General features: G+C 63.8%; 41 protein-coding genes, 3 tRNA genes, 3 rRNA genes and 2 pseudogenes (2 of these 49 only partly in view). 22 read left to right on the forward strand and 27 right to left on the reverse strand.

Going from position 1 to position 57,671, the window contains the following annotated elements; translation table 11 throughout:
* Positions 1-291, forward strand: the 3' portion of a protein-coding gene (locus ACLNGM_RS15755; RefSeq protein ID WP_416355671.1) for a TfoX/Sxy family protein. The gene continues 87 nt to the left of window position 1, outside the view; 291 of the gene's 378 nt are visible here — the last part of the coding sequence; its start codon lies off the left edge, out of view; its stop codon occupies positions 289-291.
* A 4-nt stretch (positions 292-295) separates the two neighbouring features.
* On the opposite strand, the gene ACLNGM_RS15760 is transcribed toward ACLNGM_RS15755, so the two are convergent.
* The 3 genes from ACLNGM_RS15760 to parE form a co-directional block, all read right to left on the reverse strand.
* On the reverse strand, positions 296-1,825 hold the full coding sequence (locus ACLNGM_RS15760; RefSeq protein ID WP_416355672.1) for a DEAD/DEAH box helicase: 1,530 nt from the start codon (positions 1,823-1,825) through the stop codon (positions 296-298).
* A gap of 238 nt (positions 1,826-2,063) precedes the next feature.
* Positions 2,064-2,672 carry a hypothetical protein gene (locus ACLNGM_RS15765; RefSeq protein WP_416355673.1) on the reverse strand — a complete coding sequence of 203 codons (609 nt, stop codon included), beginning with the start codon at positions 2,670-2,672 and terminating at the stop codon, positions 2,064-2,066.
* Positions 2,673-2,702: 30 nt separating this feature from the next.
* The gene (gene parE, locus ACLNGM_RS15770; RefSeq protein WP_416358463.1) at positions 2,703-4,739 is read right to left on the reverse strand and encodes a DNA topoisomerase IV subunit B; all 2,037 of its coding nucleotides are present in this window, start codon (positions 4,737-4,739) and stop codon (positions 2,703-2,705) included.
* Between the two features lie 404 nt (positions 4,740-5,143).
* On the opposite strand from parE, the gene ACLNGM_RS15775 reads away from it, so the two are divergent.
* On the forward strand, positions 5,144-5,851 hold the full coding sequence (locus ACLNGM_RS15775) for an alpha/beta hydrolase (RefSeq protein ID WP_416355674.1): 708 nt from the start codon (positions 5,144-5,146) through the stop codon (positions 5,849-5,851).
* Positions 5,852-5,938: 87 nt separating this feature from the next.
* Positions 5,939-6,826: a glutaminase gene (locus tag ACLNGM_RS15780; RefSeq protein ID WP_244545870.1), complete on the forward strand. Its 888-nt coding sequence runs from the start codon at positions 5,939-5,941 to the stop codon at positions 6,824-6,826.
* A gap of 6 nt (positions 6,827-6,832) precedes the next feature.
* Here the strand turns inward: ACLNGM_RS15780 and ACLNGM_RS15785 are convergent, their stop codons facing one another.
* Positions 6,833-7,018 (reverse strand): DUF2735 domain-containing protein, encoded by a 186-nt coding sequence (locus ACLNGM_RS15785; RefSeq protein WP_416355675.1) that lies wholly within the window; start codon positions 7,016-7,018, stop codon positions 6,833-6,835.
* 360 nt (positions 7,019-7,378) lie between these two features.
* Between ACLNGM_RS15785 and ACLNGM_RS15790 the strand changes: the two genes are divergently transcribed.
* Positions 7,379-8,419, forward strand: coding sequence for a glutamine synthetase beta-grasp domain-containing protein (locus ACLNGM_RS15790; protein ID WP_416355676.1), 1,041 nt, complete (start codon positions 7,379-7,381; stop codon positions 8,417-8,419).
* 60 nt (positions 8,420-8,479) lie between these two features.
* Here the strand turns inward: ACLNGM_RS15790 and ACLNGM_RS15795 are convergent, their stop codons facing one another.
* From ACLNGM_RS15795 to ACLNGM_RS15805, 3 genes are all read right to left on the reverse strand, one after another.
* Positions 8,480-9,094 (reverse strand): YdeI/OmpD-associated family protein, encoded by a 615-nt coding sequence (locus tag ACLNGM_RS15795; protein WP_416355677.1) that lies wholly within the window; start codon positions 9,092-9,094, stop codon positions 8,480-8,482.
* An 85-nt stretch (positions 9,095-9,179) separates the two neighbouring features.
* Positions 9,180-10,589, reverse strand: coding sequence for a type I glutamate--ammonia ligase (glnA, locus tag ACLNGM_RS15800; RefSeq protein WP_055884867.1), 1,410 nt, complete (start codon positions 10,587-10,589; stop codon positions 9,180-9,182).
* A gap of 59 nt (positions 10,590-10,648) precedes the next feature.
* Positions 10,649-10,987 (reverse strand): P-II family nitrogen regulator, encoded by a 339-nt coding sequence (locus ACLNGM_RS15805; RefSeq protein ID WP_055884870.1) that lies wholly within the window; start codon positions 10,985-10,987, stop codon positions 10,649-10,651.
* Positions 10,988-11,208: 221 nt separating this feature from the next.
* On the opposite strand from ACLNGM_RS15805, the gene ACLNGM_RS15810 reads away from it, so the two are divergent.
* Positions 11,209-12,681 (forward strand): NAD(P)H-hydrate dehydratase, encoded by a 1,473-nt coding sequence (locus ACLNGM_RS15810; protein ID WP_416355678.1) that lies wholly within the window; start codon positions 11,209-11,211, stop codon positions 12,679-12,681.
* A gap of 2 nt (positions 12,682-12,683) precedes the next feature.
* Here the strand turns inward: ACLNGM_RS15810 and uvrA are convergent, their stop codons facing one another.
* Entirely contained in the window at positions 12,684-15,560 is a 2,877-nt protein-coding gene (uvrA, locus tag ACLNGM_RS15815) for an excinuclease ABC subunit UvrA (RefSeq protein WP_416358464.1), read from the reverse strand.
* Positions 15,561-15,877: 317 nt separating this feature from the next.
* Here uvrA and ssb point away from each other — a divergent pair, with 317 nt between their 5' ends.
* Positions 15,878-16,420, forward strand: coding sequence for a single-stranded DNA-binding protein (gene ssb, locus ACLNGM_RS15820; protein ID WP_090959229.1), 543 nt, complete (start codon positions 15,878-15,880; stop codon positions 16,418-16,420).
* 15 nt (positions 16,421-16,435) lie between these two features.
* Here ssb and ACLNGM_RS15825 read toward each other — a convergent pair whose 3' ends face one another.
* Positions 16,436-17,068: a MarC family protein gene (locus tag ACLNGM_RS15825; RefSeq protein WP_416355679.1), complete on the reverse strand. Its 633-nt coding sequence runs from the start codon at positions 17,066-17,068 to the stop codon at positions 16,436-16,438.
* Positions 17,069-17,357: 289 nt separating this feature from the next.
* On the opposite strand from ACLNGM_RS15825, the gene gyrA reads away from it, so the two are divergent.
* Positions 17,358-20,042, forward strand: a complete 2,685-nt coding sequence (gene gyrA, locus ACLNGM_RS15830) for a DNA gyrase subunit A (RefSeq protein WP_416358465.1) — start codon at positions 17,358-17,360, stop codon at positions 20,040-20,042.
* 58 nt (positions 20,043-20,100) lie between these two features.
* Here gyrA and ACLNGM_RS15835 read toward each other — a convergent pair whose 3' ends face one another.
* Positions 20,101-20,229: a hypothetical protein gene (locus ACLNGM_RS15835; protein ID WP_280137607.1), complete on the reverse strand. Its 129-nt coding sequence runs from the start codon at positions 20,227-20,229 to the stop codon at positions 20,101-20,103.
* Between the two features lie 194 nt (positions 20,230-20,423).
* Here ACLNGM_RS15835 and coaD point away from each other — a divergent pair, with 194 nt between their 5' ends.
* From coaD to rrf, 10 genes are all read left to right on the forward strand, one after another.
* Entirely contained in the window at positions 20,424-20,921 is a 498-nt protein-coding gene (coaD, locus tag ACLNGM_RS15840) for a pantetheine-phosphate adenylyltransferase (protein WP_416355680.1), read from the forward strand.
* A gap of 20 nt (positions 20,922-20,941) precedes the next feature.
* The gene (locus ACLNGM_RS15845; protein ID WP_416358466.1) at positions 20,942-21,481 is read left to right on the forward strand and encodes a peptidylprolyl isomerase; all 540 of its coding nucleotides are present in this window, start codon (positions 20,942-20,944) and stop codon (positions 21,479-21,481) included.
* A 99-nt stretch (positions 21,482-21,580) separates the two neighbouring features.
* A complete protein-coding gene (locus ACLNGM_RS15850) occupies positions 21,581-22,051 on the forward strand; it encodes a peptidylprolyl isomerase (RefSeq protein ID WP_416355681.1) in 471 nt (156 codons plus the stop codon).
* Positions 22,052-22,061: 10 nt separating this feature from the next.
* Complete coding sequence (gene queA / locus ACLNGM_RS15855) at positions 22,062-23,141, forward strand: tRNA preQ1(34) S-adenosylmethionine ribosyltransferase-isomerase QueA (protein ID WP_416355682.1); 1,080 nt, start codon at positions 22,062-22,064, stop codon at positions 23,139-23,141.
* Positions 23,138-24,277, forward strand: a complete 1,140-nt coding sequence (tgt, locus tag ACLNGM_RS15860) for a tRNA guanosine(34) transglycosylase Tgt (protein WP_416355683.1) — start codon at positions 23,138-23,140, stop codon at positions 24,275-24,277. Before queA ends, tgt begins: the two co-directional genes overlap by 4 nt.
* Before the next feature lie 614 nt (positions 24,278-24,891).
* A 16S ribosomal RNA gene (locus tag ACLNGM_RS15865) occupies positions 24,892-26,372 on the forward strand.
* Between the two features lie 258 nt (positions 26,373-26,630).
* Positions 26,631-26,707 (forward strand) — tRNA-Ile (locus ACLNGM_RS15870).
* 71 nt (positions 26,708-26,778) lie between these two features.
* Positions 26,779-26,854, forward strand: a tRNA-Ala gene (locus tag ACLNGM_RS15875).
* Between the two features lie 522 nt (positions 26,855-27,376).
* Positions 27,377-30,209 (forward strand): 23S ribosomal RNA (locus ACLNGM_RS15880).
* A gap of 156 nt (positions 30,210-30,365) precedes the next feature.
* Positions 30,366-30,480: ribosomal RNA gene (gene rrf / locus ACLNGM_RS15885) — 5S ribosomal RNA — on the forward strand.
* The 16S, 23S and 5S rRNA genes sit together here with 2 tRNA genes alongside, the layout of an rRNA operon.
* Before the next feature lie 75 nt (positions 30,481-30,555).
* Here rrf and ACLNGM_RS15890 read toward each other — a convergent pair.
* A complete protein-coding gene (locus tag ACLNGM_RS15890) occupies positions 30,556-31,206 on the reverse strand; it encodes a hypothetical protein (protein WP_416355684.1) in 651 nt (216 codons plus the stop codon).
* 82 nt (positions 31,207-31,288) lie between these two features.
* Between ACLNGM_RS15890 and ACLNGM_RS15895 the strand changes: the two are divergent.
* Positions 31,289-32,477, forward strand: a pseudogene (locus tag ACLNGM_RS15895) (IS3 family transposase).
* Between the two features lie 580 nt (positions 32,478-33,057).
* Here ACLNGM_RS15895 and ACLNGM_RS15900 read toward each other — a convergent pair.
* Positions 33,058-34,431, reverse strand: a pseudogene (locus ACLNGM_RS15900) (IS701 family transposase).
* 147 nt (positions 34,432-34,578) lie between these two features.
* Here ACLNGM_RS15900 and ACLNGM_RS15905 point away from each other — a divergent pair.
* Positions 34,579-35,538, forward strand: coding sequence for an IS481 family transposase (locus tag ACLNGM_RS15905; protein ID WP_416354951.1), 960 nt, complete (start codon positions 34,579-34,581; stop codon positions 35,536-35,538).
* On the opposite strand, the gene ACLNGM_RS15910 is transcribed toward ACLNGM_RS15905, so the two are convergent.
* The 13 genes from ACLNGM_RS15910 to pcsA all read right to left on the reverse strand — a co-directional run bounded on the left by ACLNGM_RS15910 (position 35,535) and on the right by pcsA (position 50,244).
* Positions 35,535-36,341 (reverse strand): MBL fold metallo-hydrolase, encoded by an 807-nt coding sequence (locus ACLNGM_RS15910; protein ID WP_416355685.1) that lies wholly within the window; start codon positions 36,339-36,341, stop codon positions 35,535-35,537. The two genes, ACLNGM_RS15905 and ACLNGM_RS15910, sit on opposite strands and share 4 nt — an antisense overlap.
* Positions 36,341-37,147 carry a TatD family hydrolase gene (locus tag ACLNGM_RS15915; RefSeq protein ID WP_416355686.1) on the reverse strand — a complete coding sequence of 269 codons (807 nt, stop codon included), beginning with the start codon at positions 37,145-37,147 and terminating at the stop codon, positions 36,341-36,343. Before ACLNGM_RS15915 ends, ACLNGM_RS15910 begins: the two co-directional genes overlap by 1 nt.
* On the reverse strand, positions 37,147-38,694 hold the full coding sequence (metG, locus tag ACLNGM_RS15920; protein WP_416355687.1) for a methionine--tRNA ligase: 1,548 nt from the start codon (positions 38,692-38,694) through the stop codon (positions 37,147-37,149). The genes ACLNGM_RS15915 and metG overlap by 1 nt, the downstream gene beginning before the upstream one ends.
* Before the next feature lie 84 nt (positions 38,695-38,778).
* Positions 38,779-39,813, reverse strand: coding sequence for a DNA polymerase III subunit delta' (locus ACLNGM_RS15925; RefSeq protein ID WP_416355688.1), 1,035 nt, complete (start codon positions 39,811-39,813; stop codon positions 38,779-38,781).
* Between the two features lie 5 nt (positions 39,814-39,818).
* Positions 39,819-40,520, reverse strand: coding sequence for a dTMP kinase (gene tmk / locus ACLNGM_RS15930; RefSeq protein WP_416355689.1), 702 nt, complete (start codon positions 40,518-40,520; stop codon positions 39,819-39,821).
* 2 nt (positions 40,521-40,522) lie between these two features.
* A complete protein-coding gene (locus ACLNGM_RS15935; protein WP_416355690.1) occupies positions 40,523-41,698 on the reverse strand; it encodes a D-alanyl-D-alanine carboxypeptidase family protein in 1,176 nt (391 codons plus the stop codon).
* A 101-nt stretch (positions 41,699-41,799) separates the two neighbouring features.
* Positions 41,800-42,945, reverse strand: coding sequence for a septal ring lytic transglycosylase RlpA family protein (locus tag ACLNGM_RS15940; RefSeq protein WP_416355691.1), 1,146 nt, complete (start codon positions 42,943-42,945; stop codon positions 41,800-41,802).
* 378 nt (positions 42,946-43,323) lie between these two features.
* A complete protein-coding gene (locus tag ACLNGM_RS15945; protein ID WP_416355692.1) occupies positions 43,324-43,509 on the reverse strand; it encodes a hypothetical protein in 186 nt (61 codons plus the stop codon).
* Between the two features lie 66 nt (positions 43,510-43,575).
* Entirely contained in the window at positions 43,576-46,662 is a 3,087-nt protein-coding gene (locus ACLNGM_RS15950; protein WP_416355693.1) for an efflux RND transporter permease subunit, read from the reverse strand.
* Positions 46,659-47,678, reverse strand: a complete 1,020-nt coding sequence (locus ACLNGM_RS15955; protein ID WP_416355694.1) for an efflux RND transporter periplasmic adaptor subunit — start codon at positions 47,676-47,678, stop codon at positions 46,659-46,661. The genes ACLNGM_RS15950 and ACLNGM_RS15955 overlap by 4 nt, the downstream gene beginning before the upstream one ends.
* A gap of 365 nt (positions 47,679-48,043) precedes the next feature.
* Positions 48,044-48,133 (reverse strand) — tRNA-Ser (locus ACLNGM_RS15960).
* 378 nt (positions 48,134-48,511) lie between these two features.
* Positions 48,512-49,489, reverse strand: a complete 978-nt coding sequence (locus tag ACLNGM_RS15965; RefSeq protein WP_416355695.1) for a quinone oxidoreductase family protein — start codon at positions 49,487-49,489, stop codon at positions 48,512-48,514.
* Positions 49,486-50,244 carry a phosphatidylcholine synthase gene (gene pcsA / locus ACLNGM_RS15970; RefSeq protein WP_139224657.1) on the reverse strand — a complete coding sequence of 253 codons (759 nt, stop codon included), beginning with the start codon at positions 50,242-50,244 and terminating at the stop codon, positions 49,486-49,488. Before pcsA ends, ACLNGM_RS15965 begins: the two co-directional genes overlap by 4 nt.
* 222 nt (positions 50,245-50,466) lie before the next feature.
* Here pcsA and ACLNGM_RS15975 point away from each other — a divergent pair, with 222 nt between their 5' ends.
* Both ACLNGM_RS15975 and hspQ read left to right on the forward strand, forming a co-directional pair.
* Complete coding sequence (locus ACLNGM_RS15975) at positions 50,467-51,690, forward strand: UbiH/UbiF family hydroxylase (RefSeq protein ID WP_416355696.1); 1,224 nt, start codon at positions 50,467-50,469, stop codon at positions 51,688-51,690.
* 9 nt (positions 51,691-51,699) lie between these two features.
* Positions 51,700-52,038: a heat shock protein HspQ gene (hspQ, locus tag ACLNGM_RS15980; RefSeq protein ID WP_416355697.1), complete on the forward strand. Its 339-nt coding sequence runs from the start codon at positions 51,700-51,702 to the stop codon at positions 52,036-52,038.
* Between the two features lie 67 nt (positions 52,039-52,105).
* Here hspQ and ACLNGM_RS15985 read toward each other — a convergent pair whose 3' ends face one another.
* Positions 52,106-52,657: an invasion associated locus B family protein gene (locus tag ACLNGM_RS15985; RefSeq protein WP_090964596.1), complete on the reverse strand. Its 552-nt coding sequence runs from the start codon at positions 52,655-52,657 to the stop codon at positions 52,106-52,108.
* Between the two features lie 271 nt (positions 52,658-52,928).
* Between ACLNGM_RS15985 and ACLNGM_RS15990 the strand changes: the two genes are divergently transcribed.
* Complete coding sequence (locus ACLNGM_RS15990; RefSeq protein WP_416355698.1) at positions 52,929-54,791, forward strand: extracellular solute-binding protein; 1,863 nt, start codon at positions 52,929-52,931, stop codon at positions 54,789-54,791.
* 7 nt (positions 54,792-54,798) lie between these two features.
* Here ACLNGM_RS15990 and mfd read toward each other — a convergent pair whose 3' ends face one another.
* Positions 54,799-57,671, reverse strand: partial view of a transcription-repair coupling factor gene (mfd, locus tag ACLNGM_RS15995; RefSeq protein ID WP_416355699.1) — the 3' portion only. It continues 640 nt past the right edge of the window; the window shows 2,873 of its 3,513 coding nt (coding positions 641-3,513); its start codon lies beyond the right edge, outside the window — the gene reads right to left on this strand; its stop codon occupies positions 54,799-54,801.

The following is a 57,671-nucleotide window of genomic DNA, read 5'->3' on the forward strand; positions in this document are numbered from 1 at the left end:
GGCGGCCGCATTTTCGCGCTCATGCTGAACGACGAACTTTACCTTAAGACGGATGCGCAAACGGCGTTCTGCTTCGAAGCCGCGGGATCGCGACGCTGGACATACCAGCGCGAGGGCGCGGCACCGGTCGCGATGCCCTATCACTCCGTGCCGGATGAGGCCTTGGACGATCCGGACCTCATGGCTGATTGGGCGCGCCTCGCGATGGAGGCTGCCATTCGGCACGGCACGAAAAAGCCGCCGAGACGCTCCACGGGTCCGGCGGCTTCGAGAACGTCTCAAATCGACTGAACGATCAGGCGCCCGTCTGAATCAGCATGAACGCAGGGATTTCGTCGCCGAAACCGACCGGCGTCGCTTCCTCCCGGCCCGATCCGTTGCGATCGTTCGGGCGACGCCCCGACGACGACGGCTGCGGGCGATCGTTGCGGCGAGGACCGCGATTGTCATCGCGAGACTCCAAACGACGGGTCGCTTCCACAGGCGCCGGAGCTACCATTTCGACGGCGACCGCTGCCGGCGTCTCGGGAGCGTTCTCATCGTCGATGACGGCTTCGGCAGTCGCATCGCGACCACGGCGTGACGTCCGGCCCGAACGCGACGACGAACGCTTTCCGTCGGTCTCACTCCGGCGACCACCGCGGCGGCGATCGTTGGAAGCGGTCTCATCGGACTCTTCGACAGCCGGAAGGGACGAGACGTCGCCGTCGAGCCACGCGATCTCCTTGCCGATCATCGTCTGGATCGCATCGAGATACTTCTTGTCGGCCTTGGATACGAGTGTGAAGGCCTTGCCGGAACGCCCGGCCCGACCGGTCCGGCCGATCCGGTGGACATAGTCCTCGGCATGGATCGGCACGTCGAAGTTGAAGACGTGACTGACCATTGGGATATCAAGGCCACGCGCCGCGACGTCGGATGCCACCAGCAGCGTCAGCTTGTTGTCGCGGAACGCCTGGAGGGTCATCGTGCGGGCACGCTGGTCCATGTCCCCATGCAGCGCGCCGACGGAGAACCCATGCTTCTCCAACGATCGGAACAGGAGCGAAACGTCGCGTTTCCGGTTGCAGAAGATGATCGCGTTGGTCAGTTCTTCACCCTGCGCACGGATCACCCGGCGAAGGGTTTCGCGCTTCTCGTAGTCTTCCTTGCGGGTGGCAACCAGACGCTGTTCGACAGTCAACGCGGTGGAGGAGGCTTTCGCCACCTCGACGCGGACCGGGTTTTGCAGGAACTGGTCGGCGAGGCGCGTGATCTCCGGTGGCATGGTGGCGGAGAAGAACAGGGTCTGGCGGGTGAACGGGATCATCTTGCAGATCCGCTCGATGTCCGGGATGAAGCCCATGTCGAGCATCCGGTCGGCCTCGTCGATGACGAGAATCTCGACGCCGGTCATCAGCAGGCGGCCGCGTTCGAAGTGATCGAGGAGGCGGCCCGGCGTCGCGATGAGAACGTCGACGCCACGCTCCAGCTTCTTGTTCTGCTCCTCGAACGACACGCCGCCGATCAGGAGCGCGACGTTGAGGCGCTGGTTCACGCCATACTTGATGAAGGACTCTTCGACCTGCGCCGCCAGTTCGCGCGTCGGCTCGATGATCAGCGTGCGCGGCATGCGTGCGCGGGCGCGACCTTGCTCCAGCAGCGTCATCATCGGCAGCACGAAGGAGGCGGTCTTGCCCGTCCCGGTCTGAGCGATGCCGAGCACATCCCGCCGCTGCAGCGCATGGGGAATGGCCTGCGCCTGGATCGGCGTCGGCTCCGTGTAACCGGCCGCCTCGACAGCCGACAGAACCTTCGCACTCAAACCAAGATCGGAAAACGGCATGAAATCGGATGTCTCTTGCTGCCGGACTTAGGAGCAAGTCCGAAGGAGCTTCGTATCCCTCGACGGGCGATAGGCGTCCCGCATGCCTCTGTCAACCAGAGAACACTTGCGCACGCGAGTTATCCTCCGCCAGAAACTAATCCGGCGGAGGCGAATCTAGGCTGGACTTGGCCATCCGAACTATTCGAACGGCACGGAAGGGATCCAATCGGTGGAAAAACCGAATGGGCCCAATGTCTCAGTTCGATGCGGGACCGAAGCGATAAGGCTGGCCCGGCGCGACGAAAAGCTCGTATGTTTCCGAAATCTCTCCGTCCATCGGTACGATGTCGAAGAACAGCGTCAGGTTGCTTTCCTGACCTTCGGCCGGCGCGTCGGCGCGGTATCCGACGATCGCACCATCCACCTCGGCGATCTCCGTCACTTCGGTGCTGCTGACGACCGTCGGCTTGCCGTCGCGCTCCTCGACCTGCTGGAAGAAGAAGCGGCTTCCCTTGGTCTCGCCGAGGGCCTGCGTCATGATCGTGCGCCACACCCCGTTGCGTCCATCAACGGCCCAGGGACCCACGATCTGCACATCGCCGATGATCGGCGACAGCGCCGCGATGGCGCTCATCACCTCGGCATTCCGCTCTGCCGACCCTGCCGCCGTTGCTGGCGTCGGAGCAGCGGGTGACGGTTGAGAGGCGTCCGGCGCGGTCCCCGGCGCGACGGGGGCAGGGGGCGCCATAGCTGCCGCAGGCGAGGTCTCGGCGGGCGTCGTGGCCGGCGCCGTCACCTCCTGTGCCGCAGCCGCACTGCCGGCGAGAAGCACGATCGCGACGGCGCTGTGAATGATCCGGTTCATGGTCGGCCCCTGGCTTTCGACACGGCAGGTCTAGACGTCGAGATCTCGGACGAAGGCCGCCCGGTCCTGAATGAAGCGGAAACGCGCCTCGGGTTTGTTGCCCATCAGCGCGTCGACGGCCCCCGCGGTTCCCGCTTCGGGAGAGGCATCGATCTCGACGCGAAGCAAGGTGCGCTTCCGGGGATCCATCGTGGTCTCCTTCAGCTGCGAGGGAAGCATCTCGCCGAGGCCCTTGAACCGGCTCACCTCGACCTTTCCCTTGCCCTTGAACTCACGCGCGACGATTCGCTCGCGATCGGCGTCGTCGCGCGCGTAGATCGTCTTCCCGCCCTGCGTCAGCTTGTAGAGAGGCGGCACGGCGAGGAAGAGATGGCCGTTGCGGATGAGGTCCGGCATCTCCTGGTAGAAGAAGGTGATGAGGAGCGAGGCGATGTGCGCCCCGTCGACGTCGGCATCCGTCATGACGATCACGCGCTCGTAGCGAAGGTCGTCGTCGCGATACTTTGCCTTCGTGCCGCAACCGAGCGCCAGCGTCAGGTCAGCGAGCTGCTGGTTGGCGCCCAGCTTTTCACGACCTGCGGACGCCACGTTCAGGATCTTGCCGCGAAGCGGAAGGATGGCCTGACGCGCGCGATCGCGCGCCTGCTTGGCGGAGCCGCCGGCCGAGTCGCCCTCGACGATGAAGAGTTCCGCACCTGCAGCGCCCGTCTGCGAGCAGTCGGCGAGCTTGCCGGGCAGGCGCAGCTTGCGGGTCGCCGTTTTGCGGCTGACCTCCTTCTCCTGCTTGCGCCGCAGCCGTTCGTCGGCCCGCTCGACCACCCAGTCGATGAGGCGCGCGGCATCCTGCGGCGAGGACGCCAGCCATATGTCGAAGGAGTCGCGGATCGAATTCTCGACGATGCGCTGAGCTTCCGCCGTTGCGAGGCGATCCTTGGTCTGGCCCACGAACTCCGGCTCGCGGATAAAGACCGAGAGCATCGCCGACGCCGTGATCATCACGTCCTCGGCGGTGATGCTCGCCGCCCGCCGGTTCCCGGACAACTCCGCGAAAGCCTTAAGGCCGCGCAGCAGAACCGCACGCAGGCCCGCTTCATGCGTTCCACCTTCGGGGGTCGGGATCGTGTTGACATAGGAACGGACGGCGCCGTCCTCCTGCGTCCACGAGACGGCCCATTCCACCGCGCCGTGGCCGGACACCTTCTCCGAGCGACCCGCAAAACTCTGGGCGGTGACGCGTGTCTGCCCCTCCAGCGAGGCTTCAAGATAGTCTTTCAGGCCGCCGGGGAAATGAAAGCTCGCGCGTGCGGGAATCTTGCCATCCGCCGGCAGGAGCGATGGCGCGCAGGACCAGCGGATTTCGACGCCACCAAAGAGATAGGCTTTCGAGCGGGCCATTGCGAAGAGGCGGGCGGGTTCGAACTTCGCCCCGGCTCCGAAAATCTGAGCATCGGGGTGAAAGCGAACGCGCGTGCCGCGGCGGTTCTGGACCTCGCCGACCTCGGCAAGTGGGCTGGTCGGCAGACCGCGCGAGAAAGTCTGGCGGTAGAGCTTGCGGTTGCGGGCGACCTCGACCTCGAGCAAGTCCGAAAGGGCGTTGACGACCGAGATACCGACGCCGTGCAGGCCACCCGACGTCTCGTAGACCTTCGAGTCGAACTTTCCGCCCGCGTGCAGCGTCGTCATGATGACTTCGAGCGCGGACTTGTCGCGATACTTCGGGTGCGGATCGATCGGGATGCCACGACCATTGTCGGTCACCGAGAGCGATCCGTCTTCCTCCAGCGCGACTTCAATGAAGTTGGCATGCCCGGCGACGGCCTCGTCCATCGAGTTATCGATGACCTCGGCGAAGAGATGATGCAGCGCCTTCTCGTCTGTGCCGCCGATGTACATGCCGGGGCGACGGCGTACGGGCTCGAGGCCTTCCAGCACCTCGATGTCGGCCGCGGTGTAGTCGGTCGATGGAGCCGGGACGACGTGCGGCGTCGTTGCCTTGGGCGTCCGCGCGGCGCGGTCGGGAACGGGGCGGGACGCGGCACGCGCCCCGGCAAAAAGATCCTGGCTCATACGGTCATCCGGCCTTCGACAGGCCACGCGCGGGCGTGTGTCAGCATGCTGTCGAGGTAGCCTTTCGATCGATGTTCTGCAAGTGTTCTCAACGCCCGCCACCGTCGCGGACCGACGCCGACGCGCGTTTATCCCGCACATGACGCATTGCCGCAACGGCTTGCGAACGCAGGTTCCGCTTATGATGCGTTCGGCGACGACAGGCGAGCGGGTACATGCGTCAGATCATCCGGATCATAGGATCCTGCATTGGACTGGCGATCGCCGGCTCGGCCGCGGCGGCTTCCATCCCGCCCTTCAAGGACGATCTTTTCGGCTACCCCGAGCCGGTCGCTTCGCTCGATGGCGGACGCCGTCTTGATGTGCCCTACGATGAAGCCCGAGACATCGACCGCCGCGACGAGGTGCCCGAGCGGCGCGTCAAGCGTCAGTACGTCGAACTCGGCCGTGATCTAGAGGCGCACGAGAAGCAACTGGCGACGCCGAAGGGGCCGTTGCGTTACGCGCAGGTCGGCGCGTCATCGAGGGGCCAGCCGATACTGGTGTTCGTTCATGGCCGCAACGGCGATCGGCGGCTGGGGCTGAACGACTGGACGTTCGGAGGCAACTTCAATCGGCTGAAGAATCTTCTGGTTCGAAACGGCGGCAGCTACATTACCGTCGATGCCGGCCAACTCGGCGACGCGGATGCCGAGAAGGTCGCCGCCCTTCTGACACAGTTGAAGAACGAGTCGGCAACCTCGGAACTGATCCTCGCCTGCGCCTCGATGGGCGGCCAGATCTGTTGGTCAATCGGGATTGGCCCAACAGTCACCAGCATCGATGCGATGGTCCTCCTCGGGTCCGATTCGACGCCACAGCGCTTCGAGGCCATGCGACGCGTGCGGGGGAGCGCGCTGCCGGTCTTCATGGCTCATGGGACGCGGGATAAGGTCTACGCCTTCGATCGGCAGCTCGCCGCTTTCGAAGCGGTGCGCAAGCGCTGGCCGGCCGATCCCGTCCGCTTCGTCGGCTTCGATGACGGCAATCACGGCACCCCGATCCGCATGGTGGACTGGCGCGACACGTTGAATTGGATCGCGGCCAGCGCTAGCCCTACCGCTGCGCGCTAGTATTGCGCGGTGCGTCTTTCCCTGCCGGAGCATCCCTTGATTGCAGGACCAGAGCTACAGTCGCTGGTGTCGGAGATCGCCGCGGACATGCGGGCAAGGCCGGATCGCGGGCGTGTGGCGGACTACATTCCCGAACTCGGAGCGGTGGATCCCAGCTATTTCGGGATGGCTGTCGCCCTGCCGGACGGCACGGTGGCCGCAGCCGGCGATGCCGATACGGCGTTCTCGATCCAAAGCATCTCAAAGGTCTTCACGCTGACGCTCGCCCTCGGCATTGCCGGCGATCGCTTGTGGAAGAGGGTCGGACGCGAGCCATCTGGCAGCGCCTTCAACTCGATCGTGCAGCTGGAGAACGAGAAGGGCGTGCCGCGTAATCCCTTCATCAATGCGGGTGCGATCGCGGTGACCGACGTGATCCTGTCGGGTCACAAGCCGCGCGAGGCGCTGGGCGAGATCCTGCGCTTCATGCGCTTCCTGTCGGACGACCCGTCCATCACCATCGACAAGGCGGTGGCCGAGTCCGAGCAACGGACGGGGTTCCGCAACATGGCGCTCGCCAACTACATGAAGTCGTTCGGCGTGATCGAAAACCCGGTGGAGTTCACGCTCGGCGTCTACTTCCACCACTGCGCCATCGCCATGTCCTGCCGGCAGCTCGCACTCGCAGGCCGGTTTCTCGCCCACTCTGGACGCCATCCCGGCACCGGCCTCTCGGTGATCCAGGCCGAGCGGGCGCGACGCATCAACGCGATCATGCTCACATGCGGCCATTACGACGGATCGGGCGAATTCGCCTATCGGGTCGGATTGCCGGGAAAGAGCGGCGTCGGCGGCGGCATTCTGGCGATCGTCCCCGGGCAGGCATCGATCGCAGTGTGGTCGCCGGGTCTCGACGCCGCGGGCAACTCCCATCTCGGGCGGATCGCGCTCGAGACTTTCGCCAAGCGTTCGGGTGTCTCGATCTTCGGGGCCTGACCGACGTCAGGCGTTGCCGCGTGGCTCCGTCTCGTCCATCGCCGCCTGATGATACCAGGCGTCGCAATCCACGATCACCTCGCGAACCGTGGCCCTTTCCTGGGGGGCGGCGTCCCAGAGCCGTGCCTCCCGCCGGCCGCCCACTGGAAATGCGAGAATGGTTGCCGTTGGAGAGAGCGGATTGCGTTCCATTGCGATCTCCTCCTATCGGAGCGCCGCGTTCTTCAGCATCGCGGCCTGCTCATTCCATATGCAATATGCACTCAATTTCATCAGATGGAAGGGCCGCCGACCGCGGTCGACATGAAACCGTCATGATGCCGCGAAGGGCTGAAGATCATCTTTCATCCGACATCGTCCGCTTGATCAGATCGGAAACGTCGAGACGAGCGGGAGAGACGCGTCGCCCTAGAGTGTTTCGACGACTTTTCGACCCGCCCTCGGCACGACACGGGCAAACTGGCACGGGATATGCATGATGGTCGGCAGGCTGGGACTGGCCGTGCGCCATGCGATGCGCTCGGGAACCGGCCAGCGCTTTGGAGAAGTGGGATGACGAAGTACAAGCTCGAATACATTTGGCTCGACGGCTACACCCCGGTGCCGAATCTTCGTGGCAAGACGCAGATCAAGGAATTCTCGGAGTTCCCGAAGCTGGAAGAGCTGCCGCTCTGGGGCTTCGACGGCTCGTCGACCATGCAGGCCGAGGGTCGCAGCTCCGATTGCGTTCTCAAGCCGGTCGCCGTCTATCCCGATCCGGCCCGCACCAACGGCGTGCTGGTCATGTGCGAGGTCATGATGCCGGATGGCGCCACGCCGCACGCCTCGAACGCCCGAGCGACGATCCTCGACGACGAGAACGCCTGGTTCGGCTTCGAGCAGGAATACTTCTTCTACAAGAACGGCCGCCCGCTCGGCTTCCCCGAGAGCGGCTACCCCGCGCCGCAGGGCCCTTACTACACGGGCGTCGGCTATTCGAACGTCGGCTCGATCGCGCGCCAGATCGTCGAGGAGCATCTCGACCTCTGCCTCGCCGCCGGTATCAACCACGAGGGCATCAATGCCGAAGTGGCGAAGGGGCAGTGGGAATTCCAGATCTTCGGCAAGGGCTCCAAGAAGGCCGCCGACCAGATCTGGATGGCGCGCTACCTGCTGCAGCGTCTTTGCGAGAAGTACGAGATCGACATCGAGTGGCACTGCAAGCCGCTCGGCGATACCGACTGGAACGGCTCGGGCATGCACTGCAACTTCTCGACGGCCTACATGCGTGAGGTTGGCGGCAAGGAGTATTTCGAGCAGCTGATGGCCGCCTTCGAGAAGAACCTCGACGCGCACATCGCCGTCTATGGCCCGGACAACCACCTGCGCCTGACCGGCAAGCACGAGACCGCGCCCTGGAACAAGTTCTCCTACGGCGTGGCCGATCGCGGTGCTTCGATCCGCGTGCCGCACTCGTTCGTCAACAACGGCTACAAGGGCTATCTCGAGGATCGCCGCCCCAACTCGCAGGGCTGCCCCTACCAGATCGCCAGCCAGGTTCTGAAGACGATCTCCGAGGTGCCGCTCGGCGCCCAGGTTTCTGCGGCGGCCTGAGCCTACGGGACAACGGACGCGAGAAAGCCCGGCGGAGCGATCCGCCGGGCCTCTTCGCATTCAGGCTTCGCTTTTGGGCGATCGCTTCTGCGAATGCGGCATTCGGCCCTCTCGTAGCATCAGCACGAAGGCATCGATCCTGCGCCGCCGGGCTGCGGGCCTGCGGATATTGTGAAGCCGAAAGGCCAAGGCGAAGCGGTTCTGCGCGCTGAGGGCCTGGAAGGTGGCCTGCGCAGCGGGATCGGCGGCGACGGCGGCCGAAAGATCGTCCGGCATGACCATATCGCGGCTGCCGGCATAGGCCCGATCCCAGCGTCCGTCGCGCTTTGCCGTCTCCACGCGCCGCAGGCCATGCTCGGTCATGCGACCGGCCGCTGCGAGGCGCTCCACATTGCCGACGTTGACGAGGCTCCAGATACTGCGCGGCCTGCGCGGCGTGTAGCGTTGGAGGTAGCTGATCTCGTCGTGGGCCTTGCGGATCGCGTCAATCCAACCCCAACAGAGGCAGACGTCGATCGCCTCGGCGGGCGACACCGTGGCGTAGCCGCCGGCCTTCTTGAAGATGCGGATCCAAATCTCTGACTCGATCGCGTGATGCACGCCGAGCCATCGTTCGAACTCCGCCGCCGAGGCGAAGGCGTGGATGCGTGCGGGATCGACGACGATCGGTGCCATGGGAGCGTCCCCTCCTGCGCGCGAAAACGAAAAGGGCCCCGGCGCACGAAGCGCCGAAGCCCTGATGCAAGCCGATCGGAACCGGTCAGACCGAGTAGTACATGTCGAACTCGACCGGGTGCGGCGTCATCTCGAAGCGCAGAACCTCGGCCATCTTCAGGTCGATGAAGGCGTCGATCTGGTCGTCGTCGAACACGCCGCCGGCCTTCAGGTAGTCGCGGTCGGAGTCCAGGCTCTCCATCGCCTCGCGGAGCGAACGGCAGACCGTCGGGATTTCCTTCAGCTCCTCGGGCGGCAGATCGTAGAGATCCTTGTCCATGGCGGCGCCCGGATGGATCTTGTTCTTAATGCCGTCGAGACCGGCCATCAGCATGGCGGCGAAGGCGAGGTAGGGGTTCGCCGTCGGATCCGGGAAGCGGACCTCGACGCGCTTGGACTTCGGCGACTGGCCGAAGGGGATGCGGCAGGACGCCGAGCGGTTGCGCGCGGAGTAGGCGAGGAGCACTGGCGCCTCATAGCCCGGCACCAGACGCTTGAAGGCGTTCGTCGACGGGTTGGTGAAGGCGTTCAGCGACTTGGCATGCTTGATGATGCCGCCGATGTAGAACAGCGCATTCTCGGACAGACCGGCATATTCGTTGCCCGCGAAGGTCGGCTTGCCGCCCTTCCAGATTGACTGGTGCACGTGCATGCCCGAGCCGTTGTCGCCGAAGATCGGCTTCGGCATGAAGGTCGCCGTCTTGCCGTAGGCGTTGGCGACCTGGTGGATCACGTACTTGTAGATCTGCATCTTGTCCGCGTTGCGGACCAGCGTATCGAACTTGATGCCGAGTTCATGCTGGGCTGCAGCCACTTCGTGGTGATGCTTCTCAACCGCGACGCCCATTTCGGCCATCACCGTCAGCATCTCGGAGCGCATGTCCTGGCAGCTGTCGATCGGCGGAACCGGGAAATAGCCGCCCTTAACGCGCGGCCGGTGGCCGAGGTTGCCCGTCTCGTACTCGGAGTCGTCGTTCGACGGCAGCTCGGTCGAGTCCAGCTTGAAGCCAGTGTTGTACGGGTCAGCCTTGTAGCGGACGTCGTCGAAGATGAAGAACTCGGCTTCCGGTCCGAAATAGGCGGTGTCGCCGATGCCGGACTGGTTGAGGTAGGCCTCGGCCTTCTTGGCCGTACCGCGCGGATCGCGGTTGTAGCTCTCACCCGAAACCGGATCGAGGATGTCGCAGTAAAGAACCATCGTCGACTGCGCGAAGAACGGGTCCATGTGCGCCGTCTCGGGGTCCGGCATCAGGGTCATGTCGGACTCGTTGATCGCCTTCCAACCGGCGATCGACGAACCGTCGAACATCGTGCCTTCCGAGAACATGTCCTCGTCGACGATGGTCTGATCCATCGTGACATGCTGGAGCTTGCCCTTGGGGTCCGTGAAGCGAAGGTCGACGAACTTGACGTCGTTGTCCTTGATCTGCTTCAGAATATCGTTGCCCGAAGTCATGAGAGTCCTTTCCGAATGGACGACTGTGCTCGTGTGGCTGTCCGGTTGGTCGCCGGAAATCAGATGGCGTCGACGCCGCTCTCGCCAGTGCGAATGCGCACGGCTTCCTCGACATGCGAAACGAAGATCTTGCCGTCGCCGATGCGGCCGGTCTGCGCCGCCTTGCGGATCGCCTCGACCGCGCCCTCGACCGCCTCGTCGGCGAGAACGATCTCGATCTTCACCTTGGGGAGGAAGTCGACCACGTACTCGGCGCCGCGATAGAGCTCCGTATGGCCCTTCTGCCGTCCGAAGCCCTTGGCCTCGATGACGGTGATCCCCTGGAGACCGACGTCCTGAAGGGCTTCCTTCACTTCATCGAGCTTGAAGGGTTTAATGATCGCTTCGACCTTCTTCACCGAAGTTCGTCTCCCCCTACGTACCCGCCCTCGGACGGGTGACCGTCTGCTCCCGGCCAGGCAGCGTGTAGACCGATTGCCCGGCCGAGTCGATGCGGCAATTGCCTGTGAGATGTGTAGCGGATGACTGGCGCGAAAACCAGCGAACAGTCCCGGCCGACTGGGTATCGATGCGGCAGGTTGCGCTCAATTGATGGGCATCTGACGAGAGTTTCAGCACTATGCTTGTATCGGGATCGCCGACCGCTCTTCTGGACGACAGCGGCGTCAAAAGGTCGGACGCCCTCGCAGAGAAGGCAGGCATCGCGCTCGATACGCTGGTTGCGAATGCGGGTACCCGCGTCGCGGACGTCGCGGCGATGGGTCTGCAAAACGGGGCGCGGATCGCCGTCTGGGCGGGCCCGGGCATGAACGGTGCCGATGCGCGAAAGGCGGCGGAATTTCTGCGCGGTCGGTTCGCGGTGACGGTCTTCGCGTATGGCCGGGCCATCCATGGAGACGATTGTCTGCCGCTGGATGCTTATGACGGCACGGCGTTTGACCTCGTCGTCGACGGGCTCTTCGGGACCGGGCTCCGCCGCCCGCTGGACGCAGTCTGCTGCGAAGCGGTGCAACGTCTTGCAAGGAGCGGATCACCCGTCGTCTCAATTGACATTCCGAGCGGCATCGACGCGCGGACCGGCGCGATCCTTGGGGCGGCCGTCAGGGCTCAACGCACCGTAACGTTTGAAAGGCGTCGGTTGGGTCACCTCCTTATGCCCGGCCGCCTTCATGCGGGGGAACTGATCGTCGCAGAGATCGGAATACCTGATGAGGTTTGGGCCGACGTGCCGGCTCCGGCTGATGCGAACGAACCCGGTCTCTGGCTCAACCGGCTGCGTCATCCGTCGTCGGCCGGACACAAATACGACCGAGGCCACGTGGTAGTGTTCGCCGGACCGCTGGAGCACAGCGGCGCGTCGCGTCTCGCTGCGGCGGCGGCCCTACGCGGTGGCGCGGGCCTCGTGACACTTGTCGGCCAGCGCGACGCGCTTGCGGGTCTGTCGGCTCAGGTCACGGCCATCATGCTGCGTGGGTGCGACGGCGAGAGCGATCTCGCAACATTGCTGGAGGACGCGCGCTTCAACGCCTTCGTCCTCGGGCCGGGATTTGGAGACGCTGGAAGGGCGCGAGCTTTCGCGGGAATGGTCCTGCAAGCTGGCCGCCACCTGGTGCTTGATGCGGATGGAATCTCGGCGTTCGCGCAAGAACCGGACCAGCTCTTCAGCGCATGCCACGCAAGCAAGGGCGGCGTTGTGCTCACGCCGCACGCTGGAGAATTCAAGCGCCTGTTTCCAGACATCGCGGCCGATCCGTCGCTTTCGAAGCTCGACGCCGCGCGAGCCGCGTCGCGGACATCCGGCGCTGTCGTCGTGTCGAAAGGCGCCGACACGGTGATCGCCGCGCCCGACGGCCGGGCTGCGATCAACGCGACCGGAACGCCATGGCTGGCAACGGCGGGAACGGGCGACGTCCTCGCTGGCATCGTCGCGGCACAACTGGCGCAGGGAACACCGACCTTCGAGGCGGCCTGCGCGGGCGTCTGGATGCACGGACGTGCGGCAGAACTCTTCGGGCCGGGCCTCATCTCCGAGGATTTGCCGCAGATGCTGCCCCGCGTTCACGCTGAACTTGGCGCCATGCGGGGCGGCTGACCTCACTCGGCAGCTTCGGCCTTTGCGATCGGACGGCGCTCCAGCAGATCCTTCAGGAAGCGGCCGGTGTAGGACCGCGGAACCTTCACCAAAGCCTCCGGCGTTCCCGTCGCAACGATCTCGCCACCGCCATCCCCGCCTTCCGGACCGATATCGATGACCCAGTCCGCCGTCTTGATGACCTCGAGATTGTGCTCGATGACGACGACCGTATTGCCCTGATCGACGAGCTCGTGAAGCACCTCCAGCAGCTTGGCGACGTCGTGGAAGTGAAGCCCGGTCGTCGGCTCGTCGAGGATATAGAGCGTGCGGCCGGTCGCCCGACGCGACAACTCCTTCGCCAGTTTCACGCGCTGCGCCTCGCCGCCGGACAGGGTGTTCGCCTGCTGCCCGACCTTGATATAGCCGAGGCCGACTTCGTTGAGGGTCACAAGCTTGTCCCGAACCGCCGGGACGGCCGAGAAGAACTCGACGCCTTCCTCGACGGTCATGTCGAGGACGTCGGCAATCGACTTCTCCTTGAAGGTCACCTCCAGCGTCTCTCGATTGTAGCGCTTGCCATGGCAGACGTCGCAGGTGACGTAGACGTCTGGCAGGAAGTGCATCTCGATCTTGATGACGCCGTCGCCCTGGCATGCCTCGCAGCGACCGCCCTTCACATTGAAGGAGAAGCGGCCCGGCTGGTAGCCGCGCGCCTTCGCTTCCGGTAGGCCGGCGAACCAGTCGCGGATCGGTGTGAAAGCACCGGTGTATGTCGCCGGATTCGACCGCGGCGTGCGACCGATCGGCGACTGGTCGATGTCGATCACCTTGTCGAGGAGTTCCAGCCCGTCGACGCGGTCGTGATCGGCCGGCACATCGCGTGCGCCGGAAATGCGCCGTGCCGCGGCCTTGAACAGCGTCTCGATCAGGAAGGTGGACTTGCCGCCACCAGAGACGCCAGTCACACACGTGAAGACGCCCATCGGCACTTCGGCGGTGACATTCTTCAGATTGTTGCCGCGCGCGCCGACGACCTTGATCGCCTTGCCTTTCTGCGACTTGCGCCGCTTGCCGGGCACCGGCACCCCCTTGGCGCCGGAAAGATAGGCGCCGGTCAGCGAGTTCGGATGGGCCATCACCTCAACGGGCGTGCCCGAGGCGATGATCTGACCACCGTGGACGCCGGCTGCCGGACCGATGTCGACCACGTGGTCGGCCATTAGGATCGCATCCTCGTCGTGCTCCACGACGATCACCGTGTTGCCGATGTCGCGCAGGTGCTTGAGCGTGGCTAAAAGCCTCTCGTTATCGCGCTGATGCAGGCCGATGGAGGGCTCGTCCAGAACGTAGAGAACGCCCGTTAGGCCCGAGCCGATCTGCGAGGCGAGGCGGATCCGCTGCGACTCGCCGCCGGACAGCGTGCCAGACGCACGCGACAGGGTCAGGTATTCGAGGCCGACATCGTTCAGGAACCGCAGGCGCTCGCGGATTTCCTTGAGGATCCGGACCGCGATCTCGTTCTGCTTCTGCGTCAGCTTCTCGGGTAGCGCTTCGAACCAGTCGCGCGCATTTCGAATCGACTGTTCGCTGACCTCACCGATGTGAAGCCCTGCGACCTTGACCGCCAACGCCTCCGGCTTCAGCCGGTAGCCTCTGCAGGCCGGGCAGGGGGTCGCCGACATGTAGCGCTCGATCTCCTCGCGCGACCAAGCGGAGTCCGTTTCCTTCCAGCGACGCTCGAGGTTCGGGACAATCCCCTCGAAGGTCTTGGTCGTGGAATAGGACCGCAGCCCATCGTTGTAGCGGAACTCGATCTTGGTCTTGCCGGTCCCGTTCAGAATGGCATTGCGCGCGGTCTCGGACAGCGCCGACCAGCGCTCGGTCTGCTTGAACCCATACTCGCGACCGAGGGCCTCCAGCGTTTGACCGTAGTAGGGCGAGGTCGACTTCGCCCAGGGCGCGATGGCGCCGCCCTTCAGTGTCAGGTTCTCGTCCGGAACGATGAGCTTCGGGTCAATCTGCTGTTGGGACCCAAGACCGTCGCAACGCGGGCAGGCGCCGAACGGGTTGTTGAACGAGAACAGGCGCGGCTCGATCTCGGGGATGGTGAAGCCCGATACGGGACAGGCGAACTTCTCGGAGAAGAGGATCTGGCGCGGCTTGCCATCGTCGCCGAGGCCGTCCGCATACTCCGCGACCGCCAGTCCATCCGCGAGCCGAAGCGCCGTCTCGAGGCTGTCGGCAAGACGCGACTTGATGTCCCCGCGCACGACGATGCGATCCACCACGACGTCGATGTCATGCTTGAACTTCTTGTCGAGGGTCGGGGCATCGGCGATGTCGTGGAATTCGCCGTCGATCCGAACGCGCTGGAAGCCCTTCTTCTGAAGTTCGGCAAGTTCCTTCTTGTACTCGCCCTTGCGGCCGCGGATCATCGGCGCCAGCAGGTAGAGCCGCGTTCCCTCTTCAAGGACCATGATCCGGTCGACCATCTGACTGACTGTCTGGCTCTCGATCGGCAGGCCGGTCGCCGGCGAGTAGGGAACGCCGACGCGCGCGAAGAGAAGGCGCAGATAGTCGTAAATTTCGGTGACCGTGCCGACCGTCGAGCGCGGGTTCTTGGACGTCGTCTTCTGCTCGATCGAGATCGCGGGCGACAGACCGTCGATCTGGTCGACGTCCGGCTTCTGCATCATCTCGAGGAACTGGCGAGCGTAGGCCGAAAGGCTTTCGACGTAGCGGCGCTGCCCCTCGGCATAGATCGTGTCGAAGGCGAGCGAGGACTTGCCGGAACCCGACAGGCCGGTCATCACGATCAGCTTGTCGCGCGGAAGGTCTAGGTCGACGTTCTTGAGATTGTGCTCGCGAGCGCCGCGAATGGAAATGACGTTCTTCATGGAGTTCGCCGCACTGTGTCGAATACAAGGGCTTGAATGGAAAGCCGGCGGATTCGGTTCGCCCACCCGCTCCGGTTTTCCACTCCAGCCCACAGCCCATATCGGGAAGGCACGCGAAGAATCAAAGGTCCGGGTCTGCCGGACTGGCCTTGCCTTCGCCCAGTTCCCATTTTGTTCTAGACAGAATCATGCAGTGCGGCAATCCATGTCGGCGGCTGCGGCCACCGAGAAGGCTGGGGATCGACGTTTCCGGCGGTATCGTGCCGGCGGCAATGTCACTAGTGTCCGCGCGACGAGAGTTCATACGGAGAAGAAGAATGGCGGGTAGCGTCAACAAGGTCATCCTCGTCGGCAATCTCGGCGCCGATCCCGAGATCAAGCGCCTCAATTCCGGCGATGCGATCGCGAACCTGCGGATCGCGACCTCCGAGACCTGGCGCGACAAAGCTTCCGGCGAGCGCAAGGAGCGCACGGAGTGGCATAGCGTCGTGATTTTCAACGAGAACCTGGTGAAGGTCGCCGAGCAATACCTGAAGAAGGGCTCGACGGTCTACATCGAGGGCCAGCTGCAGACGCGCTCCTGGGAAGATCAGCAGGGCCAGAAGCGGTACACGACTGAAGTCGTGTTGCAGCGGTTCCGCGGCGAACTGCAGATGCTCGGCGGACGCGGTGGCGACGGCGGCGGCCCGTCCTATGACGGCGGCGGCGAGCGCTCGGGCGGACGCTCCGGCGGGGGCGGTGACTACGGCCGTGGCGGCGGTGGCGCCGGGGGCCGCAGTTCGGGCGGCGGCGGTGGATATGGCGGCGGGGGCGGCGGCGGTCGTCCGTCCGACGACATGGATGACGAGATTCCGTTCTGATCGGTCGTCGAACGCTCAGGCGGCGGGAACGAGGAACAACGCCTTGACCCCGTCGCTGACGAACTGGACGGCGAGCGCCGCCAGGAGAACACCCAGAAGACGGGTGACGACCGCGCGGCCCGTATGCCCCATCAGGCGCTCGAGCCGATCGGCTGCGCGCAGGAAGAGGTAGGCGACAAAGATCGTGATGGCGACGACCGCCAGCACGCTCCCCTGTCCCGCGGCGGACGGCAACTCGCCGGAAAGAAGGATCACGGCGGAAATCGCGCCGGGTCCGGCCATCAGCGGGATCGCCAGCGGCACGGCCGCAATCTCCCCGGCCTCGTGCTCGGTCATGGCTGTCTGGGCATCCTTTTCCTTGCGCGTCTTCCGCTTCTCGAACACCAGTTCGAACGCAATCCAGAACAGGAACAGCCCGCCGGCCACGCGGAAGGCGCCGAGCGAGATGCCGAGCGCCGTCAGGACGCTGAGGCCCGCAAGGCCGAAGACGGCAAGGATCGCAAAGGCGATGAGACAGCCGTTGCGCGCGATCCGCGCACGATCGGTCCGCGACATTCCGGCCGTCAGTCCGAGGAAGATCGGAGCCAGCCCGATCGGATCGATGATGACGAACAGCGTGGCGAAGCCGTTGAGCAATGTCTCGATCATTCGCGGGCTCCGCACGTCGCTGGAAATCCTCTTCTCATAGCGTCGACGGGATGCCGGTGCGACGGCTGCGCGGCGGATTGTGCGAAACGTGCGACGTTTATTTGCGGGTCGCCTGCCAACTTATTGATCCGACATTCGAATTACAAGCGCGCCGATTTGCGTCGAGGTGCCGGTTCCTTATATAAGGACGGTACATTCTGCCCAGGATTTCATCTTGTCCGATCTTCCTCCCGATTCCATCCAGCCCGAGCGTTCGACGGGGATCGAGCCGGTCTCCATCATCGAGGAGATGCAGCGTTCCTATCTCGACTACGCGATGAGCGTGATCGTGAGCCGAGCGCTTCCCGACGTTCGCGACGGGTTGAAGCCGGTGCATCGGCGCGTGCTCTACGCGATGAGCGAGATGGGACTGGTCTGGAACAAGTCCTATCGCAAGTCCGCCGGCGTCGTCGGCGAGGTGATGGGTAAGTACCATCCTCACGGCGATGCCTCGATCTACGACGCGCTGGTGCGCATGGCGCAGGACTTCTCGCTGCGAGCGCCGCTGATCGACGGGCAGGGGAACTTCGGTTCGATCGACGGCGATCCGCCGGCAGCCATGCGCTACACCGAATGCCGGCTCGAGAAGGTGTCCGACGCAATCCTGGCGGACATCGACAAGGAAACGGTCGACTTCCAGGACAATTACGACGGCCGCGAGCAAGAGCCGGTCGTGCTTCCGGCGCGCGTCCCGAACCTCCTCCTCAACGGTTCGGGCGGCATCGCCGTCGGCATGGCGACGAATATCCCGCCGCACAATCTCGGCGAACTGATCGACGGCTGCGTCGCGCTGATCGACAATCCGGCGCTGCAGCTGACGGACCTGATGGACATCGTTCCGGGTCCGGACTTCCCGACCGGCGCCATCGTGCTCGGTCGTGCGGGCATCCAGAGCGCGTACGCCACCGGGCGCGGTTCGATCCTGATGCGCGGCAAGGTGCACATCGAGGAAATGCGCGGCGACCGCGAGGCGATCGTCATCACCGAGATCCCGTATCAGGTGAACAAGGCCTCGATGATCGAGAAGATGGCCGACTTGGTGCGCGAAAAGCGCGTCGAAGGCATCTCCGACATTCGAGACGAGAGCGATCGCGAGGGCTATCGCGTCGTCATCGAGTGCAAGCGCGATGCCTCATCCGACGTCATCCTGAACCAGCTCTATCGGTTCACGCCCCTGCAGACGACGTTCGGTGCCAACATGGTGGCGCTGAACGGCGGCAAGCCGGAGCAGATGAATCTCCTCGACATGTTGTCCGCCTTCGTGGCGTTCCGCGAAGAGGTAGTACAGCGCCGCACGAAGTACCTTCTGCGCAAGGCGCGCGAGCGGGCTCACGTCCTGGTCGGCCTCGCGATCGCGGTCGCCAACATCGACGAGATCATCAAACTGATCCGCCATGCGCCCGACCCGACGACGGCGCGCGAGCAGCTGATGGAGCGGGAATGGGAGGCGAAGGACGTCGCGCCGCTGATCCGCCTCATCGACGATCCGCGTCATCGCATCAGTGACGCCGGCACCTACAGGCTGTCGGAGACGCAAGCGCGCGCGATCCTCGACCTCCGACTGCAGCGCCTGACCGCCCTCGGACGCGACGAGATCGGCGACGAGCTGAACACGATCGGGAATGAGATCCGTGACTACCTCGAGATCCTGTCCTCGCGGGTGCGCGTGCGCGAGATCATCAAGGACGAGCTGACGGCGGTCCGCGACGAGTTCGCGACCCCGCGTCGCACGCTGCTCCTCGAAGGCGCAGCCGACCTCGACGACGAGGACCTGATCCCGCGCGAGGACATGGTCGTGACCGTCAGCCACGGCGGCTACATCAAGCGTGTCCCGCTCAGCATCTATCGGGCGCAGCGGCGCGGCGGAAAGGGCCGCTCCGGCATGTCGCTGAAGGACGAGGAAGACTCGGTCACCCGGCTCTTCGTCGCGAACACCCACACGCCCGTCCTGTTCTTTTCCTCACGTGGCATCGTCTACAAGGAAAAGGTCTGGCGCTTGCCGCTGGCCACCCCGCAGTCGCGGGGCAAGGCACTCGTGAACATGTTGCCGCTGGAGAAGGGCGAGCGCATCACCTCGATCCTCCCGCTTCCCAGCGAGGAGGAAGCGGCCGAGCGGCTGAACGTGATGTTCGCGACCACCAAGGGAACGGTTCGCCGCAACAAGCTGTCGGATTTCACGCAGGTGAACCGCAACGGCAAGATCGCGATGAAGCTGGAAGAGGCGGAAGACGAGATTCTGGCGGTTGCCGTCTGCGGCGAGGACGACGACGTTCTGCTCGTGTCGTCGGCGGGACTTTGCATCCGCTTCCCGGTCACGGACGTGCGCGTGTTCACTGGCCGCAATTCGGTCGGTGTCCGGGGCATGGCGCTCGGCGAGAACGATCGCCTAATCTCGATGGCCATCCTTAGGCACGTGGAGGCAACACCGGCAGAGCGAGCCGATTATCTGCGCAAGCGGCGGGCGGTCGAGGGCGACGTCGCCGAAGAGGTGGCGGACGAGGAAGCCGCGGAGAGCGTGTCGATTAGTGCCGAGCGTTATGCGGATCTCGGGGCACGCGAGGAGTTCGTCCTTACCTTAAGCGAGTTCGGCTTCGGCAAGCGCTCCTCGTCCTACGACTTCCGCACCAGTGGTCGCGGTGGCAAGGGCATCCGTGCAACAGACATCGGGCGCGTGGCCGATATCGGTCGACTGGTTGCGGGCTTCCCGGTGGAATCTGGAGATCAAGTGCTAATGATCTCGGATCGCGGACAGATGATCCGCGTTCCAGTCGAGGGCATCCGCATTGCCGGTCGCGCAACGAAGGGCGTGACGATCTTCAACACGGCTGATAACGAACGGGTGGTTTCGGTGGAGCGCATCCCGGATCAGGGTACGGAAGAACCAGCCCTGGCGGACGCAACCGCTGATCCGTCTTCGGAGACGTCGGAAGACTGACCGGGCTGGGGGGATTTATCGCGGTAGCAGCTTCAGGCGTGGTTGCCGCGATATGTCCTCAACCAAGAATTTTCGGCTTACGCGCAAAAGCGCGCGCACGCTGCTTGCTCGCCTCGTTGTGCATCGCGATCACCGTAGCGGTGGACAGCGAGGCGACCATCGCGAGCGAAAGAGCAAGAAACAGCATGGATTTCCTCCGGAATACAACGCCATAACGTGAATGGTTGACGAATCGTTCCCGCCATGGATCGATCCGCTTCGCGTTCACGCGACGCGATCTTCTTTCGCCAGTATGCCGGTCCAATGCTTTGCAAAATGGTATCGACGCCCTAGCCGGTTCAAGAGGGGTCGTCAGACTTCGAACGTGGTTAGCGAGTCGTCATGAGCCGTATCGCCATCTATGCCGGTAGCTTCGATCCGCCGACCCTCGGGCATATCGACGTATTGCGCTCCGCCTCGCGCCTCTTCGACGAGATCGTGGTCGCGATCGGCGTGCATCCGGGCAAGACGCCGCTGTTTTCGCCGCAGGAACGTGCCGAACTCATCCGCAATAGCCTGGAGACCGAGACTGCGATGTCAGCGCAGGTGCGGGTGTCCTTCTTCAACGACCTCGTCGTGGAGGAGGCACGTCGCCAGGGAGCCGTCGCCATCGTCCGCGGCCTGCGCGATGCCACCGATTTCGACTACGAAATGCAGATGGCCGGCATGAACGGCGCGATGATGCCGGATCTGACGACCCTGTTCCTGCCGGCATCGCCTGCCACCAGGCCCATTACGGCCACATTGGTCCGCCAGATCGCCAAGATGGGTGGGGACGTTTCCTCTTTCGTACCGGAGCCCGTCGCCGCCGCCCTGAAACCCAAGCTCTCGTCTTCCTGAGGGCTGCCCGGAGTTCGATGATGAAATTTCTTCCGACCCTTGGTCTCCTCGCGGCCGTCGCGATGTCCGCGATTGCGCCGGCGCACGCACAGACAGCCGCCGGCGATACGCTGGTCATCGAGACCAACAAGGGCGAGATCGACGTCAAGCTCCGCCCGGATCTGGCGCCCAAGCATGTCGAGCAGATCAAGGCGCTCGCGAAGGAAGGCTTCTACAACGGCGTCGTCTTCCACCGCGTGATCGACGGCTTCATGGCCCAGACCGGTGATCCGACCGGCACCGGCATGGGCGGCTCGGACAAGCCGGACCTCAAGGCCGAGTTCTCCGACACGCCGTTCAAGCGCGGCACGGTCGGCATGGCGCGCGCGCAGGACCCGAACTCCGCCAACTCCCAGTTCTTTATCATGCTCGCCGACGGCGACTTCCTGAACGGCCAGTACACGGTGGTCGGCGAAGTGACCAAGGGCATGGACGTCGTCGACAAGATCAAGAAGGGTGACGAGGCCAACAACGGCACCGTCGAGAACCCCGACAAGATGGTGAAGGTCGAGACCCGCTGATATCGGCCTTGCAACCGCAGGGCGCTTCATCCATTCACGCAAGCATCTGGGCGATCCGAGTCTGTCGGATCGCCCTCCGTCATTGATAGGAGACGCACAATGGCCTTCGAAGATCCCGAGAACACGCTGGTTCTGGAAACGACGAAGGGGCAGGTCGTCATCAAGCTGCGGCCTGATCTCGCGCCGGGCCACGTCGCCCGCGTCAAGGAGCTCGCTCGCGAAGGCTTCTACGACGGCGTCGTGTTCCACCGGGTGATCGACGGCTTCATGGCCCAGGCCGGCGATCCGACGGGCACCGGCACCGGTGGTTCCGACAAGCCGGACCTGAAGGCGGAATTCTCGGCCGAGCCGCACAAGCGCGGGACGGTGTCGGCCGCGCGCACGGCCAACCCGAACAGCGCCAACTCGCAGTTCTTCATCTGCTTCGAGCGCGCGCCCTGGCTGGATCGCCAGTATTCGGTCTGGGGCGAGGTCGTCGAGGGCATGGACGCCGTTGACAAGATCAAGCGTGGCGAGCCGGTCCGCGATCCCGACTCGATCACCACCATGCGCGTCGCCGCGGACATCTGACAAGGTTCCCGTGCAAGTCGATCTCTTCGACTTCGAACTGCCGGAAGAGCGGATCGCCTTGCGACCCGCTCTTCCGCGCGAATCCGCCAGGCTTCTCTATGTCCCCGCGTCGGGTCCATTCGCGGATTGCCGGGTGGGCGACCTGCCGGACTTTCTGCGCGAAGGGGACGTCCTCGTCTTCAACGACACCAAGGTCATCCCGGCCCAGCTGACCGGTGAGCGGATAAGGGCCGGCTCGGATGGATCGTCCCGCGTAGCAGTCGACGCGACGCTACACATGCGCATCGCGCTCGATCGCTGGAAGGCCTTCATGCGGCCAGGCAAGCGGATCAAGGTCGGCGATCTCGTCGTATTCTCGTCCGGCACCGCGATAGATCCCGGCCTCGAAGCCGTCGTCCTCGAGAAAGGGGAGGGCGGCGAGGTCGACCTCCGGTTTACACTGGCCGGCCCCGAACTCGACGCGGCGATCTCGGTCGTCGGGCATTTGCCTCTTCCGCCCTACATCGCATCGAAGCGCGCGGTCGACGACGACGACCTGCGCGACTATCAGACGGTCTTCGCCCGCGAGGAAGGTGCGGTTGCCGCCCCGACTGCGGGCCTCCATTTCACGCCGGAGCTTCTGGCAAAGCTCGAATACCGCGGCGTAATGCAGGAGTTTGTTACTCTGCACGTCGGCGCAGGTACGTTCCTGCCGGTCAAGGCCGACGATACGACCGAGCACCGCATGCACAGCGAAATTGGCGTCGTAACGAAGGACGTCGCGGAGCGATTGCAGATTGCGCGGGACGAGGGGCGCCGGATCGTTGCTGTCGGCACGACATCGCTTCGCCTTCTGGAAAGCGCAGCGCGCGCGACGGGGCGGATCGAACCGTTCTCGGATGCGACCGACATCTTCATCACGCCAGGCTTCCAGTTCCGGGCGGTCGACGCGCTCATGACGAACTTTCACCTGCCGCGTTCGACGCTTTTCATGCTGGTGTCGGCCTTCAGCGGCCTCGACCGAATGCGCGCCGCATACGATCACGCGATTGCCGGCGGCTACCGTTTCTATTCCTACGGGGACGCCTGTCTCCTGGAGCGCAGCGCTTGACCGAGTTCCAGTTCAACGTATCCGCGACCGATGGTCTGGCCCGGCGCGGCACAATCCGCATGCCGCGCGGCGAGATCCGCACGCCCGCCTTCATGCCCGTCGGGACGGCCGCGACGGTCAAGGCGATGTATCTCGATCAGGTTCGCGATCTCGGATCGGATATTATTCTGGGCAACACCTACCACCTGATGCTGCGTCCCGGCGCCGAACGCGTGGCACGCCTCGGCGGGCTACACGAGTTTGCCCGCTGGCCCTATCCGATCCTGACGGACTCAGGCGGATTTCAGGTGATGTCGCTCGCGAGCCTGCGGAAGATGTCCGAGAAGGGCGTCACGTTCAGGTCCCATGTCGATGGCTCGGTGCATGAGTTGACGCCCGAGCGTTCGATCGAGATCCAAGGACTGCTCGACAGCGATATCCAGATGCAACTCGACGAATGCATCCGTCTGCCCGCGGAGCGTCCGGAGGTCGATCGGGCCATGGAGCTCTCGCTGCGCTGGGCAGAACGCTGCGCCATCGCCTTCGGCAATCAACCCGGCAAGGCGATGTTCGGCATCGTTCAGGGCGGCGACGTCGTGGATCTCCGGGTCCGCTCGGCCGAACGCCTACGAGCCATGGAGCTGAAGGGCTATGCCGTCGGCGGGCTTGCCGTCGGCGAGCCGCAGGAGGTGATGCTTCGCATTCTCGAGGAAACGGTTCCGGTGTTGCCGGTGGAGAAGCCACGCTACCTCATGGGCGTCGGCACGCCGGACGATCTTCTGCTGTCAATCGCGCGCGGGATCGACATGTTCGACTGCGTGATGCCAACCCGAGCGGGACGCCACGGGCTCGCCTTCACGCGCTATGGGCGCATCAACCTGCGAAATGCCCGGCACGCCGAAGATGCCTCGCCGCTGGATGAGCATTCCGATTGCCCGGCATCGCGGGACTATGCGAGGGCCTACCTTCACCATCTCGTCCGCACCGAGGAAACACTCGGCGCAATGCTGCTGACCTGGAACAATCTCGCCTACTACCAAACGCTGATGGCGGGCGCTCGGCAGGCTATCGAAACCGGACGGTTCGGCGACTTCGTCGCCGAGACCACCGAGGGCTGGGCGAAGGGTGAGGAGGCGAGGGGAGCATCCCGGCGCTGAGCGCCTCGCTCAGGACCAAGAGGCCTCATGGAGAAGCTCCGACCACTTTTTTCCCCTTTCCCCCGCATTTCCCTGTTGACCTTCCTGCGTATCTCCCCCTATAAGCCGCTCATCGACGACGGCGGTGGCGCCGGGGCGGACGGGTTGGACGGCTGAGGCGGTCTGGTTGGTTTGCCGGGAAGTTGGGTTGGCGGTTGTGTTCTTCCGGGATTTCTGGGAGGGGATGGCTGGCTGGCTCGGTTTTGCGCCTCTTGTGAGTGTCGGACGAGTTTTTTCGAGTTTGCTTCTGGCATGCTTGAAGGGTGGCTGGCCAGGTTGGTCACCCGAGCGGCGGACTGTTGTGGTTTGCCGGGTTCTTTGAGAATTGAAGAGAGAACGGAAGAAAGAGAGACGTGGACGGCGGTGTTGGCCGAGGACGGCTTGGGGCGATATCCTTTTCGCCCTGGGTTATGTCCGAGAGCTGAACCGACGATAGACACGTTTCGTTGAGATGAGAGCGGACGGCATGTTTGCTGGCTGGTTGGGCGTGAGCCTGGCTGGCTGGTTTGTGTTGTCCGGTACAAACTCTCGTTGATGCTTTGAGACAGTGACTTGAAGTCGGGATAACTCTTATCAAACCTGAGAGTTTGATCCTGGCTCAGAACGAACGCTGGCGGCAGGCTTAACACATGCAAGTCGAACGCCCCGCAAGGGGAGTGGCAGACGGGTGAGTAACGCGTGGGAATCTACCCTGAACTGCGGGATAGCTCCGGGAAACTGGAATTAATACCGCATGTGCCCTGAGGGGCAAAGATTTATCGGTTCAGGATGAGCCCGCGTCCGATTAGCTAGTTGGTGGGGTAAAGGCCTACCAAGGCGACGATCGGTAGCTGGTCTAAGAGGATGATCAGCCACATTGGGACTGAGACACGGCCCAAACTCCTACGGGAGGCAGCAGTGGGGAATATTGGACAATGGGCGCAAGCCTGATCCAGCCATGCCGCGTGAGTGATGAAGGCCCTAGGGTTGTAAAGCTCTTTCACCGGGGACGATAATGACGGTACCCGGAGAAGAAGCCCCGGCTAACTTCGTGCCAGCAGCCGCGGTAATACGAAGGGGGCTAGCGTTGTTCGGAATTACTGGGCGTAAAGCGCACGTAGGCGGACATTTAAGTCAGGGGTGAAATCCCGGGGCTCAACCCCGGAACGGCCTTTGATACTGGGTGTCTTGAGTTCGGAAGAGGTGAGTGGAATTGCGAGTGTAGAGGTGAAATTCGTAGATATTCGCAGGAACACCAGTGGCGAAGGCGGCTCACTGGTCCGATACTGACGCTGAGGTGCGAAAGCGTGGGGAGCAAACAGGATTAGATACCCTGGTAGTCCACGCCGTAAACGATGGAAGCTAGCCGTCGGGGGGTTTACCTTTCGGTGGCGCAGCCAACGCATTAAGCTTCCCGCCTGGGGAGTACGGTCGCAAGATTAAAACTCAAAGGAATTGACGGGGGCCCGCACAAGCGGTGGAGCATGTGGTTTAATTCGAAGCAACGCGCAGAACCTTACCAGCCCTTGACATGCCACGACGTCCTCAGAGATGGGGTCATTCCTTCGGGACGTGGACACAGGTGCTGCATGGCTGTCGTCAGCTCGTGTCGTGAGATGTTGGGTTAAGTCCCGCAACGAGCGCAACCCTCGCCCCTAGTTGCCAGCATTTGGTTGGGCACTCTAGGGGGACTGCCGGTGATAAGCCGGAGGAAGGTGGGGATGACGTCAAGTCCTCATGGCCCTTACGGGCTGGGCTACACACGTGCTACAATGGCGGTGACAGTGGGCAGCCAGCCAGCGATGGTGAGCTAATCCCCAAAAGCCGTCTCAGTTCGGATTGCACTCTGCAACTCGAGTGCATGAAGTTGGAATCGCTAGTAATCGTGGATCAGCATGCCACGGTGAATACGTTCCCGGGCCTTGTACACACCGCCCGTCACACCATGGGAGTTGGTTCTACCCGAAGGCGTTGCGCTAACCCGCGAGGGAGGCAGGCGACCACGGTAGGGTCAGCGACTGGGGTGAAGTCGTAACAAGGTAGCCGTAGGGGAACCTGCGGCTGGATCACCTCCTTTCTAAGGATGGACCTTTGACGGCCTCTTGGCCCCCGATCCTCGGATCGGCGCCCGGGACCACCGTATCGGTCTGTTTTAGAACAAGACGACGGCCAGTCAGGCTGTTGTCGACATAGACTAGGCCCTGTCCAAGCAGCTTCGGTTGTGGGATTGGGGTGATGGCCGGCATCGCCGCCCATGTTTCTCTTTCTTCCTCGAATGGTGGTGGTGGCCGCAGCGCTGATAGAGCGATGCGGTGCCGATGACGGACGAGAGTTCGGGCCCGTAGCTCAGTTGGTTAGAGCGCACCCCTGATAAGGGTGAGGTCGGTAGTTCGAATCTACCCGGGCCCACCATGCTTCTTCGTGAGGAAGGGGCGTGGTGGACCCGGGGGTCCCTCCCAGGGTTGCGGTTTGGTCCTCGAATAGGGGCTTTAGCTCAGCTGGGAGAGCACCTGCTTTGCAAGCAGGGGGTCGTCGGTTCGAACCCGACAAGCTCCACCATTCGGAAGAAAGCAAAGTTTGCGGCACGGCTTTGGTTGTGTCGCCCGTTCTTGAACATGTGAAGAGAAGACGGATCCTGACGGGTCACCTGGCGGCAACGCACGGGTGGACTGGTCCGAGGTTCCTCGCTGGAAGGGTTCATCGCCCGACCGGGTCAAACGAGGGCTTCTGTTGGATGGGTGTGCCTGACCGCCGCCCTTGGGGTTCGTCTCTGGAAGCTGGTCTTTCGCCAGTTCCGCCTCTAGCCGGGGTGGGATTGGCATGAGCCATGCTGCAGGACGCCGATCCCCGTTGCACGCGGGCCGGTGTTTGCATGGCTCGAAGAGAATGAAGCGCACATGAGCATCTCTCTCTTCTCAGCAGCAAAGCCGACGATGACGAACGAGACGCCCCGAACCCGATGAGGGTTCGCAAGGCCGACCGGCCGTCGCCGCTCGTGCGGCGCGCCCCGCGCAGACGATCGCCTCGATAGGCGATCGGCGTGAGCGGAGCTGAGAACTGATGATCATGGGCGATGAGAACGATCAAGTGTCTTAAGGGCATCTGGTGAATGCCTTGGCATGCACAGGCGATGAAGGACGTGATACGCTGCGATAAGCCATGGGGAGCTGCGAATAAGCTTTGATCCGTGGATTTCCGAATGGGGCAACCCACCTCCGAGCCTTGGTCAGATCGGAACGGCACTGGATGGCGATGAGCTGTCCGGTGGTGTTGCGGTGACCAAGGTTCAACAGCGAGGTATCTAACCTTCGAATACATAGGGGTTAGAAGCGAACTCGGGGAACTGAAACATCTAAGTACCCGAAGGAAAGGACATCAACCGAGACTCCGTTAGTAGTGGCGAGCGAACGCGGACCAGGCCAGTGACCATCTTGAGAAGAAGCCGAACAGGTTGGAAAGCCTGACAAGAGTGGGTGATAGTCCCGTAGGCGCAATGTCTGAGATGGTCCATGAGTAGGGCGGGACACGTGAAATCCTGTCTGAAATTGGGGGGACCACCCTCCAAGCCTAAGTACTCGTGCATGACCGATAGTGAACCAGTACCGTGAGGGAAAGGTGAAAAGCACCCCGACAAGGGGAGTGAAAGAGAACCTGAAACCGGATGCCTACAAACAGTAGGAGCCCAAGGTTTGTCCTGGGTGACTGCGTACCTTTTGTATAATGGGTCAGCGACTTAGTCTGGCGAGCGAGCTTAAGCCGATAGGTGTAGGCGCAGCGAAAGCGAGTCTGAACAGGGCGTTCAGTTCGTCGGATTAGACCCGAAACCGAGTGATCTAGCCATGAGCAGGTTGAAGGTGCGGTAACACGCACTGGAGGACCGAACCCGCATCTGTTGCAATAGATTGGGATGACTTGTGGCTAGGGGTGAAAGGCCAATCAAACTCGGAAATAGCTGGTTCTCCGCGAAATCTATTTAGGTAGAGCGTCGACCGAATACTCCAGGGGGTAGAGCACTGAATGGGCTAGGGGGACTCACCGTCTTACCAAACCCAATCAAACTCCGAATACCTGGAAGTACTAGTCGGCAGACACACGGCGGGTGCTAACGTCCGTCGTGAAGAGGGAAACAACCCTGACCGACAGCTAAGGTCCCCAAGTTATGGCTAAGTGGGAAAGGATGTGAGAATCCCAAAACAACCAGGATGTTGGCTTAGAAGCAGCCATCATTTAAAGAAAGCGTAACAGCTCACTGGTCTAGATTTAAGGGTTCTTGCGCCGAAAATGTAACGGGGCTCAAGCCATACACCGAAGCTTCGGGTTTACGCCTCTGGCGTAAGCGGTAGCGGAGCGTTCCCTAGGCCGTTGAAGGAGGATCCGTGAGGACCTCTGGAGGTATGGGAAGTGCGAATGCTGACATGAGTAACGATAAAGGGTGTGAGAGACACCCTCGCCGAAAGTCCAAGGGTTCCTGCTTAAAGTTAATCTGAGCAGGGTGAGCCGGCCCCTAAGGCGAGGCCGAAAGGCGTAGTCGATGGGAACCACGTTAATAGTCGTGGGCCTGGTGGTGAGTGACGGATCCCGTGTGTTGTCGACCCTTATTGGATTGGGTCGGCTGCGAAGGGGTCCCAGGAAATAGCCCCACCGTATAGACCGTACCCGAAACCGACACAGGTGGACTGGTAGAGCATACCAAGGCGCTTGAGAGAACTGCGTTGAAGGAACTCGGCAAATTGCACGCGTAACTTCGGAAGAAGCGTGACCTCCACGGGCGCAAGCTTGTGGTGGTGGCACAGACCAGGGGGTAGCGACTGTTTATCAAAAACACAGGGCTCTGCGAAGTCGCAAGACGACGTATAGGGTCTGACGCCTGCCCGGTGCTGGAAGGTTAAGAGGAGGGGTGCAAGCTCTGAATCGAAGCCCCAGTAAACGGCGGCCGTAACTATAACGGTCCTAAGGTAGCGAAATTCCTTGTCGGGTAAGTTCCGACCTGCACGAATGGCGTAACGACTTCCCCGCTGTCTCCAACGCAGACTCAGTGAAATTGAATTCCCCGTGAAGATGCGGGGTTCCTGCGGTCAGACGGAAAGACCCCGTGCACCTTTACTATAGCTTTACACTGGCATTCGTGTCGGCATGTGTAGGATAGGTGGTAGGCTTTGAAGCGTGGGCGCCAGCTCGCGTGGAGCCATCCTTGAAATACCACCCTTATCGTCATGGATGTCTAACCGCGGCCCGTCATCCGGGTCCGGGACAGTGTATGGTGGGTAGTTTGACTGGGGCGGTCGCCTCCCAAAGAGTAACGGAGGCGCGCGATGGTGGGCTCAGACCGGTCGGAAATCGGTCGTCGAGTGCAATGGCATAAGCCCGCCTGACTGCGAGACAGACAAGTCGAGCAGAGACGAAAGTCGGTCATAGTGATCCGGTGGTCCCGCGTGGAAGGGCCATCGCTCAACGGATAAAAGGTACGCCGGGGATAACAGGCTGATGACCCCCAAGAGTCCATATCGACGGGGTTGTTTGGCACCTCGATGTCGGCTCATCGCATCCTGGGGCTGGAGCAGGTCCCAAGGGTTTGGCTGTTCGCCAATTAAAGCGGTACGTGAGCTGGGTTCAGAACGTCGTGAGACAGTTCGGTCCCTATCTGCCGTGGGTGCAGGAATATTGACAGGATCTGTCCCTAGTACGAGAGGACCGGGATGGACATACCTCTGGTGGACCTGTTGTGGCGCCAGCCGCAGTGCAGGGTAGCTATGTATGGACGGGATAACCGCTGAAGGCATCTAAGCGGGAAACCCACCTGGAAACGAGTATTCCCTATCAGGGCCGTGGAAGACGACCACGTTGATAGGCCGGATGTGGAAGCGCGGTAACGCGTGAAGCTGACCGGTACTAATCGCCCGATCGGCTTGATCGTTCTCATTCGCCCATGATCATCCCCGCGCAATCGCCAAAGCGATTGTCGCGAGGCGCCATACCGGCGCAATTCCGATAGGAATTGTCGCTCCAGGTGGCATAGATCATGAGCTCATTCTCTTCGAAATCCAGCTTCCAGACTGATGCGATTGGCCGACCTGGTGGTTCTAGCGGGGCGGCCGCACCCGATCCCATTCCGAACTCGGCCGTGAAACGCCTCAGCGCCCATGATACTTCGTCTTAAGACGCGGGAAAGTCGGTCGCTGCCAGGTCTGCCAATCGCATCCTCCCTCTCTTCATGCCCTTCAACGCCCGCCCCGGTCACCCCGAGGCGGGCGTTCTGGCGTTCAGGCACCCGCGTCGGTCGCGTCGGTCGCACCTGCGTCGGCCGCCGCGCGATCGGCACCGGCCTCACCGCTCGCCGCGCGATCGGCACCCCGCCCAGCCGCTGAGAGGCCGAAGCGCGCCGCCAGGGCCCCGCCATAGCGCCGCAGGTCCTCGCGCAGCCGGAACAGCGCCAGGTCCTTCGCCTTCGCCTCCAGCATCACATCGAAGTCGAGACCCGCCACCCGCTCCAGAAACATCACGAACTCGAACGGGTTGATGAAATCCGCATGGCCCGTCATCACCGGCGCAACAGGCCGCAAGACCTTGCGCCCCGTCGCCCGATCCACCACCCGCTGCTCGCGCAACTCCGTGCGCGGCGACGAATAGTGGATCTTGGCGACCTCGCCAGCCGGCCACGTCGAAAGCATCCGCGACACCGTCTCCCGCAGATCCAAACCGTCCGGGTTCAGGCACCAGAAATGCTGGTGGTCAAACACAAGGCGTACTCCCGTCCGGGCGTGAAGCCACAGCGTGTCCGCCGCCGAGAACCGGAGGTCATCGTGCTCCAGAACCAGCCGGCGCCGAACCGGCTCGGGAAGCGTCTCCCACGTGCGGGCCCACCGCTCGCGGCTCGCCAGGACGTCGCCGTACACACCGCCCACATGGATCACCAGAACTGCCTCCGGACTGACGTGACCCCCTGAATTTCAGCCACGGATGGCTAGAGTCCGCCCAACGATAGGGGACGGACGGATGAAGAAGTCACGGTTCACGGAAGAGCAGATCATTGCGATCCTGCGGGAACAGGAGGCGGGCGTTGCAACGGCTGAGGTCTGCCGAAGACACGGCGTCAGCTCGGCCACGTTCTACAAGTGGAAGGCCAAGTACGGCGGCCTCGACGTGTCGGAGGTGCGACGGCTGAAGGGGCTGGAGGACGAGAACGTCCGCCTGAAGCGGATGCTGGCAGATGCCATGCTCGACAACGCCGCGCTGAAGGATCTTCTGGGAAAAAAGTGGTGACGCCCGCCGCCAGACGGGAGGCCGTGGCGCCCTTGCTGCGACCTTCCAGATGAGCGAGCGGCGGGCGTGCCGGGTGATCGGGGCGGACCGGGCGAGTGTTCGATACGAGGGGACGCGACCTGATGATGGGTTGCTCCGAGCACGGCTGAAGGAGTTGGCGGGCGAGCGCCGTCGGTTTGGCTACAGGCGGTTGCACGTCCTGCTGAAGCGGGAGGGCCATGCCGTCAACCGCAAGCGCATCCAGCGGCTTTATCGCGAGGAGAAGCTGACCGTTCGCCGTCGCGGCGGGCGCAAACGGGCCATGGGAACACGGCGACCGATCGAGACGCCCATGGCCGCCAACCAGCGCTGGAGCCTGGACTTTCTGTCCGACCAGCTCACAGACGGTCGCCGCTTCCGGATCCTGGCCGTGGTCGACGACTGCACTCGCGAATGTCTGGTGCTGGTCGCCGACACGTCGCTGTCGGGTCTGCGGGTTGCGCGTGAGCTCGACGCCATCGTGCGTCGTCGCGGGCGCCCGACGACCATCGTCAGCGACAACGGCACGGAGTTCACCTCCAACGCGATCCTGACATGGGCGAACGAGACCTGCGTTGGCTGGCATTACATTGCGCCCGGCAAGCCGCAGCCAAACGGCTTCATCGAGAGCTTCAACGGACGGCTGCGCGACGAGCTTCTGAACGAGACGTTGTTCCGATCCCTGCCGCATGTCCGCGCTGTGCTGGAAGCCTGGCGGCGGGACTACAACGAGGAACGACCGCACTCCAGGCTCGGCTGGATGACGCCTCGGGACTTTGCCCGCACCATTACCAAAACCACCGGCCGAAACGCTGCGCTCAACAACAGCTCCGCGCTTCGGCCTCTTGCAACCGCCATCGACGATGGCTCAGATCACGACAGGACTCTCGCTCCCGCTGGATGAAAAACGGGGGTCACGTCACTACCCGTGCGACATTTGCCGTTTGCGCTCGCCCCTGGGAGAGCGATGCTTGATGATGGCCTTCATTCTCTCGAAGCCCGTCAGCCAGGTCGAAAAAGTGGAGAATCGATAGTCAGGGGTCGCGTGAGTGACTGAGCAGCACATCGCAAAACCCGACGCAGCCATTTCGAGCGCAGAAATTTTCCACTGTTGTCCGCTGAACTTGCGAACAGAAGGCGCTTACCAAAGCGAAACGTCGATGACGATGATGATATCATGAGGGTGCCAGCCTCGCCTAGAACGCACTGCTGCCGAGGCAACTTAGAACACCAAGGCCACAATCCTTCCGAGCAATTGTCCGCTTGCGTGGCGCCGTTGATCGAGTACCAAACTTAACCCGAAACAGGGGACAGCGGCGATCAGAGTCTGACCTAATCGCCAACACCATCTCCATCATAAGTTCCAGACATGTTATAATATAGATTATGGAACGTAAACTGAGTGCCTGTTGCGAAACGGACAGACTGAGCTGGCGGCCGACGAATATGTGGCTGCGTCGCTCCGCTAGCACTACTTTGGCAGATCATTGGTGATGAGCGGGAGCCTGCAATGCGGGCATATGTTTGGGGGCGGTTGGGCGAAGGCTTGGATGAGCGCGGCCCGAACGGCTGGCAAGCTCGGTTGCGGTGGTCCCGACGGTGATGGGCGTGCCGTTCTTTTTTTCCCGCCTCGCCTCGGTCAGGCGGCGAGATTGAAGGAACAGCAAGGCGATCATGCTCATGAGCGCGTGCTGGTGAAGGCCTTTCCCATGATCGGCCCTCGAAGTGGTCGAGGCCGAGTTTCTCCTTCATCTGCTGGTGCGCTTGGCTCGCACACCCAGCGCGCCTTGATGGCGCCGGCGAGGCGCGTCAACGGCGTCTCGGGTGGCAGATTGGCGAGATAGTACTTCCTCTCGCCCGACGAGCGATGCTCGCCGACAAGCCAGACCTCCTGGCCCGGCAGGTGCTGTGCGCCCATGGCGCCGATGCGCTGGGGCGGGCCGTCTGCCACGCGCACGCGGATGGCAGCGAAGCGGGCGGCCAGCGGGCCCTTCACGCCGCGCCGCCAGGAGAGCTTGCGCCATCGCACGCTCTCCAGCATGGCCTGGACCGGAACCGAGACGACGTCGGGCATATGGTTCTTCCTGGGTCGCCCGCGGCTTGCGACGGGGAAGATCATCGCCACGTCGGACGGGTAGACCTTTTGTGTTCGGGGATGCCGACCGCCCAGGACAGGCCGCGGTCGCTCAGAGCCTGTCGGAACGGTGCCGACAGGCCGTATCCCGCATCCGCCAGAACGCAGCCGAAGCGAACACCGGCGGCGCGCAGCCGATCGATCTCCTCGATCGCGATCTCGGGTTTGGTCCTGTAGGCTCTGCGATGCTCCGGCACACCGGTTCTGGCGAGCCGCGCCTCGTCACTCGTCCAGCTCTCGGGCAGGAACAGCCGCAAGCCCACCATGACCGGCACCTCACGAGACGCGAGCGTCAGCGACGCCAGCGTCTGGCAGTTGGCATTCTTGCCCAGCGCCGAAGCGTATTGCGGCGCCACGCCGACCGAGTGCGCGCCCTTCTTCGGCAGCGCGTTCGCAGGCGAATGATTCGCTGGATCATTCGCTTTTCCTGCTCACCGTCGACGATCAGGAAGGCCTTGTCCCCGCCCAGCATCGCATCGGCCTGACGTGCCAGTTCCTGCTCCAGGGGCGCTGCGTCCCACACACCGGCGCCGACAAAATGATGCAACTGATCGTAGCCGACGACGCCGTTGCGCAGCGCCATCGGCTGAATGCTCTTGCGCTCACCAATCGCGATCAGGCCTGCCACATAGGCCGGGCATATCCTGGCCCACGCCTTATGCCCCAGCGCCGTCAGGAACGGCGACAGCCACCGTTCCAGTTCCACTCGCCGATCCGATCCCACGGTCGGCCCTCCCTAAGCCGACCTCCTATGAATCACCGATCAAATGCCCGGGGAACCCCTTCTAGGCACATTCTGCCAAAGTAGTGCTAGGTGTTGGATCCCAGGGTTTGATGGTGTGATCCTCTCCATGGAATGGAAGGAGGCCCTATGGGACAGGTTCGTCACGGCAGCGCCACGACCACGCACGCCATCCGAGCAGCAATACAGCGATCGCAAGCTTCGCTCGCGACGCTGAGCCGGGAGCTCGGCATCAATCCGAAGACGGTGGCCAAGTGGCGCAAACGCCAGACCCTGGAGGATATGAAGACCGGGCCGAAGGAGCCGCGATCGACGACACTGAGCGAGGCCGAGGAGGCGATGGTCGTCGCGTTTCGACGACACACGCTGCTGCCGTTGGATGACTGCCTCTACGCGCTACAGCCGACGATCCCACATCTGACCCGGTCAGCGCTGCACCGATGTCTTCAGCGGCATGGCATATCCAGATTGCCGGATGTGGAAGGCGACAAGCCGAAGCGGCAGCAGTTCAAACGTTATCCGACTGGCTTCTTCCACCTTGACATTGCCGAGGTGCAGACCGGCGAAGGCAAGCTCTTCCTGTTCGTGGCCATTGATCGGACAAGCAAATTCGCCGTCACCCAGCTAGTCGACAAGGCGGACAGGAAAACGGCCTGGGAGTTCCTGGAGCGGCTGCTGCAAGCCGTGCCGTATCGGATCCACACCATCCTGACGGACAACGGCATCCAGTTCGCCGAGCAGCCGCGCAACCGTAACACCGCCTGGTCCCGGCAGATACGCTTCGACATGATCTGCGAGGAAAACGGTATCGAGCATCGGCTGACCAAGCCGAACCATCCGTGGACGAACGGTCAGGTCGAGCGGATGAACCGCACGATCAAGGATGCCACTGTCAAACGCTTCCACTACGAGAGCCACGATCAGCTTCGAACGCATCTCGCCGACTTCATGGCGGCCTACAACTTCGGCCGTCGGCTCAAGACACTTGGCGGTCTCACACCCTACGAATACATCGCCAAAATCTGGACCTCGGAGCCAGACCGGTTCATCGTCAATCCAATCCACCAGATGCCGGGACTGAACATCTAGAGGTTCAGCTCAACCTGCAGGCCATCATAGGCGGGCTGGACCGATGGGGGCACAGCTCGGCTGACGGTTTCATAGTCCAACGGCGTATGCATATGCGTCAGGATCGCCCGAGGCACGCCAAGGCGCTCGATCCATTCGAGCGCCTGTGACAATGAGAAATGGCTCGGATGCGGACGATGCTGGAGAGCATCGACCACTAGAAGCTCCGCGCCATCGATCACGTCGATCGCTTCAGGCGGGAAGTCGGATACGTCACTGGAATAAGCCAGAGGACCTATGCGGAAACCGAGCGAGTGGATGGTGCCATGGGTCTGGGCATACGGCCGGATCGTCAACGGGCCGGCCTGCCCTTCGACGACGAAGGGTTCGGCCGCTGCGATCGGCTTGTACCGGACGATCGGGGCATAGGAACTCCCGGGCGGCGTCCTGAAGCAGTAACCGAAGGCCTCGAACAGGCGTGCGTACGTGTCGGCGTCGGCGTAGAGATCTACGAGCTTCCTGTGATCGATGACATAGCCACGAACGTCGTCGAGACCATGAATATGGTCGGCGTGCGGATGCGTGATCAGGAGGCCGTCGATCCGCGTGACGCTTGCCGCCAGCATCTGCTCGCGAAAATCAGGGCCGCAGTCGATGACCACGCGCGTGACATCGTCGCCGTCAACAAGTTCGACCATGGCCGAACAGCGGGTGCGGCGGTTACGGGGGTTGGTCGGATCGCAGTTACCCCAGTCGCCGGTGATCCGCGGCGTTCCCGGAGATGACCCGCATCCAAGGATCGTCAGGCGAAGATGCCGGGCCATCAGCGCGGGCTCAAGCGAGGATCCGGTACCTTTCGGAAGAGCCGGAAGAAGTTGGCAGTCGTCTCGCCGGCGAACGCGTCGAAGTCTTTCCCCAACGCGTCTGCCAAGGCCTCGGCAGTATCGCGCACGAAGGCCGGCTCGTTCCGTTTGCCGCGGTTGGGAGGCGGTGCAAGATATGGCGCATCTGTCTCGACGAGGATCCGCTCGGGCGGGACCGACGCTGCGATGCTGCGCAACTCACCAGAATTCTTGAAGGCAACGATGCCGGAAAAGGAGACGTAACCACCAAGTTCGATCCCGACCTCGGCAAGACGTCGACCTGCCGTGAAGCAGTGAAGAACGAAGGGGAAGGCCCCCTTCCCGGCTTCGTCGCGGAGAATGCGATCGACATCGGCATCGGCGTCGCGAGCGTGGATCACGAGCGGCAGTTTCGTCTCGCGAGCCGCTTCGATATGACGGCGGAAGACACGCTCCTGCCGGTCATGCGGTGCGCGATCGTAGTGGTAGTCCAAGCCAGCCTCGCCGATCGCCACGATCTTCGGATGGGACGACAGTGCGACGAGAACGTCGACCGGCACTTCCTCCTCGTCGGCCGCATTCAGCGGATGCGTTCCGATCGAGGCGTAGACGCAAGGAAAGCGTTCGGCGACGCCAAGCACCCGGTCGAGGTTCGTCACCTGCGTGCAGATGCTCACCATCAGGCCAACACCTGCGGCGTTGGCGCGGGCGATCAGCGCTTCGCGATCCCCGTCGAAATCCGGGAAGTCCAGATGACAGTGGCTGTCGACGAGTTTGAAATCGGACATCAGGCCTCGTCGGCGACTGGTTCGACGTAGCGCGGAAAGACGCCGGCCGGCGCCGGAAGCGGCCGTCCAGCTCCCAGCATGAAACCCTGGTCGAGACGCTCGAAGCGCCGCTCCTCATCGGGAACATCAAGCAAGTCGAGGAGCTTGGCGATTGATCCGGGCATGACCGGCTGAAGCAGGATCGCGACGCGACGCAGAACTTCGGCCGTGACGTAGAGAACCGTTCCCATACGCGCCGGATCGGTCTTTCGCAGAACCCATGGCTCTTCGCCGGCGAAGTAGCGATTGGTCTCGGACACGACCGAAACAATGGCGGCGAGGAGGACGTGAAGTTCCTGCCGGTCCACCGCTGCACGGCAACGCTGAAGCAGTTGGCCGCTGGCCGCCAGGATGGCCTCGTCCGCCTCGGTGAATGCGCCGGGCGTCGGCAGGAAGCCGTCGCAGTTTTTCGCGATCATCGAAAGCGAGCGTTGCGCCAGATTGCCGAGATCGTTCGCGAGCTCGGAGTTCATCCGTCCGACGATCGCTTCGTGCGAATAGTTTCCGTCTTGTCCGAAAGGCACCTCGCGGAGCAGGAAGTAGCGCACCGGGTCGAGCCCATAAGCGGAAACGAGCGCGTTCGGATCGATCACGTTGCCGACCGACTTCGACATCTTCTCCCCGCGATTGAACAGGAAGCCGTGCACGAAAACGCGCTTGGGAACCGGCAGCCCGGCCGACATAAGGAATGCCGGCCAGTAGACCGTATGGAAACGGGCGATGTCCTTGCCGATGACGTGAAGATCGGCGGGCCAGAATCCGGCGCGATCGCCGCCATCGGGAAAGCCGGTGGCGGTCAGGTAGTTGGTCAGCGCGTCGACCCAGACATACATGACGTGCCGCTCGTCGCCCGGCACTGGAATGCCCCAATCGAAGGTTGTGCGGGAGATCGAAAGATCCTTCAACCCCGAGCGGACGAACGAGACGATCTCGTTCCGGCGTTCCGCAGGGCCGATGAAATCCGGGTGCTCGTCGTAATGCGCAAGCAGCCGATCGGCGAACTGCGAAAGGCGGAAGAAGTAACTCTCCTCCTCGACCCACTCGACCGGCGTGCCCTGCGGACCGAGCCGCTTGCCGTCTTCCGCAAGGCGCGTCTCGTCCTCGGCGTAATAGGCCTCGTCGCGGACGGAATACCAGCCGGCGTAGGAGCCCTTGTAGATGTCCCCCGCTTCCAGCATGCGACGCCAGATTTCCTGGCACGCCTTGCGGTGGCGGCCCTCGGTCGTACGGATGAAGTCGTCGTTCGAGCTGTCGAGAAGACGGCCCATCTCCCGGAACTTCGCCGAGTTCTTGTCCGCGAGTTCGAGCGGCGAGATGCCGAGGTTTCGAGCCGTCTGGAGCATCTTGATGCCGTGCTCGTCGGTTCCCGTCAGGAACAGGACATCGAAGCCGTCGAGACGCTTGAAACGGGCGATCACGTCCGTCGCGATCAGTTCGTAGGCGTGTCCGATATGCGGACTTCCGTTCGGATAGGAGATCGCGGTCGTCGTGTAGAATCGTTCGGCCATCGTACTGCTTCTGCCCGGATCGTATCGAGATGGGAGATAGCCCATCGGCTCGCCGCGCTCAACGAAGGTCGACGTGGCGCATGATTAGGATGCTCCGGCCCGAAGCGAGCGGTAGCGGTCAAGGAAGCTAAGGATCGCCTGCTTACGATCGAGATTGTAGGCGGCAGCCTCTCGAAAGCTCGCCTGCTCCGAAAGGCAGAAGCCCGCAATCGCTGCGCCCTCCCGCGCCCTGCCCTTCGACGCCGCGTCGGCGGCCAGTTCGGCAAGGCGATCGCAAAGACGATCGCGGAAGAGGTCGAAGGCGACCTCCCGGCCCTTTTGCTGCAAACCGTCGAGAAGGGCGTGAACGGCCTGCCAGTCCTGATCGACGCTTCCCAGGATCCGGTCAGCCTCGCGCAGAACGTCGACGCCGCCCCCCTGTCGGAGAATGATGGCCTGACGCAGGCTTCCCCGCGCCAGATCGGCGACGGCTGCGAGGTCATCGCCGCCATTGTCCGGCAGGAGGCGTTGCGTGGCCGTCTTCAGGGTCTGCGAATCCAATCCATCGATCCGCAACGTCCGGCAACGCGAGCGAATGGTCGGCAGGATACGCCCGGGTGCATGGTTCGTGATCAGGAAGATCGATCGCGCCGGCGGTTCTTCGAGAATTTTCAGCAGCGCGTTAGCAGCGTTCCGGTTGAGATCGTCGGCCGGATCGAGGATCGCGATCCGCCAACCGGGTGTTGCTGTGGATCGAAAGAACCCTTGAAGCCGGCGAATTTCATCGACGGTGATCTGCGTCTTGTATCCGCTCCGGTCGGCCTCGGCTCGCTGGATATGAATGACATTCGGATGAGCTCCCGACGCGATCTGACGGATGATCGGATCTTCGGCATCGAACGCTACCGTCTGCTCTTCGCCGGACGTCCAAGACACCCCCACGAGATGGCGGGCGAATGCGAAGGCGAGGGTTGCCTTGCCGATTCCACGAGGCCCCTGAAGCAGCCACGCGTGGTGCATGCGTTCGCTTTTCGACGCCGCAACGAGTTCCTGCCACTCCCGCGTATGACCTGCGAGAAACGGCGTGGCGGCCGGTGGCGGGATGCCGTCGATGTCGTCGTGGGAAGGGCGAACGTCCATCGAGTTCAGGTCGACCGCCCGCCGCGCCGACCAAGCTCAGGCATGCCTTCGAGGCCGAAGCGCTCCACCACGATGCGCTCGATGCGGTCGGAAATCTCGTCGACCGATCCGCCCCCGGCTACGACGACGCAGCGGTCCGGCTCGCGAGCCGCAATCTCCAGAAACGTCTGCCGCCGGCGTCGGTGAATATCCAGGCCATCCTTCTCGAACCGGTCTGCGGCCTCCGCCTGCCGGCGCGCCGAGATACGCTCCTGGCTGACAGCGCTGTCCACGTCGAGAACTAGCGTCAGATCCGGGCGAACGTCCGATGTGGTGGCGGCTTCGAGTTCAGCGAGAAACGTCTGGTCCAGGCCGGGGACGGATCCCTGATAGGCGCGAGTGGAATCCAAGAAGCGGTCGCACAGGACGAAGGCACCATCGCGCAGGGCAGGCGCGATCACGGTGCGGACATGGTCGTAGCGCGCCGCCGCGAAAAGGAGTGCCTCGGTCTCGACGCCGAGTCCCTCCGCCGCGCCGGACAGGACGATGTGCCTGATCGCATCGGCGCCCGGCGAGCCGCCGGGCTCGCGCGTCGTCACAACCGGCAGGCCGCGCGCCTCCAGACGAAGCGCCAGCCGCGCCACCTGCGTGGACTTGCCGCTGCCGTCCGGGCCTTCGAACGTGATGAGGCGACCGCGTCGGGGCGCGCCGGCAGCATCCGCAACCATGTTCAAAGGCTCCGTATCCAGCCGAAGGCCAGTTCCTGGATAGCGTCTGCCGCCCGCCCCGCGAACGTGCCCTCGGCAACGTCCTCTCCCGCATAGAGATCGCGCTCCAGCGAGAAACGGTCCTCAATGCGCAGTTCGATCCGGCCGATCTTGTCCCCCCGGCGAACCGGTGCCTGCAACGGTGTATCGTAGCGAACCTGCGCGGTGACCCTGTCGGCATGCCGCTTCGGAATCTGCGCCACGAGATCGCTATCCAGCACCAGCGGCACGGATGCCGCCAGCCCGCCGAAAACCGGCGCGGATGCCACCGGCGTACCGGCCGGAAAGATCGTCTTCTCCTCGAATGTCGACGCTGCCCAATCGGCCAGAGCGATCGTCTCCTTCAGCCTGGTCTGCTCCTTGTCGAGCCCGGCGAGCGCCAGAATGGTGATCCCACTGCCCTCGCCTTCCACGACCCCAACGATCGAGTAGCCGCCCTCCTCCGAGAAGCCGGTTGCCATCCCTGTCGCGCCTGGCTTGGCCGCTAGAAGCGTGTTCCGGTTGCGCTGAAGGATCTTATTCCATTCGAAGTCGGGCTGCGCGTAGAGAGCGTAGCGGTCGGGGTATGTCAGGCGCACGTGCCGCGCGAGCGTCGCCATGTCGCGGGCCGTCACCTCCTGCCCGCCCTCAGGTAGTCCCGTCGGATTGACGAAACGACTGTCGACCATCCCGAGCGCCTTCGCGCGTTCGTTCATCCGCGCGGCAAACGCCGCTTCCGATCCCTCGAGCCCTTCGGCAATGATGATGGCGGCGTCGTTGGCCGCCTGGACGACGAGACCGCGCTCCAACGCTTCGACCGGTACCGAAGATCGCACGGCGGCAAACATCGTCGCGGTGCGCGACGGCGCCCCGCCCGTTCGCCAGGCATGATTGGAAACCGGCATAGTGGCGTCAAGCGCGATCCGTCCCGAAGCGAGCGCTTCGAACAGGAGCTCGGCCGTCATGATCTTCGCCAGCGATGCCGGAGGAAATGGCGCGCTGCCGTTCTTGTTGAACAGAATTCCCCCGGTCTTCCCGTCCATGATGACGGCGACCTTAGCTGCCGTATCCGGCACAAAAGCCGCATCCGTATCCTGCGCCTGGGCAACGCCGGAGAACCCGATCACGGCGAGGAGCGCCGCGCTCCGCAGAAGACGCAAGGGATGATTCATGAGGTTGCCGGAACGAAGATCTGTCCGGTCATAGATAGGGCATCGGAGCTTCGGCGTATATCTCGGCCGAGCCTCTGCCTGTGGGAAGCTCAGGGTTCGTCCGCCCGCACGACGAACGCATCCGAGGCACCGGCATCCCAGATTTCGCGCAGCAGTGCATCGGCATCCTGGCCCGGCCGCATGTTCAGCGACAGCGACACCTTTCCATCCGCGCCCGTCTCGTTCAGATCGGCCCGGCCGTCGGCGAGGCTGGCGACCCGCATCAGCAACGCGACGTCGTCCAAGGCCCCGAGTTCGATCGTTTCCGGCTTAGCGGGCGTGGCGATCATCGACGCCAGGGCACCACGCGCGCCGCCTGCCTGTTCGGCCGGAGCATAGGAAAGAAGCGAGCCACGGGGGACCGGAACCGGCACAGGCGCGTCGGACGCCGCGTCGTAGGTCTCGATCAGGTCCTCGATCGAAGGCGTGCGCACCGGGACGGCGCGCGGCGCCGGAGCCGGCGTCGAGGCGCGGGGGGCGGAAAATGCCGCCGCCATGAGGAAGGGTGAACGCTCTTGTCGCGAGGCGATCATCACGCCGCTCGGCAGCCCGTCGTTGATCGCCGGAGCATTACCGGGTCGATAGGACGCCATCAGCATCGGCGTATCGTCGCCCTCGAGCGGCGCACGACCGACATACTCGACCTTCACATCGGCGACGCCGTCATGCTGGAAACCCAGCATCTCGGCGGCCTTCGACGACACGTCGAGAACGCGATTATGCATGTAAGGGCCGCGATCGTTGACGCGCACGAGCACCGAGCTTCCGGTCTTCTGGTTGGTCACGCGCGCGTAGGACGGCAGCGGAAAGGTCGGATGCGCTGCCGACAGGTGATACATGTCGTAGACTTCGCCGTTCGCCGTCAGGCGACCGTGAAAGTTCGCGCCATACCATGAGGCAGTCCCGGTCTTGACGTAGCCGGGCTCCTCCTTCGGGTAGTACCATTTGCCGCGAACCATGTAGGGCTTGCCGGTCTGGTCACGGCCGCCGCCCTTGGGCACCTTCTTCAGGCGGGTGACGCGCGGGCTGGCCTTCACCCCGAAGATCTTGGATGTGAAGAACGGCGCATCGCCTTCGGGCGCCAATTCTTCCTGATGGGTCGACGAAGACGTGGACTGGCACCCGGCCAGTGCCAGCGACAATCCGAAAGCGAGACCAAGCCCGATCCTCCGGTCGCGTCCGGCTCCAGCCATCATTCTGCCCCCACCTGTCGCTTCGACGCGCACACCCCGCCGCGTCATCCCCACCATATTCCTCGCAAAACTTACCAACAGATGAAGCGAAAGCAAGTGCAGCCGATTCTAGGCCCTACAGACTACAGAAGATGCCTTGCCGAAATCTTGCCACAATCAGGTCTATCGCGGCCCGAGCCGACGAGATCTCGCCACGAGATTCAAAGGCGACCTCGAAGAACGCTGCAACACCGTGCTGATACTTCCAGATCGCGAAGCGGGCGCCTGTGTGCGACAAAGACCCACGTCAGGCAAACTTGACGCGACGGTGCGCAACCGTCTCTTCACCCTGAAACTGTGATGGTCGGATGGGTTCGAGGCATGGCAGCGGACGCCGCGGCCTCAGGCGAAGAACTGGGCCGTTACGTTCCCGCTAATCTCACCGGATGCCTTTCGACGCAGCATCTCGAGGTAGTCCGCCTGGCGAACATCCTCGTCCGAGCGATCCTCGCCCAGCATGGCTTCGATCTCGCCCAGCGTCCGCTTCAGGCGCTCCGTGAGGGAAGCGATGTCGACCAAGTCCTGCATAGCATCTCCTTTGCGGAGCGAACCCTGCCGCAAACGGCTGGCCTCAGGCTGGCGAGGAGATGATCGTCACGCCGTTTCGCGGCGCAGGAGGCGCCGACCGACGAAGCGACGAGCGCGCTCGATCTCGACGAAGATGACCGGGGTGATGAAGAGCGTCAGTGCCTGGCTGACGAGAAGACCACCCACAACCGCGACGCCGAGCGGCTGTCGAAGTTCGGACGAAACGCCTGTTCCGAGTGCGATGGGGAGGGCACCGAGGAGCGCGCAGAACGTCGTCATCATGATCGGTCGGAAGCGGCGCAGGCAGGCCTCCCGGATCGCGGCTTCCGGCTCCTGTCCCGCTTCGCGCTGCAGTTCCAGGGCCACGTCGACCATCATGATCGCGTTCTTCTTGACGATGCCGATCAGCATAAGAAGTCCGATGACCGCGATGATCGAAAGATCGAAATCGAACCACTGCAGGGCCGCGAGCGCGCCGAAAGCGGCGGACGGCAGGCCCGACAGGATCGTAAGCGGATGGATGAAGCTCTCGTAGAGGATGCCGAGGACAATGTAGATCACCAGCACGGCGGCGCCGATCAGCAGCCCGAGATTGCCGGTCGCCTGCTGGAAGACCTGCGCGGTGCCTGCGTAGCTCGTGGACACGTTCGACGGCAGCTGAAGCTGAGATTTGATGGCCTCGACGGTAGCGGTCGCCGTGCCGAGCGATACGCCCGCGGGCAGGTTGAACGACAGGGTGACCGCCGTCAGCTGTCCCGTCTGGTTCACGGTCACGGGACCCGCCTCGCGCGACAGCGTCGCAAAGGCCGCCAACGGGACCAGCGTTCCGTTGGCGGCCGGCACGCGGATCGCCGCGAGACGATCGTCGGTCCAGGCGCCGCTTTGATCGTATTCGAGAATGACGTCGTAGCTGTTTCCGGTCGATTGAATCTGTGCGGCCGTAAGGGTACCGAATCCGGCCTCGAGTGCGGTCCGCAGGCCGGCGGGATCGACGCCCAGAGCGTCCGCCCGGTCGCGGTCGACCTTGATCCGCTCCTGAAGACCGTTGTCCTGAAGGTCGGTCGCGACATCGACGAAATGGGACGGGTCGGCACGCATCGCGTCGAGGATCCGAGCCGACCACTGCCGTGCGGCACCAGCGTCCAGCGACTGGACGACCAGCTGATACTGGCTCTGCGTCGACCGCCCGCCGAAGCGCAGACTCTGCACGGGCGTCGCGAAACTTTTCAGGCCCGGCACGGCGCCGAGTTCGAGGCGGAGCGAGGAGAGCGTCTGTTCGATCGGCGGCCGCTGATCCTTCGGCTTCAGCTGCACGAACATCGAGCCGGAATTGAACGTCGCGCCGCCGGGCCCGGCACCGAGCGTCGAGGTGACGAACGAGACCGCCGGATCGGCCTTCACGGCAGCGGCCGCCCGCGCCTGAAGGGCGGACATCGCCGCGTAGGAAATGTCCTGGCGGGCCTGCGTCGAAATGGTCAGGAGACCATTGTCCTCCTGCGGCAGGAACGAGCGCGGCAGAGTCGCCATCATCACGGCCGAAGCCGCGAAGGACAGGACGAACACGGTTACCACAAAACCGTTGCGGTGGAGGCACCAGTCCACCATGCGCCCATAGACCGCCGTTGCACGGTCGAACCCGCGCGTGAATCTGGTCGCAAGTCCTGAGGTAGGCGCATGATTGGCCGGCAGGCGGGCTGCGAGCATCGGCGTCAGCGTCAGAGACACGACGGCCGACGCAAGAATTGCGAGCGCCACGACGACGCCGAACTCGTTGAGGACTCGCCCGACGACACCACCCATCAGCAGGATCGGCAGAAACACCGCCACCAGCGACAGCGACATCGAGGCGATTGTGCCGGACACCTCTCCGCTGCCCTGCAGGGCCGCCTCCATCGGCGAAGCGCCGTCCTCGACGTGTCGGACGATGTTCTCGAGCATGACGATGGCATCGTCGACCACAAGACCGACGGACAGCGTCAGTGCCAGAAGCGACAGGTTATCGATCGAATACCCGAGGAGGTACATCGCCCCGAACGTGGCAACCAGCGACAAAGGGACCGTAATGGCCGGGATCATTGTCGCGGAAAGCCGCCCGAGGAACAGGTAGATGACGAGGATGACGAGAAGAATCGTCAGCCCGAGCGTCTGCTGCACGTCGTCCACCGCCGCGCTGATCGACACGGAGGCGTCGTTCACCACCTGCAACTGCACGGAAGCCGGTAGCGCCGCCTGAAGTTCGGGCAGCTTCGCCTTGATCGCGTCCACGACCTCGACCGTGTTGGCGCCCGGCTGACGCTGCACCGCGAGCACGATCGCGGGCTTTCCGTCGAGCCAGCTTCCCTGATTGAGGTTGTCGACGCTGTCCTCGACCTTCGCGACATCGCCGAGGCGCACGGGCACGCCGTTCGGTCGCGCGATCACGAGCGTTCGAAACTCGTCGGCGTTGGTGCGCTGCGTCGGCGCGTCCACGGTCAGCGCCTGCCCTCCGGTCTGAATGGTGCCCACCGGCGTCTGGCTGTTCGCCGCGGCGAGGGCGGTCGACACCTGCGACATGCTGAGCGAACGCGCCGCGAGCTTGTCGGGATCGACCCCGACGCGCACGGCGAAGGTCTTGGCGCCGTAGACCTGGGCCTGCGCCACGCCCTGGATCGTCGACAACGCCGGGGAGATCAGATTCTCGGCGAGGTCGTCGACTTCGGTCAGCGGCGTTCCCTGCGACACGAGGTCCAGAAGCAGGATCGGTGCGTCGGCCGGGTTCGCCTTCCGGTAGCTCGGAGGCGTCGTCATGTTGTCCGGCAACTGACGCGTGCTGCGCGCGATCGCGGCCTGCACGTCCGCAGCGGCCGCGTCGATATCGCGCGACAGGACGAACTGGATCGTGATCTGCGTATTTCCGAGCGACGACCGAGCCGTGATCGTATCGACGCCGTCGATCGTCTCGAACTGCTTGATCAGAGGCGTCGCCACGGCGCTGGCCATCGTATCGGGCGACGCGCCTGCAAGCTGGGCGGACACGCTGATCGTCGGATAGTCGGCCTGTGGCAGCGCCGCGACGGGCAGCAACCGGTAGGCGGCGATACCGGCTAGAAGGACCGCCAGGCACAAGAGGAGCGTCGCGACCGGCCGGCGGATGAAGGTCGTGGAAATGTTCATCGCGCAGCCGTCGCATCAGCGGGTGGCGTCGGCGTCGTCTGGTCGCCGCCGGGTGCGGCCGCAGTGTTAGGTTTCACCTTGGCGCCATCGGTCAGGGTGCCCTGCCCCTCGACCACCACGGTATCCCCAGCGGAGATACCGGCCGTGAGACCGGTTCGGTCGCCGACCCGAAGCGCGACGTCTGCCTTTCGGATCGAAACCGTATCGTCGGGATCGACGAGGTAGACGACGTTCCCATCCTGTCGCGGCTGCACGGCAACCGTTGGAACGACGACGAGACCGCTTCTCTCGCCCGCCTGCACCACGGCCGAGAACGCCTGCTTGGCGACAAGCCGGCCGTCCGGATTGTCCACCGTGGCCCGCAGCGAGATCGAGCCGGAAGCCGGGTCGACGGCATTGTCGATGAAGTCGACCTTGCCCGACAACGCGTGGTTCGTATCGCCGGCCGGACGCAGCATCACCGTCAGCGTTCCCTTCGCCAGACTGTCCTGCAGGATTGGAAGGTCGCCCTCGGCGAGCGTGAAGGCTGCCCGTACGGGCGAGACCTGCGTCAGCGTTACGATCGCGGCGCCCGGCGTCACGAGCGCGCCAGGCGAAACCTGGAGCGCTCCGAGGCGCCCGTCGAACGGTGCGGTGATCTTCAGCTTGTCCAGCGCGACCTGATCGGCGGCGAGCGTTGCCTTGTCGATTTCCAGGACCGCTGCGGCCGATTGTGCCGCGCTGCGCGCCGTATCGGCCTGCTGTGCGTCCACGGCGCCCGACTTCAGAAGTGCATCGGCTCGTTGCAAATCGCGCTGCGTCTGATCGAGCGTTGCCTGGTCCCGGGCAATGGCGGCTTGATCCTTCGCAATCTGCGCGCGCGCGGCGCGGTCGTCGAGGGATACCAGGAGGTCACCCTGCTGGACGACCGCGCCGTCAGGTACGGCGATCGTCGCGATGGTTCCGGTGACTTCCGAACTCATCACCGTCGAATTGACTGGCTCGACCGTGCCGATCGTGTCACGCAGGATGGGCAACGAAGCGCTAACCGCCTGCGCTACATCCACGGCGATCGGTGCACCACCCCCATTCTGTTGCCGCCCGTGTCCATTACCGCCCCTGGCGGTATCCGCCGTCCGAGAACTCGACAGCCATGACGCCAGGATCGCCGGTGCGTACGGCGCGAGACGGTCACGCTCGAACCCCGCGACGGCCAGGAGAACGACACCAATGAGGACTAACCAACGCAGCATGCTGGACCTGCCCCCAAACTCGCCACGACATGCGAAAGCAGAGACCTGCGACTAAGGCCGCCGCACGCTTCACCGACAAGTGAAATCGCGGCAAGGATCGTCCACTCCGGAGGGATGGGAGGTAAAGCGGTGGAACGTCGCGGAGGGGGTGGCGGATGGGGTGAGATTCGAACTCACGGTACGGTTCCCCGCACGGCGGTTTTCAAGACCGCTGCCTTAAACCACTCGGCCACCCATCCCAGCCGAAGACGACGCGCGACCCCGGGCTTTCGGCTTTAGCGCCAAGCTCTCGCCAGCGTCAACCGGCCGAAGGGCGACTCCGGCTGCGGCATCGCCTATATGACCGATCAGACGACGCCTGCCGCCTGGCGGGACTCAAAGCCGCAGGAGCCAAACCATTGATCGAAGCCCCCCGTCCGCGACGCTCGCTTCTCTGGTTGGTGATCGGGGCGATTGCCGTCATCGGTATCGTCGGCAACGTCGCTATCGCAGTCTGGCTTCTGGCCGGTAGCGTCTGACCGAGGCCCTCCACCGGGCTTGGAACCGGCCGCGGCTTCCGTCATTTCCAATGCGAATGCGACCTCACGCGACAGTCGGCAGCGACGGTCTGCGATCGCTTATCGCATCGTCAGAATTGAAATCCCGGTCGTGCGACGTCCTTCGAGATCCCGGTGCGCGCGCGCGGCTTCGGACACGGGGTAGCGTTGGTCGATCCGCACCCTGACGGCACCGCTCCGGACCACATCGAACAGCGCGTTGGCGCTCTCTTCGAGCTCGGCTCGCGTCGCCGTGTAGCCGAACAGGCTCGGCCGGGTGACATAGAGCGATCCCTTCTGGTTCAGGAGCGCGAGGTCGAAGTTCTCGATCGTCCCTGAGGACTGGCCGAAGCTGACAAACAGGCCGCGACGCTTCAGGCAGTCGAGGCTTGCCGGATAGGTGTCCCGGCCGACCGAATCGTAGACCACGTCGCATTTCGCGCCGTTGGTTATGTCGGCGACGCGTTCCACGAAGTTTTCTGTCCGGTAGTTCACGACGTGATCGTAGCCGTGGTCCAGCGCGAGGCGAACCTTGTCATCCGAACCCGCGGTTCCGACCACGGTCGCGCCGAGATGCTTTGCCCACTGGCCGGCGATCAGCCCGACACCGCCGGCAGCCGCATGGATCAGGATCGTATGCCCCGGCCCGACGGGAAACGTCCGGCGCAGCAGGTATTCTGCCGTCATGCCCTTCAGCATGATGCCGGCCGCAACCTCGTCGCTGATGCCCTCGGGGATGCGCACCGCGCCGGCTGCAGCGACATTGATCTCTTCAGCGTAGGTTCCGCTCGCGCCGGCGTAGGCGACCCGATCGCCTTCCGCGAAGCCGGTGACGTCTCGGCCGACAGAGACGACGGTGCCCGCCCCTTCCTTGCCTGGGACGAACGGGAAGGACGGCGCCTTGTACGTTCCGTTCCTGAAATACACGTCGATGAAGTTGAGACCCGCGGCGCTCTGACGAACGCGCAACTCGCCGGGGCCCGGCGGCGCGCGATCCTGCTCGCGCCACTGCATGACCTCGGGACCGCCGGTGGCGTCGATGACCATGGCGTGCGTCATTCGTAGAACTCCTGTTCCGCTGAGCGACCGCGAAGGCGATCGAGGAGCTGAAGAACGGCACCGATCGAAAACAGGTAGATAGCCGAGAGCAGGATGCCGGCTCGCACCCATATCGGCGAGTCGAAGGCGAAGAGGAGCGCGATCACGCCAAAGACGCACCAAAGGCCCAGAATGGTCAGATTGAGCGCCCGCAGGCGCACGACGCGGACCGGATGCAGGAACTTGATCGGCAGGAAGGTGGTCGCCGCGCACAGCACCACGAACAGGAAAGCCATCCACTCGTTCGGTGTCGCCGCGAACAGGGTGAAGACGACCATGTTCCAGGTGACCGGGAAGCCGCGGAAGAAGTTGTCCTTCGTCTTCATGCGCGTGTCCGCATAGTAGACGGCACTGGTGATCACGATGAGGGCCGCGGCGACGAACGACAGCGGCCGGCCGATCATCCCCGATTGATAGAGAGCGAAAGCGGGGATCAACACATAGGTCGAATAGTCGATGATCGCGTCCAGCATATCGCCGGACCAGTTGGGAAGACGCCGCTTGATATCGACGCGCCGAGCCAGCGGTCCATCGATGCCGTCGACGAACAAGGCCAGACCAAGCCAGGCGAACATATCGACCCAGTGCCGCTCGGCCGCTGCGATGATCGCCATAAACGCCCAGAAAGCGCCGCTGGCGGTCAGCAGGTGGACGGTGAACGGGCGCCACTGCCTGAAATCAAAACCTGCCACGCGCTTCGCTTCTTCTATCGCCATTCACGTGAAGTAACGCAGCCATCCCGCCATTGCCATCCGCTCGGCGTCGCGTATCTCCAGAATGTGTTGAAAGACGCCCGCATGCTCCCGCGCCGCCCGTACGGCCGGTCGCGGCAGCGACGTTGGGGCGAAACGGAACGGTCGGCGTTGCCGGGAGCGCATCTGAGGCGATGGAATCGTCCGCAGTTGTGTCCCAGCAACGCGCGAGCAGGAGTGCGACGCTTGAACCCATCGCGTCATGAAATCGGTATCGTCGGCGGCGGTCTGGCGGGCGCCAGCGCTGCGCTGGCCTTCGCGCAGGCGGGGTTCGACACGGTGCATATTGCCGCACCGCATCGTCACGACGGTCGCTCGACCGCTCTCATCGGACCATCGGTGCGGTTCCTCGAACGGCTCGGGGTTGTTCAAGCGCTGGAGGAGCGCGCGCAGCCCATGTTTGCCATGAGGCTCGTCGACGATACGGGACGCCTCCTACGGGCGGCGCCGGTCGAGTTTCGAGCCGCCGAGATCGGCCTCCCGTATTTCGGACTGAACGTCCTGAACCGGGAACTCCTGGAAACCCTGACCCAGGAGTCCGGTAAGGTTGCCGATCGCCTGACCCATGTCGAGGAGCCCGTCGTTTCGGTCGATCTCGAACCCGAGCGCGCGACGGTCCGTACCGAAAGCGGTCGCACGATCTCGTGCCGCCTCCTCGTCGGGTCCGATGGGCGTCATTCGGTCGTCCGCACGGCGATGCAGGCGCCGGTTCGCACGTGGAGTTACCCGCAGGTCGCACTGGTCCTGAACTTCGGTCACCAGCGGGATCATGAAGGCATCTCGACCGAGTTCCACACCGCGACCGGTCCGTTCACGCAGGTCCCTCTGCCGGGCCGTCGATCCTCGCTGGTCTGGGTGGAAACACCCGACGAAGCGCTGCGGCTGAAGGATCTGAGGGTCGAAGACATTTCGCGCGAAGTCGAGCGACGCCTCCACTCCATCCTCGGGGCCGTGAAGGTCGAGGAGCCGATCCAGAGTTTCCCTCTGTCCGGTGCATCGGTCTCGCGGCTGTCCGGCCTGCGCTCGGCGCTTGTCGGCGAGGCCGCCCACGTCTTCCCGCCGATCGGCGCGCAGGGGTTGAACCTAGGAATCCGCGATGTGGAGGCGCTTCTGGATGTCGCGCTGGACCATCGCGACGATCCTGGCGGCACAGCGATGCTGGCCGCCTACGAAGCCCGGCGTCGCGCCGACGTCGCCACGCGCACGGCGGCGGTCGACCTTCTGAACCGTTCGCTCCTGACCGGCTTCCTGCCGGTACAGGCCGCGCGCGCTATCGGCCTCGGCGCGCTGGCGTCCGTTCCGGCGCTTCGTCATGCGCTGATGCGGGAGGGTGTGCAGCCGGGGTCGGCGCTCGCAGGAATTGCTGCGCGGGTGCGCTCGCTCTTGCCGGGGCAGCGCGCTTCTGGGTAAGGGGCGCTTATGAGCCCCCACCAGTCCAAGACCGCCCGCTTCTCCATCGGACAGATCGTCCGCCACCGGTTCTTTCCGTTCCGGGGCGTGATCTTCGACGTCGATCCCGAATTCAACAACACGGAGGAATGGTACCAGTCCATTCCCGAGGAGATGCGGCCGCGCAAGGACCAGCCGTTCTATCATCTCCTCGCGGAGAACACGGAGACGGAGTACGTCGCCTACGTTTCCGAGCAGAACCTTCTGCCGGACAGCGAGGGTGGCCCGGTACGCCATCCGCAGATCGCCGAGATCTTCGATGGCCCCGTGGACGGCGCCTACGTGCTGAAGGAGACGAACCTGAACTAAGTGCGGCCCGGAAACGAGAACGGCGGCTCGAGAGCCGCCGTCCGCGTGTCTAGAGGTGGGCCGCGACTTACTGCGCGGCGGTTTCCTTCGCCTTGGTCTGCGCTTCCTCGAAACGCTGGCGGCGGGCCTCGGCCTGGCTCTGCAGCGCCTCGTTCAGCTGCTGCTGGCGCTGGGCGAGTTCCGGCTCGGCGCGCGCCGGGCCGTCGTAGGCGCCGGTGAAGCCGGACAGGGTGATCGTGATCGGGTTGGGCTGGCGCTGGAAGTTCACCGAGGTGACCTTCAGGTTGGTGCCCTTCTTCATGGAGGCGACGACGGCGTCCGACAGTTCGACCTCGGCGATGCAGCGATCCGGGAAGCAGACCGAGTAGTTCAGCGTCTGCGGCTTGTTGCCGTCGATCTGCATCTGCACGCCGGCCGGAATCACGCGGCCGGTCGGCACCACGGCCTGCAGCACCTTCTGCTTCACCTTGCCGTTGACGTTGATGAGGTTCACCGCCGTGATGAGCTGACGGGTGTCGGCGATCATCGTGTACTGCGTGTTGCAGATCTCGTTCTCGCCCTGCTTGGAGCAGACCTTGAACCATTCGGCCGGGACCTGCTGGGCCTGGGCCTGGGCCATCGCGCCCGTTGCCGGCACGGCGGCCAGGAGAGCAAGGCCGGCGATCGTGGCGGCGCGCTGGCGGGCGGAAAAGCGGGTTCTCACGGGTTGTGCATCCTTCTTTGGCGGAATGGCTCTGTCCGGTCGGCGCCTTCCATAGCGACCTGTGCGGTCGTCTGCAAATACGGCCGTTTGAAGACCTGCGCGAAGCTTGCGTCGAGCCTGCGGGAGGTAGGCAAGGCTTTGTGCTTTCGGTAGTTTCCCGCCCGAAATGGATGGAGTGCCCGCGACCATGACCTTCGGCCGAATGGCTTCGAACCGCCGTCTTTGGCTGATTTCCGCAGCCCTGTGTCTTCTCGTGCTCGGCTCCCCCGCGCGCGAGGCCGCCGCCGAACCGCGCCATGCCATCGCGATGCAGGGCGAGCCGAAGCTGCCGGATGGGTTCGACCACTTCCCCTATGCCGATCCATCGGCACCGAAGGGCGGGCGCATGGTCTACGGCGTCTTCGGCGACTTCGATAATCTCAACCCGGTCAGCGTCCGCGGCGCCCTGACAACGGCGCGGGGCATCTTCGGCGACCAGGAGTTCGGCAACCTCGTGTACGAGCCGCTGATGCAGCGCTCCATGGACGAGGCGTTCACGCTGTACCCGCTGATCGCAAAAACCGTCGAGACCGATGACGAGCGGACCTTCGTCGAGTTCCAGCTCGATCCCGCGGCCCGCTTCTCCGACAGACGCCGGATCCGCCCGCAGGACGTGATCGCGACCGCCGATCTCTTGAAGGTTCAAGGCAGCGTCCGGCCTCAATACTCCAACTGGCTCTCGAAGGTCGCGAAGGTCGAGCTGGCCGGACAGAACGGCGTCCGCTTCACCTTCAACGAGAAGGCCGATCGCGAATTGCCGCTCCTCCTCGCCGGCCTGCCGGTACTGCCTGAGGACGCGTTCGACGCGACGACCATCACCCAGACGACGACGAAACCGCCGATCGGGTCCGGCCCCTACCTCGTCGACCGCGTCGAGCCGGGTCAACGTATCACCTACCGTCGCAATCCCGATTACTGGGCAAAGGACCTCGCGACCAAGCGCGGTCTCGATAACTACGACGAGATCGTCGTCGAGTACTACCGCGACCAGAACGCCCAGTTCGAGGCGTTCAAGAAGGGTCTGTCGTCGGTCTATCTCTACCAGCAGCCGAACCCGCGACACTGGCGTACGGCCTACAATTTCCCGGCCGTGGCTGAAGGGAAGGTCATCAAGGACGTCTTCCCGAACGGCCGTCCCGCGAACTTGAACGCCTTCTTTTTCAACGCGCGGCGTCCGATCTTCTCCGACCCGCAGGTGAGACGCGCGCTCGGCATGGTGTTCGACTTCGAGTGGGCGAACGCCAACCTCTTCTACGACGCCTACACGCGCATGAGCGGCTATTTCGACAACTCCGAACTTTCGAGCATCGGACGGCCGGCCGACGCGCTGGAGCAGGAGCTTCTGGCGCCCTACGCCGGCCGTATCGATCCCGCCGTGATGGACGGCCGTTTCCGCCAGCCGGTCGCGGACGGCACAGGCGCCGACCGCACGGTGCTGCGCGAGGCGTTCGATCTTCTCCAGTCCCGCGGCTATCGTCTCGAGGGCACCCGCATGGTGACGCCGGACGGCGCACCGGTGGCGTTCGAGATTCTCGTCCAGTCGACCGATCAGCAGAGGATCTCGCTCGCCTGGGCGCGTACCCTGTCGCGCATCGGCGTGACGGCGACGGTCCGGCAGGTGGACGACGCACAGTACCAAAAGCGGAAGCAGAACTTCGACTACGACGTCCTGATCTCGGCCTTCTCGGGCACGCTGTCGCCCGGCGCAGAGCAGATCAATCGGTGGGGTTCGGCGGCGAAGGATCGACCCGGCTCGTTCAACTACGCCGGCGTCGCCGATCCGGCGGTGGACGCGCTGATCGCGAAGATGGTCGCGGCGCGTTCGCGCGAGGACTTCGCCTCCTCGGTGCGCGCCTACGACCGGTTGCTGATCTCCGGGTTCTACGTGGTGCCGCTCTACTACGTGCCGGAGCAATGGATGGCGCGCTGGTCGACCGTGCACCATCCCTCCGTCACGCCGCTGACCGGCTACTATCTGCCGGCGTTCTGGATCGCCGACGAGAAGAGTTGAAGGCGGCTCACGCCGCCTTCTTCAGCGTCTCGTCGGCGAAACGGGCAAGCTGCGTGGCGACGGACGCCGCGCCGTTCAACCGCTGCTCCGGCTTTGGCCAGTCGCGCATCAGAACGATGGACTGGTCGGGACGGATCTTGGCCGACACGCCCTGTTCCGAAATGTAGCGCACCAGAGCGGCAGGGTTGGCGAAGCTCTTGTCGCGGAAGTGGATGACGATGCCCTTCGGTCCGGCGTCGAGCTTCTCGATGTTGGCGCGGCGGCACAGCGCTTTGATGAAGACGACCTTCAGGAGATGCTCGACCTCCACCGGCATCGGCCCGAAGCGGTCGATCAGTTCGGCGCCGAAGGCATCGATCTCGCGCGCTTCCGTCAGGTCCGCCAACCGCCGGTACAGCGTCATGCGAAGCTGGAGATCCGGCACGTAGCCCTCTGGAATCATGACCGCCGTGCCGAGCGTGATCTGCGGCGACCAGGAGCCGTCGTTCTCGACCTCGACTCCCTTCATCTCGGCGACTGCCTCCTCCAGCATCTGCTGGTAGAGTTCGAAGCCGACCTCCTTGATATGGCCGCTCTGCTCGTCGCCGAGAAGATTGCCGGCGCCGCGCTGGTCGAGGTCGTGGCTGGCCAATTGGAAGCCGGCTCCCAGCGTATCCAGCGACTGCAGCACCTTCAGCCGCCGATCGGCCCCTGCCGTCGGAGTCTTGTTCGCCGGGATCGTCATCAACGCATAGGCGCGCTGCTTGGACCGGCCGACGCGACCACGCAGCTGATAGAGCTGCGCCAGACCGAACATGTCGGCTCGGTGGACGATCATCGTGTTGGCTGAGGGAATGTCGAGGCCGGATTCGACGATCGTCGTCGACAGCAGCACGTCGTACTGCCCCTCGTAGAAGGCGTTCATGATGTCGTCGAGCTCGCCGGACGGCATCTGTCCATGCGCGATCGCCACCTTCAGCTCCGGCACCTGCTCGTCGAGAAACTCCTTTATGCCCGCAAGGTCGGCCAAGCGCGGCGCGACATAGAAGCTTTGGCCGCCGCGGTAACGCTCGCGCAGCAGCGTCTCGCGCACCACCAGCGGGTCGAACGGCGCGATGAAGGTGCGAACGGCCATGCGGTCGACCGGGGCCGTGGTGATCAGCGAGAGCTCGCGCACGCCCGTCAGCGCCAATTGCAGCGTGCGCGGGATCGGCGTCGCCGAAAGCGTCAGGACGTGAATGTCCGACTTCAGCTCCTTCAGCCGCTCCTTGTGCTTGACGCCGAAGTGCTGCTCCTCGTCGATGATCAGGAGCCCGAGCTGCTTGAAGTCGACCGCCTTGCCGAGCAGCGCATGGGTGCCGACGACGATGTCGATCTGCCCTTCCTTAAGGCCCTTCTTCGTTTCGTTGAGCTCTTTGGTCGTCACCAGTCGCGAAGCCTGCGCGAGGTTCAGCGGCAGGCCGCGGAAGCGCTCGGAGAAGGTCTTGAAGTGCTGGCGCGCCAGAAGCGTCGTCGGCACGACGACAGCGACCTGCAGCCCGTTCATTGCGGCGATGAACGCGGCGCGCAGCGCCACTTCGGTCTTGCCGAAGCCGACGTCGCCGCAGACCAGTCGATCCATCGGCTTTCCAGCCGACAGGTCGTCGGCCACCGCGTCGATCGCGTTCTGCTGGTCCTCGGTTTCCTCGTAGGGGAAGCGCGCCTGGAACTCGCCCCACAGCCCTTCCGGCGGCAGGAGCTTCGGCGCGCCGCGCATCTCGCGCTCGGCGGCGATGCGGATCAGACCGCCCGCCATGTCGAGAAGGCGCTTCTTGAGCTTCGCCTTGCGCGCCTGCCAGGCGCCGCCGCCGAGCTTGTCGAGGATCGCCTCGGAGCCCTCGCCGCCATAGCGCGAGAGAAGCTCGATGTTTTCGACCGGCAGGAACAGCCTGTCGTCGTTGGCGTAGCGCAGTTCCAGGCAGTCGTGCGGCGCGCCGGCCGCCTCGATCTTGCGAAGACCGACAAAACGGCCGATGCCGTGATCGACGTGAACGACGATGTCGCCTTCGTCGAGACCGGTGACTTCGGAAATGAAGTCCGCGCCGCGCTTCTTCTTCCGGCCGCGCCGGACGAGACGATCGCCGAGGATATCCTGCTCGCCGACCACCGCGATGCGGTCGGTCTCGAAGCCCGCCTCGATGCCGAGGACGGCCGTCGCGATGATGTTCCGGCCGACCTCGAGTGCCTTGGCGTAGCTTTCGACCGGCTTGATATTACCGAGTCCGTGCTCTTCGACGACCTGCGTCAGGCGCTCGCGCGACCCCTCGGACCAAGCCGCCAGGATGACCTGCTTGCCGCCGGCGCGAAGACGCGAGATGTGGTCGACAGCGACCTTGAAGACGTTGACGTCCTCGGCCTGACGTTCGGCCGCGAAGTTGCGGCCGCGCTGGACGTCGAGGTTGACGACCTCGGTCTGGAAGCCCGCGTCGGTGATGGCGTAGGCCGACAAGCGTATGGGATCGGCGCCGGCGATCCGGCCGTTCAGTTCGTCGTCGGTGAGGTAGAGCTCCTGCGGACCCAGCGGATTGTAGGGGACCGACCCCGCGCTCGCCTCCGCGATGCCGCGACGGCGCGCCTCGTAATAGTCGAGGACCAGCTTGCGCCGCTCGCCGATGGCCTCCACGACGAGATGGTCGAGCACGATCGGGAAGCCGTCGACGTAGTCGAACAGCGTCTCGACGCTCTCATAGAAGAGCGGCAGCCAATGCTCCATGCCGCTGAACCGGCGGCCATCGCTGATCGAGGTGTAGAGGGCATCATCGCGCGAGGGTGCGCCGAACCGACGGACATAGTTCGTGCGGAATCGGGAGATGGTCTCTTCCGTGAGCGTCACCTCGGAGACCGGCGCGAGTTCGAAGCTCT

The sequence above is a fragment of the Aureimonas phyllosphaerae genome, assembly GCF_047943035.1.
Lineage (GTDB): Bacteria > Pseudomonadota > Alphaproteobacteria > Rhizobiales > Rhizobiaceae > Aureimonas > Aureimonas phyllosphaerae.

Bases quoted from the DNA above. Each gene is read 5' to 3' on its own strand.
- ACLNGM_RS15835 (WP_280137607.1), bottom strand. From the start codon at position 20,229: ATGCTGTTTCTTGCTCTTTCGCTCGCGATGGTCGCCTCGCTGTCCACC.
- ACLNGM_RS15850 (WP_416355681.1), top strand. From the start codon at position 21,581: ATGGCCTTCGAAGATCCCGAGAACACGCTGGTTCTGGAAACGACGAAG.
- ACLNGM_RS15905 (WP_416354951.1), top strand. From the start codon at position 34,579: ATGGGACAGGTTCGTCACGGCAGCGCCACGACCACGCACGCCATCCGA.
- ACLNGM_RS15810 (WP_416355678.1), top strand. From the start codon at position 11,209: ATGCTTGTATCGGGATCGCCGACCGCTCTTCTGGACGACAGCGGCGTC.
- ACLNGM_RS15910 (WP_416355685.1), bottom strand. From the start codon at position 36,341: ATGGCCCGGCATCTTCGCCTGACGATCCTTGGATGCGGGTCATCTCCG.
- ACLNGM_RS15940 (WP_416355691.1), bottom strand. From the start codon at position 42,945: ATGATGGCTGGAGCCGGACGCGACCGGAGGATCGGGCTTGGTCTCGCT.
- parE (WP_416358463.1), bottom strand. From the start codon at position 4,739: ATGAGCCAGGATCTTTTTGCCGGGGCGCGTGCCGCGTCCCGCCCCGTT.
- ACLNGM_RS15795 (WP_416355677.1), bottom strand. From the start codon at position 9,094: ATGGCACCGATCGTCGTCGATCCCGCACGCATCCACGCCTTCGCCTCG.
- ACLNGM_RS15790 (WP_416355676.1), top strand. From the start codon at position 7,379: ATGACGAAGTACAAGCTCGAATACATTTGGCTCGACGGCTACACCCCG.
- ACLNGM_RS15950 (WP_416355693.1), bottom strand. From the start codon at position 46,662: ATGAACATTTCCACGACCTTCATCCGCCGGCCGGTCGCGACGCTCCTC.
- ACLNGM_RS15990 (WP_416355698.1), top strand. From the start codon at position 52,929: ATGACCTTCGGCCGAATGGCTTCGAACCGCCGTCTTTGGCTGATTTCC.
- ssb (WP_090959229.1), top strand. From the start codon at position 15,878: ATGGCGGGTAGCGTCAACAAGGTCATCCTCGTCGGCAATCTCGGCGCC.
- ACLNGM_RS15925 (WP_416355688.1), bottom strand. From the start codon at position 39,813: ATGGACGTTCGCCCTTCCCACGACGACATCGACGGCATCCCGCCACCG.
- tmk (WP_416355689.1), bottom strand. From the start codon at position 40,520: ATGGTTGCGGATGCTGCCGGCGCGCCCCGACGCGGTCGCCTCATCACG.
- ACLNGM_RS15825 (WP_416355679.1), bottom strand. From the start codon at position 17,068: ATGATCGAGACATTGCTCAACGGCTTCGCCACGCTGTTCGTCATCATC.
- ACLNGM_RS15785 (WP_416355675.1), bottom strand. From the start codon at position 7,018: ATGGAACGCAATCCGCTCTCTCCAACGGCAACCATTCTCGCATTTCCA.
- ACLNGM_RS15760 (WP_416355672.1), bottom strand. From the start codon at position 1,825: ATGCCGTTTTCCGATCTTGGTTTGAGTGCGAAGGTTCTGTCGGCTGTC.
- pcsA (WP_139224657.1), bottom strand. From the start codon at position 50,244: ATGGCGATAGAAGAAGCGAAGCGCGTGGCAGGTTTTGATTTCAGGCAG.
- ACLNGM_RS15845 (WP_416358466.1), top strand. From the start codon at position 20,942: ATGAAATTTCTTCCGACCCTTGGTCTCCTCGCGGCCGTCGCGATGTCC.
- ACLNGM_RS15965 (WP_416355695.1), bottom strand. From the start codon at position 49,489: ATGACGCACGCCATGGTCATCGACGCCACCGGCGGTCCCGAGGTCATG.
- gyrA (WP_416358465.1), top strand. From the start codon at position 17,358: ATGCAGCGTTCCTATCTCGACTACGCGATGAGCGTGATCGTGAGCCGA.
- ACLNGM_RS15915 (WP_416355686.1), bottom strand. From the start codon at position 37,147: ATGTCCGATTTCAAACTCGTCGACAGCCACTGTCATCTGGACTTCCCG.
- ACLNGM_RS15985 (WP_090964596.1), bottom strand. From the start codon at position 52,657: ATGGCCCAGGCCCAGGCCCAGCAGGTCCCGGCCGAATGGTTCAAGGTC.
- ACLNGM_RS15945 (WP_416355692.1), bottom strand. From the start codon at position 43,509: ATGCAGGACTTGGTCGACATCGCTTCCCTCACGGAGCGCCTGAAGCGG.
- coaD (WP_416355680.1), top strand. From the start codon at position 20,424: ATGAGCCGTATCGCCATCTATGCCGGTAGCTTCGATCCGCCGACCCTC.
- ACLNGM_RS15765 (WP_416355673.1), bottom strand. From the start codon at position 2,672: ATGAACCGGATCATTCACAGCGCCGTCGCGATCGTGCTTCTCGCCGGC.
- metG (WP_416355687.1), bottom strand. From the start codon at position 38,694: ATGGCCGAACGATTCTACACGACGACCGCGATCTCCTATCCGAACGGA.
- glnA (WP_055884867.1), bottom strand. From the start codon at position 10,589: ATGACTTCGGGCAACGATATTCTGAAGCAGATCAAGGACAACGACGTC.
- uvrA (WP_416358464.1), bottom strand. From the start codon at position 15,560: ATGAAGAACGTCATTTCCATTCGCGGCGCTCGCGAGCACAATCTCAAG.
- hspQ (WP_416355697.1), top strand. From the start codon at position 51,700: ATGAGCCCCCACCAGTCCAAGACCGCCCGCTTCTCCATCGGACAGATC.
- ACLNGM_RS15780 (WP_244545870.1), top strand. From the start codon at position 5,939: ATGCGGGCAAGGCCGGATCGCGGGCGTGTGGCGGACTACATTCCCGAA.